Below are 54,830 nucleotides of genomic sequence, written 5' to 3'. Positions count from 1 at the left end.
GCGCGGCGCCCACACTATGCACGTCCGTGCCGCCTACCTTGTACGTCGGCACCCCCAGCGTCCCGTCCGTCTTGACCTTCGCGCCTCCACCCAGCGCGGCCGCCACGCTCTGCGCCGTGGCGCGCAACTGGTCGACGTTCACCGCATCCGTGCCTTCCGTACCGGACGCGACATTAGTGATCTGACGGCGGTTCCCCGCAGCACCGACCGAAACGGACCACTCCCGATCGGCCGTGGAGTACGCCCCGATTGCTACCGAGTTCGCGGCCTCGGCCTTCGCGCCCTTCCCCAGTGCCGTCGACGTATACCCGGCAGCACTAGCTCCCAGCCCAACCGCAGTCGCTTCGACGTTCGTAGCCGCCGAAAGCGCCCCAAGTGCCGTCGAATTTTGCGCGGTTGCGACCGCCGCCCCACCGATCGCGACAGCCGACATCCCGTTCGCGTTCGCGCTCGCGCCGACGGCAGTCGCACCGTTTCCTGCCTGTGCCGACTCGTCCTTGACATACATACCCGAATTGGCTACTACGTACGTGTTCGCCGCATTGTTTAACAGTCCGCGGGCTCCCATTGCCGCCTCATAGCTATCCAAGGCAGCCGGCTCCTCGCCCTTCACAACCCTCTCGTCGATTGCAATGGCGCCACTTTGGGCGGAAATTGACCGCAGACCAAAGGCACTGGCTTGATATGTCGGTGTTTGTGCGACCGTACTAACCGCGGCTCCCGTAGGAATTTGTGTCGATCGTGGCCCCGCTCCTTCTTCATTATCTGATGCCGACGCATCGACATCTCCGCCGTTAAACTTATAACCCGAAGCCATAGAGAAATCAGCGCTTCCGACATCGGGCGAGTCTTTGGTGGTCGTTTCCGCTTCGTTCTCAAAAACCGCACCATGGAGACCTGTCGCCACTGCCCGGTCCACAACTGCAGAGTTTGCATGGGCGACCTCACCGGTTGCAGACAATGCAATCATTCCGGCTGTCAAGCTGACAACCAACTTGAGTTGATTCGGCTTTCCTCTCGACGCCGAATTTTCCGAAATAGCCACCCACGCACGAAGCGCTTCATTCCAAATACTTTTGAACGATCTATTCACAATATAAAAACCAAGTAACTTACTGTTTATTTAAGGGCCAGCACCGCAGCGCTGCTTGAACGAGCATCCGGCAGGCGATCACGAAATTTGCTGGAACCAGGGCGCTTGCACGATCCGGCCGACGCAGTCACCGAGAAGACGCATACGCACGCGGCGACGCGGCGGACAGCGCGCCTGCCGCGGTCGGGCGCCGAAAACCGGTGCACGCCGATATCACATTGGCTACTTCATTGATCTGAATCTGCTCCGACGTGACTGCTCCTTGGGTCAGCTACTGATTTTGACCAATCGGCATCCACCGATAAATCAGACAAGTCAGAAATTTGCTCAATCGCATTGATTTGCATCACGGATTCCGACTTGCGCGCTTGACAAAGCGCCGATTATCGAAAGAGTTTTTTCAGGCCCCAAGTTCAGATGTCGCGTTTCCGCTAAATAGAAATGTCGTGTTTTGGCTAGTAGGTTGATCGCCGACAACCCCACAGGGAGCGCCGGCGATGAACGCGACTGGAACGATCACGATGACGATGCGTGAAGTGGATCGGCTGAAGGTCATTGAGGCGGTGGCCGAGTGCCGGCTCAAGCCAGACCAGGCAGCCGAACGGCTGAGTTTGAGCGAGCGGCAAGTTAAGCGCCTCGTGTTGCGCTATCGCGCAGCGGGCGTTGCCGGATTGGTGTCTGACAGGCGTGGGCGCCCGAGCAATCATCAGTTGCCGGCTGGAAAGGCGCAGCGGGTATTGCCAGTGGCGGATTCCCGCGCCCGGCGTCAGGGCGCAGGCCACCGAGGCGTTGGACGTCGAAGTAGCGGCGATGTACCGGGCCAGTCGCGACAGCTATATTCAATGCAAGGCATACGCAAGGCGGGTGAGCATCAACAGGTTCTGCTCCGGCGGAGCCTATGCATTGGCCGAGAGACCAATACGTAACAACAAGCCTTGAACAGACGAAATTTCTTGCTTGCGGCCGCACTGTCGCCGCTCTTCAGTTCGTGTACCCTGCAAGACGTGCACGACTACGCAACCGTGTTCGCAAACGGCTCGTACATCGGCGGAGTGACTCGCGCCAAAATGCCGCGTTATCTGGCCGAAGGACTGGGGGTCGTGCCAAACGGCGATCGATTGGCCGTCGCACGCGGCGCTTCCGTACTCGATGTGCTCGTAGAAGGTATGGGGCGCGTGAACTACGGCGATGATTTGATCGACCGCAAGGGAATTACGGAGGCCGCGCGCCTAGACGGATCTGAGCTACGCGGATGGCAAACGTATTCGCTTCCGATGGATCCGGAATTCGTCGAGGCACTTCGGCCGGCCTGCACCGATCCACACCGTCCCGGGCTCTTCTTCAAAGCTTCCCTTATGCTCAACGACGTAGGCGACACATTTCTAGACATGCGCCAATGGATCAAAGGTGTCGTATGGGTCAACGGCCGGAACATCGGGCGCTACTGGAACGTCGGGCCTCAGTTCCGGTTGTTCTGCCCCGCTCCTTGGCTTCGCAAGGGTTACAACGAAGTAACGATCTTCGATCTGCACCAGATCACGCCGGCACCGATCGATCTTCGATCAAGCGCCGTCGCATGATTTATTTTGCCGCTCCGCGCACGATCAGTGCGTCGTAATCCCGTTCGCACTGCTGGCCGGCGATACGGGCCCGGTCAGCATATTCCGCCAGCTCGCCCGCGCGCTGGTCAGCGCGTCCGAGCACGTCGGCAAGCAAATCGAGGGCGTCGCCGGCTGTCGGGCTTCCGGGGGTAGCGGCGGGATCGCGGGCTGCTGCGACGAGATGATCGACGCGCTGCTGCAGGCTGCCAGCGGCAGCGCGAGCAGCAAAAGCATCCGCGAGCGCGGCGGTTCGTTGTTGATTCGCATCTTTTGCGTTCTCCGATTGAGCCGCGGCGCGGCGGTTGGACTCGTCTCGCTCAGCTTTCAGGCCGTCAATCTGCTTCGCCTGATCCGCGACCTTGGCGGACTGGTCCGCATCACGGTGCCCCTTGAGATACCCGCACGCCGAACCGGCGACGACGCCGGCGACGACGAGCAGCCAGATGCGCGGGTCGATCCACGTCATGCGATCACCTCCCCGCCGGCCACACGATATGCCGCCAGCAAATGCTCTATCTTGTTTTCGTGCTGACCGTACCCGGCCCCCGGCAGGCTGGCCCATACGTTCGACACCTTCGCCACCGCCTCGCGGAACCGGCCAGCGTCAATCAACGGCAATGCGCCGTGCTCGCGTAGCTGCTGCAGCGCGTACCGGTCCTGCGAAATCGGCCCGAAGTCCGGGAGATTCATCTGTGCCTGATAGATCCGCCACCAGCGCGTCAGGATCTGATATCGGCCCGCAGCCGTCGATGGCACCCGGATCTGCCGGTTGAGGACGTTCGGATGCGCTGCATAGCCGGAGAACAGCAGCGGGCGCGACGGCGTCGAGCCGACGAGCACGTTGTAGCCGTCGTCCGACTTCTTCAGCAGATCGGAGCCAATCTCGCTCACGGCAATCATGTCGAGAAACGCGACGCGATTCCGCCCGCCGGCAGCGGTAACAGTAATTCGCGCCATCGTCACTTCTCCCCGAACAGTCGCTTCGCGTTCCGGCGCAACAGCACCTCAAGGTACTGCGACCCGATGATGCCGAGCGCGCTGCCAAGACCGAGCAGCGCGATCGGCGGCAGATCCGGAATCTGCAACAGCGCGATTCCCGCCACCATCGAAGTTGCAGAGCCCAACATCGCGCGGCCCGCTACCAGGCGAAATGTCAGCTGTTCACCACCTACCAACACCTTCGCGATACCACGACAGGCTGAAGGCTGACTTGTGGCGGCAGGATAAGCTCGGGGAGACGCCTGATAGAGTTTTCGAAGAGGCTGCCGTTCGATTCCTGAAGTTATGCGAAGGGCAACGCGACTATGCCGGGAAACTCCGACATGTCGCGTACTGGCGGGAGCAGTTTGCCGGTCGAACCGTTCGGACGATCACCGCCGACGAAATCTTCGATGCACTGCCGACGCATCGGGTGATCAACGGCAAACCTGCGCGGCCACTGGCGGCCGGAACACGGAATCGGTATGTCAACACTATCCGTCGCATGTTGAATCTGTGCGTCGAGTGGGAATGGATCGATCGCGTACCGAAGTTGGCGCGCTTCGAGGAGCCGGACGTGCGGATACGGTGGGAAACGCCCGAGGTAATCGCAACCATGATCAATGCGTTGCGGTTGCCCTGGATGCGCGATGCGGCGATCGTAGCTGTCGCGACGGGCATGCGCGAGTCGGAACTGTTCGGCCTGCGCGTCTCTCAAATCGATCTCGTCCGGCGCAACGCGTGGATCACGCACGCCGAGGCGAAGTCGAAGCGCGCCCGGTCGGTGCCGCTTAACCAAGATGCGATTGGCATCCTTGAGCGGCGCGTACGGACCGCAACGGATCTTGTTTTTACGCGAGACTACACGCGGGGCGACGGGCCGCCGAAGTTGATCAAGCAGATTGACAAGCGAGACTTCGCACGCGCATGTAAGGCGGCCGGAATGTTGGACTTCAATTGGCACGACCTGCGGCACACTTGGGCGAGCTGGCACGTACAGCGCGGCACGCCCCTGATGGTGCTGAAGGAGTTGGGCGGATGGGAGACAATCGCGATGGTGCAGAAGTATGCGCACCTTGCGCCCAGCCATCTGGCGCAGCACGCCAACACGGTCACGTTTTGGGCACACTCGGTGGAGCAGCAGCAAAATGCACGATCAGGCGAAACGACCCAAAGCCTTGCTACATAAGGGATTTAGTTGGCCCGCCCTACACGATTCGAACGTGTGACCTACGGCTTAGAAGGCCGAACAATCTGACATTCCCCGATGTTGACCTGCATCCCAGTCAGCCCACCAAATCACTGATACACAAGGACTTTTCGGAAACTTCACCGTATTTTTACGTTGACGTAAGTTGATTCCTTTGCCTAGAATTGGGTTACATGGCGGTTACATGAAGCTCTGTAACCCAGCTCTGAGGGGCGAGGCAATGGCAAAGGTCAATTTCACCGCGGGTCGCGTCAACGGGCATAGCTGTCCGTCTGGCAAGCCTCAGTCGTTCATTTGGGATAGCGGCGCATCCGGCCTCGGCCTTCGCGCCACGGCCGCAGGCTCCCTCTCATATATCTTCCAAGGCAAGTTGAATGGCGCGACGGTGCGCGTCACCATCGGCTCCCCGAAAGATTGGGGCATTGACGCAGCCAGGGACGAAGCGCGCCGCCTGCAACGCCTTGTAGATGCCGGCAAGGATCCGCGAGAGGAAGCAGCCGAACAGCGCGCCGCCGCGGAACAACGACAGTTAGAAGCTCGCCGGCAGGATGTGACCGTGCGGGCGGCGTGGGCCGAATACCTGACGGCGAATCGGAGCAAATGGAGCGAACGCCACTACGCCGACCATGAGAGGCTGGCCCAGGTCGGCGGCGAACCATGGAAGCGCGGAACCGGGCAAACCGTTGCCGGGCCACTGGCCGCACTGATGCCGCTGAAGCTATCGCAGTTGACCGCTGAGGTCATCGCGACATGGCTCGATACTGAGGCACAAACGCGCCCGACAAACGCCGAACAGAGCTATCGCAAGCTGCGCGCGTTCATCCGCTGGTGCGACGACAAACCGGAATATTCGGGGCTGATTGCCTCGAACGCATACACCTCCCGTGCCGTGCGCGCCGCCGTGCCCCGCACCAATGCGAAAGACGACTGTCTGCAACGCGAGCAGCTACCGGGATGGTTCGCCGCCGTGCGCCAGATTGGCAACCCGGTTATAAGCGCCTACCTGCAAGCCCTGCTCTTGACCGGAGCACGACGCGAGGAAATGGCCGGACTCCGCTGGGAGGACGTGGATTTTCAGTGGCGCAGTCTTCACATCGCCGACAAGGTAGAAACAGAGACGGGCCGCGTCATCCCCCTAACGCCGCATCTCGCATCCCTACTGGCTGCGCTACCCCGACGCAACGAATGGGTGTTCTCGAGCCCGTCTGCCGCAGATGGGAAACTGGCCGAGCCGCGTATCGCACACAACAAGGCGCTGGCCGCGGCCGGATTGCCTCATGTGACGATCCACGGCCTGCGCCGTTCCTTCGGCACCCTTTGCGAATGGGTCGAAATGCCCAGCGGTATCAGCGCCCAAATCATGGGCCACAAGCCCAGCGCACTTGCCGAAAAGCACTACCGCCGCCGCCCGCTCGACCTGCTACGGGTGTGGCACGACAAGATTGAAACGTGGGTCCTGGAACAAGCTGGGATTCCGTTTTCCCCGGCGCTGACGACCGGACTGAAGGTGATTACCGCAGCCTGACGGCATCAGGCAAAGCGGCGGCGTGGGTGCTGGAACACTTCGCGCCGCCTGACCATAACACGACCTATCAGGGAGGTCCGTATCATGGCTAAGCTCAATTCTACGTCGCGCCCCGCCGACGTCGCTCAGCTTCCAACCGTTCACCGGGCGAAGGGCCGGCGGCGTACGCGTCCAATTGCCGGTCAACCCCTCGCTCCGGTTTTACGTCTTGTGGCGAACGAGAACCACCGGAAGCCTCAATGCGAAGTCAACGCAGGACCTCAAAAGCTTTACGAGGACCTTTGTGCCGTAGCGCAGCACATCATCAAAATCTCGGACATCCTGTGCGAAATAAAACTGCCGGGGCGGCCGTGATACGCGGTTGACTATGCTTCTCGCGTGCATTGCGCGCGGCCAGTAACTTGCCAAGGGGCCGACCATGAGGCTCGAACAATACGAAACGCGCGACCGCGCATATGGCGCATGGCACCGCGCTCCTTCGATTCGCCGATATTTGCAGGCGACCCAAGCCGAATCGCTGACGATGGTTGACCTCGATTCGGTGCTGTTCACGGAATACGACAACGGCGCCAAGGTTCCCTTGGCTCTGGTTGAAGTGGCTCGCGACATAGGACAGGAGAAGCCGGCCGGAGTGATACAGCATCTGGCGCAGCTTGCCGATGTGCCTGCCTATGTCGCGCTATACACACCATCCGATGCGGCGAATCCAGCGAACCCCAACTGGTCGGACATCATGGCTTTCCGCGTGAAGCGCTTGTGGCCCCGCCCCGAACCAGGCTGGCGCGTCCTCTCCCCGGCGCAATGGGCTCGCGCTCTGGTGCAGATCCGCGGGTGGCAGATGCGACGGTTCGAAGTGCAAGCTGCTGCGAACGACGACCGCTATTGACGGCGTGTTGGCTGTAGCATCGTGGTTTGCCCCTGCCTAGCTCGACGGGGCGAAGAGCCGGACACCTTCACCGGCCTGGCAGGGGCACCCCATTTGAAGGTTCGCACGTGAAGGTGTGCGGATGGCAAAGCCAAACTGGCCTCATTGGGCGAGCCGGAGTATGCAATTCTGGACGCCCGAACAGGCAATCTGCCTGTCGCTGAACATCGACCCTGACTCACCCATCCCCGAGCATCTGCGCGCCTCCTACGCGGAGCGCCTGCGTGAGCTGCAAGGCGCCATCGAAGTAAAGGACGACCTGCTGACGGTGCGGAATGGGAAGGTCGAGCGATTCGACTTCGTGTTTTGGGCGAGTCAGCGCGAACGATGGGACATGCCATGCGAGCTGTCCAGCATTGCGGTGGACGAACCGATTCCGGAGCAAGGCGCGCAAAACGCCGCCGAAATCCACGAGCACCGCTATCGGGCGGTCGGCGAGTATGCGCAAAGCGCGTCATTCGACGTGGCTGAATTAGATGCGTGGGCCACGGCGAACCGAGTCCCCGGCTCGTTTCGTACGCTGCTGACGCCGGACAGCGTTGGCGTGGGTCTCCCGTCCGTTCGCCGCTTTCAGCCCTGCTCATCCCTCTTGGTATTGATTGCATCGGCGTTCGTGCCGCCAGAGATGGAACCGCATGAAGCGCGGGAGAAATTGCTGGAGGCTGGCGATACCGGCGAATACCTAAATGCGGTCGGCCGATTGCGCGACCTAATCATGGAGCGTTACGAGCGCTTGCTACTGAACGCAGTCTTCGATGGCGAGCTCAGCCTGTACGACACGTTGACGTACACGAAGATTGATGTGACCGCGGCGCGGCGGCGCTACGAGGCGAACCCTGACGCCTATGTTCAGGCCGCGCCGGAGCCCGACATGGATGCCACACAAAAAGCGGACGCCGAAGCGTGCCCCGATAGATTCACCCTATATTGGCTCAATACGAAGCTTGACGAGGATGCCTCGTTTGCGGAGCAAGCACTGGCGGTACTTACCCGGACGAATGAGCGGAGGCCGAAAGTGCTTCGCGAGACCATCACGAAAGCGTCGGCAGCGAGCGCATTGGTCAATGAATGGCTGGTAAACCGAGATTTGCCTTGCTACCGACGCGGACGCGCAATTGATGACTTTGCCGCGGAAACCGTAGAGCCGGAAGCCACCGACCTGTCCGAGGCAATGGAGATCCTCGAAGATTCCATCGAACTACATCGAGACGATGTGGTGAGCCTGCTGCGGCGAGAGGGTATTGCGGTGCCGTCTTACTTGCTATGTGAAGCGCGGCACGTTCCTGGCGCGCCGACAGAGCGGCAACCTGACCGCGATGGCGAAACGGTCGAACAACGCCAAATACGCCGCTTGGCCCGTTTTCGTGAGCTGGGCGGGAAACTGAACAGGGTCGGCGCAGGCCAATGGCGGCTCGATGGAAGGCGCGGGGCACTTGCCACCTTGTCACGCGAGGAAAAGCAGGCTGGACGTGCGCGCCACGATGCCAGCGATGTACGTAAAGAGCTTCAGAAGGCCGCTGAGGCTGAAAATCGGGAGCAAATCGGGAGTTGATTCGGGAGGCTCCCGAAATACGAATCTATCAATGCCGAAGCATAAAGCCGAACACGGCGGAACCTTGGGCGTTGAAACGAATTCGGCACGTTGTCAACGTCTCAAGGCCAGCCGCGCGAGGCTAGCAATTGGACGTTGATATGACCACCATCCATAGCACTCCCACCAGCCTCACCGCGCGCCATATCGAGGCAGTTCTACCGACCGACGAAGCAGCCGCAGCGCTGAACCGCAAGCCACAGACCCTTCGCAAGTGGGCCTGCCTCGAAAATGGCCCACTCCGCCCTGTCCGTATCAACGGGCGCCTCGCTTGGCGTGTCTCAGACATCCAAGCATTGCTGAGCGGCGAGGTGGCGTAAATGGACAAGAAAAACGCCCGCCTACCGAAGCCGACGAGCGCGAACGAACATCGCAATTCTAACGGAGCCCTGCCTACACGCGTCAATACCGTCACAGCGTCGTTTCTGGCTGAACTGCTTGAGGGCAATGCACTGACCGGTATGGAGGCCGTGTTTCGCCAATCGACAACGAGAGCTGCCGCATGGGTGCACTACCTGGAAGGCAAATACGGGTGGACCATCGAGCGCCGCGAAATTGCAGACGGCACGAGCGACGGCCGCATCTCGTGGGTAACGCGCTACTGGCTCAGTGACGAATCCCGTGAGGCTGCGTTTGCTGGTGGCGCACGTGGATGGATTGACCGGGTGCAAGCCGCCGTCAGCAAGCGACGTGCGAATGCCGACGAGGTGAAAGCCCTGGCCGCTCGCATCAATGCACGGCGTGACATGCGAGGTGCCGCATGATGAATGGTCACGACGCCGCGCGCGCACGTGACGCCCTGTTCTCGCTCGATGCCGGGTGCCCGCGCAGTGAGTGGGTGAGCGCCGGCATGGCAGCGAAGGCAGCCGGCCTGTCCGAGGCTGATTTCCTCGAGTGGTCGGCGACCGGCGCCAATTTCGCTGGCGAACGTGACGCAAAGTCCGCCTGGAAGAGCTTTAAGCAGGATGGCGGTATTGGTCCGGCAACGCTGTTCAGAATGGCGATGGATGCCGGCTGGCGTGATATGCACCCGCGCAACGTCACGCCGGCGGCGCGCGTACCGGTCGCGAAGCCGTCGAACGTCGACACGCCCCGGAAGCCGCGCACCGACCTGGCCGCAACGTTTGACAGCTATCCGGCCGCAAGCGCCGACCATCCCTACATCGTTGCGAAACGCGGCACGCCGGACGGCCTACACGTGGTACCGAAAGACGACACGCTCACCATAGGCGGCCAGCGCGTCGCCGGCTGGCTGGCGGTGCCGGTTCGCTCGTTCGACGGCATGCTCTGCACGGTCCAATTCGTTCCGCCGCCGGGTGCCGGGAAGAAGCTCAACGCACCAGGCGCGTCGTTCAACGATGGCTTGTTCATGGTCGGCGACATTACACCGGATGGAACGCTATACGTATGCGAGGGCATCGGGCAGGCGTGGGCATGCGCCAAGGCGGACTATCACGCCGCCGCCGCGGTCACGTTCGGCTCTGGCCGCACTCGCCCCATCGCGAAGGTGCTGCACAAGCGGTTTCCGGCGGCGCGCATCGTCATCGTGCCGGACCGCGGCAAAGAGGCGGACGCCGAAGCCATCGCACGCGAACTTACAGGCGCGTGGGTCGAAATGCCCTCCGACAAGCCGGCGAACTATGACGCGAACGACTACGAGGCCGAGCACGGCATCGACGCACTGGCGGATCTTCTCCGCGCCGCCAAGACACCGCCGATGCGGTATCGGCTCCAATCGGCCGACGACCTGCTCACTGCGCCGCCTCTTCGCTGGATGGTTCAGGGCGTATTGCCCGCCTCCGGGTTCGCTGCCGTGTACGGGCCTTCTGGCTCCGGCAAATCATTCCTAGTGCTCGACCTCTGCACCGCCATCGCAGCGGGCACCGAATGGTTCGGGCGGCGCGCACATGCGGGTCCCGTGACCTACGTATGTCTCGAGGGCGAGGCGGGCCTAAGCAAGCGGGCACGCGCATGGAACGCGCATCGCGGAATGCCACTGCCGGACCGCTTGAACTTCGTCACCCAGCCGCTCGACTTGCGCCAGCCTGAAGACGTTGCCGACCTATGCGCGGCTGTCTTGGCCGCCGGCGGCCGCGATGGATTGCTGGTCATTGACACGTTGAATCGTGCAGCCCCTGGCACGGACGAGAATTCGAGTGTCGACATGGGCCACCTCATCGAAGCGTGCAAGGAGGCGCAGCGCCGGCTTGGCGGCGTGGTGTTGCTCGTCCATCACACCGGCAAGGATGGCACGAAGGGGCTCCGCGGTCATAGCAGCCTGTACGCCGCGCTCGACGCAGCCATTGAGGTTTCACGCACCGATGCCCGCAGGGAATGGAGCGTCGCCAAGAGCAAGGACGACGCCGACGGTGGGCGCAATGCGTTCGCTCTACGCGTGGTTGAGCTGGGTGACGACGAGCACGGCGAACCGGTTACCTCGTGCGTTGTCGAGCCCGACGAGAGCACCAAGGAGGTAGCGCGCGTGAAGCTTCCGCAAGGTGGCAACCAGCGCATCGCATTAGACGCCCTCGCCGAACCTCTGCGCCAGTCCCAGGACTTCGGTAAAGGCGACGCGCCACCGACGCACCCTTGCATCGAAATTGAGGCGGCTGTCCGGTTGGTGGCGTCAAGCCTGACCTGCGAGCCACGAAAGCGTAACGAGCGTGCCAGGGCTGCCGTAACCGGCCTTGTCGCAAACGGAGTCTATGGCTCCAAGGACGGCTGGCTATGGCGCAAGTAACCCACCTTCCCGCCCATCCCGGAGTCCGTCCCGTTCCCGCCCGTATCTATATATACGGAGCGGGAGAAAACGGGACCCAGAAACTCCCGAAACGGGACAAAACGGGACATTTCGGGAATCAGAACCGCGAAGGATCCGCGCTAGCGTGGACATGTATCGGCAACTCGGGCGGCGATAGCTGCCTACTGGAGGTGAAAGATGATTGATGGCCTGGTGAGCGGGAAGCTTTACGGGACAGCGGCAAGCCGGACGGGTCAGAGCGGCACGCAGTTTGTGACTGCCAAGGTCCGCGCCGCCGTGGGCGACGGCGAAGCGCTGTTCGTGAACGTGATTGCGTTCGTGGGTGATGCGCAATCTGCCCTGCTGGCGCTCAATGACGGCGATTCCGTGGCACTGGCCGGTTCCCTCACGCCGAAGGTATGGACCGACAAGCACGGTAACGCAAAGCCGGCGCTCGACATGGTGGCGCACGCGGTACTGACCGCCTATCACGTGAAGCGCAAGCGCGCCGCCGTGCAGGGCGACGGTAACGGAACCGAGCGTACCGGCCGCCGACCGGCAAACGGCGCCGAACAGGCGAAGCGGATGTATGGCAACGGGCCTGGCGACATGCAGGATGACCTGTAACACCGCCTCTAAAGTAGAGAGAAATAGTGAAACCCTGAGCGCTTTTCGCGCTTACACGATAGTAAGGAGAACTCTGATGACGCTCCCCGCATCGCCACCGCTGTCCATGTCGCAAATCGCAGCCGAACTTGGCCGCACCTTGCCGCTCTCGCTGCTCGATTCATGGGTGCTCGCGCTGGCCGGCAAGAGCGGCGCACCGGTCAGCTTCAGCGATTTGCTCGGCAAGACCGGACGCTTCGATGGAGCCTTGACGGGTCAAGGCAGCGGATCTCTCGTCTTCGTGAATTTCCCGGCATCGACACCGTTTTTCGACATTGCTCTGGTTTCGCTGGTACAGGACGCAACGCCGCACACGGTTCTGACGACTTCGGCTGCATCGGCATATTGGTCCGGGAATATAAGGGCTATCAACAACACGACAGGCATCAGCGTTGTCATGTCGAAATTCAGCGCAACGCAATGGGTGGCACCATCGGCTCCCGCGAACCTGATACGAAGCGGCCATACCGACAACTTCACGATATTGCCCTCCGCCTAATGGGCGGGAAGATGGCCCGATTGCCTTGACTGAGAACAGACCAAAAACAGGCGGCGCGCTGTCTGCTTCAACAGGCGAAAACAGGCGGCGCGTTTGGCTGGTAACAGCCAAAAAACAGCCAAACAGCGGCGCCCCCTTCGCTCAGGGTAGCGGGACAACAGCAAACGCTGAACTCTGGTTCGATGCTTTGAAAAAATATCAAAGGAAATCAAACGCCGGATAGAGTTAGCCTGCAAAAAGCTTTCAGCATCAATTGGTTGGCACAGCGGAACGGAATCATTCTCGGACAGATACGCGTGCGCGAGAGGGGAATTTTCCGAGTCCATAAAAAGGCCACGAGTTTTCGGACCAATACGCGCGTGCGCGCGCGAGGCGCATGACCACGATAAGTTATTGGTAAAAAACCGGTCGATACCGTGGGAGCGCCCATAGGTGCTGTCCGGCTCCGAAGTTACGGCCCGATACGGGAAGCTACCCGCCTTTACCCGAATGCGCGACGCAAGAAGCGAGCGAGGAAGGGTTCAACATCGGGGCTGCGAGAGCCCTACCCTGGCCTTTTCTTGCGGAATCCGCGGCGGATCCAGCCGACCGCGAGGAAGAGGGTTCCCACTGTCCCACTTACCCATCCAACAATCGAAACTGACGCAGCTAGCGCGGCATCCTTTGCCGCCGCTATCGAGTCGCCCGTCTTCTGAGCCTCCCGCTGAGCAAACTGCTCTCGAGGCCCATCGGTACCTGCGCAGAGTCCAGCAAACGGGTCAACCTGCCTCGCGCTTGTTGCGGATGCAGCCGGGACAGGCGGTAGCCCGGTCTGTGCAGACTGCTGCTCGATGTATTCGCCGAACGATGAACTACCCGGTGGTGCAGACTTCGAAGCGCTTGAATCGCGCCGGCAGCTGTCGTAGAAGCTGAGCGCGTTCTCGTAATCGGTTTTGGCTCGTCGCTCAGCATAGCGGACGCTATCGGCGTAAATCCAACCCGCCAGTACGCTCACCAGAATTGTGAGCACCACCCAAATACGAGTCCAGCCACCCATATCGGTCCCCTTGCTTCGTTCGTCTTTTACGCGGATGGTAGCCGATGGCGGGCGAGTTGCGTCGGTAGCCGGGCTGACCTCTCCGACGTTAGAGAAGAGTCATGCAGGCGGCGCGACCTCTCCGACCTTTCGAGCACACGATTGCAGTGACGCGGGGAGTCGCGATTGACGAAATCCGGTTACACCACGGTTACACGAGAGCGAACATGACGGTCGAGACTGGAGAGAACTACAGCTAAGTGCTTGATTTTACTGGCCCGCCCTACACGATTCGAACGTGTGACCTACGGCTTAGAAGGCCGTTGCTCTATCCAACTGAGCTAAGGGCGGTCGAGGGGAAAAGACACGGCCACACGACCCGGGCCGCATTCGACGCGAAAGACCTCGAGCACGGTACGGCACAAACCGGACTCAAAGCCGCGAAAACGAAACGGGCCCGGCATGAAGCCGAGCCCGAAATTATACCCGATCATCGCGTCATATCATGTGCGACGCGCGACCGGCGCCGCCACCCTCAAACCGGCTGCGGATGCAGCATGAACCACCCAAGGCAAAACACCCCGGCAATCACGCAATACAAGCCGAACGAAGCCAGCCGCCCGCGCCCTTCGAAATAGCGCATCAAGAACCGCACGCTCAGATAAGCGGCAATCGCCGTCAGCACGCCACCGAGCAGCGCATCCGCGAGCTGGTCGCGCGCATGGAACAGCTTCGGCAGTTCGAGCACGCCCGCCGCGAAAATGATCGGTGTGCCGAGCAGGAACGAAAACTCCGCCGCCTTCTCCGCCGTCAGCCCGGCCGCGTTACCGGCGATCATCGTCAGCCCGCTGCGCGAGAAACCCGGAATCAGCGCGCCGATCTGCGCGAGGCCCACGAAGAACGCCTGCTTGAACGTCATCTTCTCGGGCGGCTGGTGCGCACGGCTGCGCTGGATCCGATCGCCGACCCACAGCAGCACGCCGTTGATGATCAGCGCGATCGCGACGATCCGCAGGTCGTGGAACACGCGCTCGATGCGCTTCTCGAGCAGCAGACCGACGATCCCTGTCGGGATCGTGCCGATGATCAGCGCCCACATCAGGTGCCCGTCGTCGTTCTTGCGGCCGCCGAGCTGCGCGAAGAAGCCGCTGATCAGCGCGATCCAGCGCGCCCGGAAATACCACAGCAGCGCGAGCGCGGTGCCGAGGTGCAGCGCGACGAGGAACGGCAGCAACTGCGGCGCGTGCTTGTCGATGTGCATGCCGAACAGCGCGGGCACGAGCAGCGTGTGGCCGAGACTGCTGACGGGGAAGAGTTCGGTGACGCCCTGCAGGACGCTCAGGAATACCAGAAACCAGAGACTCACGCGTCGGTCCTTTTAGTGGTGATCAATCGGGTAGAAAAGCGGACGATGCATCGCGCGTCCGAAAAAACGCGCCCCGATTATGCCCAGCCAGGATTACTGCGCCAAGGCATTTGGCCGGTTATTGCGGCAATGCACACAAACGCTTGCAATTTGTAAGCGCCCGGAAAGCAAAAAGCCCGCCATTTGCATGGCGGGCCTTTCGATTCCGGCAGAAATTGCCGTCAGCGGCCGAGCTGATAGAAAAACAATACCGTGCTGCCGGTAAACATGCCGAACAGTGCGATTCCCATTGCCATTGCCAGATCCATGGCCCCCTCCACGAAGTGTCATGACCCGGCAACATCACCGGTTTACAGGCATTATCCAGACCGTCGGCAGTCTGAAAAACTCGCGATTTCCCGAGAAGGGTTTTCCCCGACCGCGTCGCGGCCCGATAATGGAGCGCGCCATCGCGCACCCCGCCCACCCGTTCATACCGATTCGCCATGCCGATCTTCCAGCAGCACGACATTCATGAACTTCACGCCGGCCCGTCGCTCGTCCGGGTCGCCCCGCAATTCGGCGGTCGCCTGCTGTCGTGGCACGTCGACGGCGAGCCGGTCATTTTCTGGCCGGAAGCAGCCGACTGGAGCAACCTCGCACGCGTGCGCGGCGGCAACCCGCTGCTGTTCCCGTTCCTCGGCCGCCATCGCGTCGACGGCGAACTGGGCCGCTGGCGCGATGCCGCCGGCGTGGTCCGCGACCTGCCGATGCACGGTTTCGCGCGCGACCTGCCGTTCGCGGCACAACCGTCGGCCGACGGCGCCGCGCTGTCGATGACGCTCGATGCGAACGACGCGCTGCGCGACAGCTATCCGTTCGATTTCCGGTTCGAGACGACCTACCGGCTCGCCGACGCCCACACGCTCGACGTCGCGCTCACCACGACCAATCGCGGCGACACGCCGCTGCCCTACTACGCGGGCCACCATTTCTACTTCGCGCTGCCGCACGGCGAGCGCGCGCAAACCACGCTCGAACTACCGCCGACGCGCCGCTGCATGCAGCGCGCCGATGGCTCGATCAGCCCGCTCGAGCCCGGCGAAGCATCGTACAGTCTCGGCGATCCGGACATTCTCGACCGCTTCCACTGCCTCGACGGCGCGCCTTCCACGCCGGTGCGCATCGTGATGCCGGGTCGCCGCCGCACGATCGAGATCGCGCTCGACGTCCCGGGCTCGATCCCGTGGTACGCGGTCACGACCTGGACGGAAAAACCGGAATCGGACTTCTACTGCGTCGAGCCGTGGCTCGGCCTGCCGGACGCGATCCACAACGGCCTGGGGCTTCGCATGCTCGCACCGGGCGAGACCGAAACGGCGACGCTGCGAATTCGCGTGCTGCCGCTCGCCGGCTGACGTCGGCCACACCGGGCGAACCGGTGCGCGCCGGGCGCGCCAGCGGCCCGAAACTGCGGTGCTCGGGTCGAACCCGTTAAAATCGGACGTTTTGTATCGCCTGCCGCGTCGCGCGCGGCAGGGTTTTGCGAGGTTCAATGTTCGGAACAACAACGAAGCGGCTCGTCGCGGCCGCCTGCGCCGCGCTGCTCGTCGCGTGCGGCTCCGCGCCCGTCGGCCCGGGTTACTACCGCGTCGAGCGCGGCGACACGCTCTACAAGATCGCGCGCGAGAATCGCACGTCGATGGCGAACATCGTGCGCTGGAACCAGATCACGAATCCCGACGCGATCGAGGTCGGCCAGGTGCTGCGCATCGCGCCGCCGCCCGGCACGACGACCGCGTCGACCACCGGCACCGGCAGTGCGGGCCGCAGCCGCCCCGCGCCTTCCGCGCCGGTCGAATCGGCCGTCAAGCCGGCCACCAGCATCGCGCTGATCTGGCCGGCCGCCGGCAACGTCGTGCGCAGCTTCGACGGCTCGAAATCGAAGGGCATCGATATCGCGAACGCCACGGGCACCCCGGTGCTGGCCGCCGCGCCGGGCACCGTCGTCTATGCGGGCAACGGGTTGCGCGGCTACGGCAACCTGATCATTCTCAAGCACAATGCCGATTACCTGACGGCCTACGCGCACAACCGTGCGCTGCTCGTGAAGGAAGGCCAGTCGGTCGCGCAGGGGCAGACGATCGCGGAGATGGGCAGCAGCGACAGCGATCGCGTCGCGCTGCATTTCGAACTGCGCTACGGCGGCCGCTCGATCGATCCGGCACGCTACCTGCCGGCGCGCTGAGCTCGCCACCGCAGAACGAGGACGACACGCGATGCCGGCATGCATCGCATGTCGTCGCGAGAGACATCGGGAAGGTTGTGTCAGCGCTTGCGCAGACGGCCGGTGAACCGGCCGGACAATGGATCGACGCGGCTGGCAAACGCCACCAGCGCACCGATTCCAAACAGGCTGAACCCCGCAGCTATCAGAAGCAAATCCATGGTCACATCAGTGTTTTGTCATGATCTTATGCGTCATAGCGGAATCGTGCACTGAGCCCCTCCGTTGCACGAGTCCGCACATTCCCCTATCCATCAGACGCCATTGTGGTTTCGGTCGCGTGAAATGCCGATGTAATCGATCGACCGATGCCGACGATCGACACCAAGGAGACTCGCGATGCTGCCCGCCGCCGACCGCTACGACAACCTCCTCTCCCGCTTCGCGTGGGACGTTCCGGCCCGCTACAACATCGGCGTGGACGTGTGCGACAAGTGGGCCGACGGCAGCGGACGGCTCGCGCTGATTCACGAAACGACGCAAGGCGACGTGTCCCGCCTCACGTTCGACGACCTGAGGAATATTTCTAATCGTTTCGCGAACAGCCTCGCACGGACGGGTTTGCAACGTGGCGACCGGATCGCGATCTTTCTCGCGCAGGGTCCGGAAACGGCGATCGCCCATCTCGCGGCGTACAAGCTCGGCGCGATCGCGGTGCCGCTATTCACGCTGTTCGGTGCCGACGCGCTCGAATACCGGCTGGCGAACAGCGAAGCCGCCGCGCTCGTTACCGACGCGGCCGGTTACGCGAAGATCGCGCCGCTGCGCGCGCGGCTGCCCGCGCTGCGCACATGCTACTGCATCGGCGACGATGTGCCCGATGCGCCCGGCGTGCTGCCCTTCGACGCCACACTCGCCGCCGAATCGCCGGATTTCGTGCCGGCGGACACCGCCGCCGACGACCCGGCGGTAATCATCTACACGTCCGGGACGACCGGGAAGCCGAAAGGCGCGCTCCATGCGCATCGCGTGCTGCTGGGCCACCTGCCGGGCGTCGAGATGTCGCAGCAATGCTTCCCGCGCGACGCACGCCTGTTCTGGACACCGGCCGACTGGGCATGGATCGGCGGGCTCCTCGACGTGCTGCTGCCATCATGGCACCACGGCGTGCCCGTGCTTGCGCGCCGCTTCGAGAAGTTCGACGGCGAAGCCGCGTTCGCGCTGATGGCGCGGCATGGCGTGACCCACGCATTCCTGCCGCCGACCGCGCTCAAGCTGATGCGCGCAGTACCCGCGCCGCGCGAGCGCCACGTGCTGGCGCTGAAATCGGTCGCGAGCGGCGGAGAATCGCTCGGCACCGAGTTGACGGCCTGGGGACGCGACGCGCTCGGCGTGACGATCAATGAGTTCTACGGACAGACCGAATGCAACATGGTGCTGTCGTCGTGTGCGGCGCTGTTCGATGCGCAGCCCGGTGCCATCGGCAAGGCCGTGCCCGGACACGCAGTGGCGATCGTCGACGAGCAAGGCAGGCCGCTACCGCCCGGCGTCGAGGGGCGCATCGCGGTGCGCCGCCCGGACCCGGTGATGTTCCTCGAATACTGGCGCAATCCCGCCGCGACGCGCGACAAGTTCGCGGGCGACTACCTCCTCACCGGCGACACCGGCATCATCGACGGCGACGGCTTCGTGCGCTTCGTCGGCCGCGACGACGACGTGATCACGAGCGCCGGCTACCGGATCGGCCCGGGGCCGATCGAGGACTGCCTGCTCACGCACCCGGCGGTGCGGATGGCGGCCGTCGTCGGCGTGCCCGACCCGACGCGCACTGAAATCGTCAAGGCGTTCGTCGTGCTGAATCCCGGTCATGTCGGCGACGACGCGCTCGTGCAGGCGCTGCAGGCCCACGTGCGCACGCGCCTGGCCGCGCACGAGTACCCGCGCGCGATTGCATTCGTCGACGGCCTGCCGATGACGGCAACCGGCAAGATCGTGCGCCGCGCGCTGCGCGACGCGTGAACCGGGCGCGCGCCGCCGCGCCGGACAGCCGCGCGCCCGGATGGTTTATAGTGGCGCCCACGCAGTCTTTTCAGCACACCACCGATGTCCTCCGACCAACACGAATCCGCCGCGGGCGCGTCGCACAGCCCGCTGTACGCCAAACTCCTCGGCGAAACCGCCAAGATCGACTGGTGCGATCTCGAGCGCTTCTTCGCGCAAGGCAAGCTGCTGTCCGTCGCACGCGATCTCGATCTCGTCAGCGTCGCGGAAGCGATCGCCGGCGACGACGCCGACCAGGTCACGCGCTGGCTGTCGTCCGGTCTCGTCGCGCGCATGCCGGCGGAAACCGCTGCCGATTTCGCGGCGCGCAATCCGGAGCTGTGGGCGGTCGTCGTGTCGCCGTGGGTGTGCGTGCAAGAACGCGCCTGACGCGTTCGCCATGTCCGAATCCGCATTACCGCATGGGGCCGGCACCGGATCGGCCGTCGTCTCGCACCGGCGCGTCCTCGCGCTCGCCTTCCCGATCGTCCTTGCGAACCTGACCCAGCCGATCCTCGGCGCGGTCGACACTGCCGTCGCCGGCCACCTCGACGGTGCGCAGTATCTCGGCGGCGTCGCGCTCGGCGGGCTGTTCTTCAACTTCGTGTTCTGGGGCTTCGGTTTCCTGCGCATGGGCACGACCGGTCTCGTCGCGCAGGCGCATGGCGCGGGCGATGCCGCCGGCATCCGGCTCAACGTGCTGCGCGCGCTGATCGTCGCGTTCGCGCTCGGCGCCGCCGTGCTCGCGCTGCAGGTGCCGCTGCTGTCGTTCGCGCTGACCGCGCTGGGCGGCAGCGACGCCGTCCGCGCGACGGCGCTGGCCTATGGCCGCGCACGCATCTGGAGCGCGCCGTTCGCGCTCGCGAACTACGTCGTGCTCGGCTACCTGCTCGGCGCACAGCGCGTGCGGCTCGCGCTCGTCACGCAGGTCTTCATCAACGCGGTAAACATCGGTGCCGTGCTGTTGTACGTGTACGGCTTCGGCTGGGGTATCGCCGGGATCGGCGCGGCAACCGCGACCGCGGACGCGTGCGGCTTCGCGCTCGGCGCATGGATGCTATGGCAACTGCGCCCGCGCGGCCTTGCGCCGCTGGCCGCGGGTGCGTTGGCGGATCGTGCGGCGCTCAAGCGGCTGATCGCGCTCAATCGCGACATCTTCCTGCGCACGCTGTGCCTGCTCGGCGCATTCGGCTGGTTCGCGCACCTGGGCGCCACGCAGGGTGACGCGACGCTCGCGGCCAACGCATTGCTGCTGAATTTCCAGACCTTCATGGCTTACGGGCTCGACGGCTTCGCGCATGCGGCCGAGGCACTCGTCGGCGCCGCGGCCGGCGCGCGCGATCGCACCGCATTCCGGCAGGCCGTACGGGTCACGCTGCTGTGGTCCGCGCTCGGCGCGCTGCTGTTCGCGCTCGTCTACTGGGCGGCCGGCGGCTGGATCGTCGCACGGCTGACCGACCAGGCGGGGATCCGCGCGGTCGCGCTGCAATACCTGCCGTGGGCGGCAATCTCGCCGATCGTGTCCGTGTGGGGGTTCCTGCTCGACGGCGTGTTCATCGGCGCGACGCAGACGCAGTCGCTGATGCGCGCGATGGTCGTGTCGTTCGCGATCTTCATTGCCGCGACGCTGGCGGCTGTCGGCCCGTTCGGCAACCACGGGCTGTGGTTCGCGCTGCTGCTGTTCATGGTCGCGCGTGGCGCGATGCTCGCGCGCTACTTGCCGGCGCTGACGCGGCGGATCGGCGCCGACGCACCCGCAGCGGGCACCTGACGGCCGCGCAGGCAGGCCGGCTTCGTTATTGCGCGGGTGCCGACGGCGCCGGCTCACCGAGCATCGACGGCGGCGTCATGTCGGTCGGCACGCCGTGATAATCGGCCGGATCTTGTGGCGGGGGGCCGCGACGAGCCTGGCGGGGATCGCCGGAACAGCCGGCGAGAATGGACGCGGCCAGCACGGCCAGCATGAAACGGGTCATCGATGAGGCTCCGGAAAACGGCGCGCCCATCGCGCGCCGGGACCGCGCCGAGTCTAGCGGAATTCCGGGTTAGGGGTTGTCCCGCGCATGTTCTACCATGTAGCAGATGGCGCTGTGCCGTTGAAAGGAGGCTGCCATGTCGTCTGAAGAGATCGCCGGCCTGATCGGCCTGTTCATCGGTCTGATGGTGCTCGTCGCCCTGTCTTATTTCGAGTCGCGCGAATACAAGCGCAGCCATGGCGGCGAAGGAATGATCCATCACTGGATGGCCGAACACCACCTGCTCGACTGGCGTCGCAAGCACTAGGCGAGCCAGCCCTGCGGTCCGGGCCGCCTGAGCGGCCCGCCCGAAACGTGCGCTTGCCTGCACGCGGGTCTGCGCACGTTGTCCAAAGTAACAGGGCCAGATACAACGACCTCCCCGGAACGAACAAACGCCGTCGAGCGGCAGTCTGCCGCGCGACAGCGTTCGCGTGCGTGCGCGCCGAGCAGCGCGCCCCGATCAGGATGGCTCAGCCCAGAAAGTGCCGGGCGTAGCGGGCGTTGATGTCCGACAGCCGGAACAGCGTCAGGAAGTCCGCGCAGTTGAAGTCGGGATCCCACGCCGGCGCACCGCAAATCTTCGCACCAAGACGCAGGTAGCCCTTGATCAGCGGCGGCGGTGCGACGACGGTGCCCGTCTGCAATTCGTCGACCGGCAGCGCCGTATGAGGGAACGCGCGGTATTCCGGTGCCGTCAGCGAGTTGGCCGGCAGCGACTGATACAGGTTCGCCGCATAGTGCCCGCCGTCGGCCATCGACACGCTCGCGCAGCCGAGCATCGTCTCGTAGCCGTTCTGCATCATGTACGCGCCGAGACCGCCCCAGAGCGCCATGATGACGGCGCCGCTGCGGTAGTCGCTGTGCACGCACGAGCGGCCGACCTCGACCATCTTGCCGCGCAGGTGCGTAAGGCGGGACAGGTCGAATTCGCCTTCGGCGTACAGACGGCCGACACGCGCGGCCTGGTGCGGCGGCAGCACACGGTACGTGCCGACCACCTTCAGCGTATCGAGATCGCGCACCAGCAGATGATCGCAATAGGCGTCGAACGGATCGACGTCGAGACCGGACGGACCGCTGACCTGCGCGCCCATCTCGTCGGCGAACACGGTGTAACGCAGGCGCTGGGCCTCGCGCAGTTCGTCTTCCGTGCGCGCCCAGGCGGCACGCAGCCGGTACTCGGATGTGACGGTTTCAGCAGCGCGCGGCAGGTGACGCCGCGACGTGTCGAGGGGAAGCGAGGCAAAGGGGAGCGTAGGCGTCGGCAGTTCTCGCATTAGGCTTTCCTGATCGTAAGGAATAGGACGACATGCCAGCCAATGTAGTAACCGGTCGTTACCGTTCTGTGGCACGACCGTGTCCTTTCAATGACGTGTCGCCGAATTGACTTTAGCAGAAAGCCTGCGAAACCGTATGATCAATGCCTTCAAACCGCTTCAGACAAGGTCCGGCGTCAATACCGCGCGCAGCACGGCCTGACGGTTGCCGTCGCGCGTGCGGCTCGCGAGCCACACGATACCGCCCTTCTTGACGCTCCAGCTATCGTCGTTGCCGGCGATCAATTGCGCCGCGACGCTGCCGAGCGTCGGCTGGTGCCCGACGATCACGACCGTCGGCGCGATGCCGTCGGGCCACCCGGCGGCCGCCAGCACGTCGTCGACGCTGCCCCCCGGCGCAAGCGCATCGATGGTCCGGTACTGGTCCGTCAGCGCCTCGACGGTCTGTACCGTGCGCGCCGCCGGGCTCGCCAGGATCACGCTGCTCGACTCGAGCCGGCCGCGCAGCCATTTGGCCATGGCCTGCGCTTCCTTGCGCCCGCGAGCCGTCAACTGGCGTGCGAGGTCGCTCGCCGCGTAGTCTTCGGCTTCGGCGTGGCGCCACAGGATCAGGTTCATCATGATGTCTCTCCATGCTTCGACGAATGATCCGGCCGCACACCCGCGGGCCGGACGATCACGCTTCGAATTGTCGCCAATCGTGAGCGGTTCGTGATGATATGCGCCGTACGCAAAACGTGATTGACCCGGTTACCCATTAGACGATAGAATCTTTGGCTCGTCGGAGCGTAGCGCAGCCTGGTAGCGCATCTGATTTGGGATCAGAGGGTCGTAGGTTCGAATCCTATCGCTCCGACCACGAGATACACGACAAGGGTTGCAAGCCATCGCGCTTGCAGCCCTTTTTCGTTTGGTCCGCCACCGGTGCCACTGCCCGCAGCCCGCGCACGAAAATTGCGGGAACACGCGATAATGTCCGCGACCAACCCGCAATCGCGCATGAAAAACGACGTATTCAAGACCGCCCTGTTCGGCGCGCTGCTCGCAATCGGCATCCTCGGCGCGCCCGGCGTCGCATCGGCCAAGCCGCTCGACGACGCGCTCGACTGCCATTCGAACGGCCACAAGTTCGTCGCGCCGCTGCTTGCAGCAGGCGACATCCAGTCGGAGCCGATGCACGTCGAATCGAATTCGGTGAACGCATTCCGCACGAACCATCCGCTGACCGCCTACGGCTTCGGCGTCTATGTCGTGCTCGGTTACCAGGCGAACGATCCGATTTTCCAGTCCGGCGACGGCACGCCGATCGGCGACTGGGCATACGGCGTCGTGGTGCGCGGCACGAAGAACGCGGTCGAACAGGCCGTGCGCAAGGCCGGCAGCGACGCGACCGTCAAGCAGGCATTCCCGTTCCTGACCGCGATCGTGTGCTCGGACTGAGCGCGCCGTAAGGCAGCCTAGCGGCGCGTCACGCGCCCGTATAAACCACACGGTACGGAATGCCGACCTTCTCCCACTCGGCCGCTTCCTGGCTGAGGCTGTAATCGGTCAGCGGGTTCTGCTCGACCCATGCGCTCGGCAGGCGCACTTCATACCCGCCCTTCTTCATCTGCGACACGGAAATGTCCGGCAGCCCGGCATCGGTCCGGCGCCGGCAAAGCAGCGCCGCGAGCCGCAGGCAGAACAACAGCGGCCATTCGACGTCGCGCGCCTGCGACAGCTTGCCGAGCTTGCCCGCATGCCCGAGCACGAGCGCAGCAAGGCGCGCCTGGTCGGTGCGCGAGAAACCCGGCATGTCGGCGTTGCTCGCGATATAGGCCGAATGCTTGTGATACGAGCTGTGCGAAATCGACAAGCCGATCTCGTGCAACGCGGCGGCCCAACCGAGGAACATCCGGCCTTCCTCGCGTTCTTCGTCGTCGGATTCGTCGAGCTCGTCGTAGAACCGCACCGCGAGCGCACCGATGCGCCCGGCCTGCGCGCGATCGACGCCGTAGCGGCGCGTGAAGCCCTCGACGGTCACCGCGCGCATGTCCTCGTGCTGGGTCCGGCCGAGCAGGTCGTACAGCACGCCGAGACGCAGCGCGCCGTCGGTGGTATCGACATAGTCGACCCCGAGTTCCTCGAATACCGCGAGCATGATCGCGAGGCCGCCGGCGAGCACCGGCACGCGATCGGGCTTCAGCGCGATCAGCTTCAGCCGGTTCACGTTCTCGGACTTGATCAGCGCGCGCTTCAGGCGTTCGAGCCCGCCGCGCGATATGCCGTGCGTGATGCCCGCGTCGTTGAAGCCGTTCGCCTCGACGAGTTCCGCGAGCGCACGCGCGGTGCCGGACGAACCGATCGCCTGGTCCCATCCGGCCTTCTTGTATTCGCTGGAAATGATCTGGATCTCGCGCTTGGCCGCGAGTTCGGCCTGCCGCATCGTGTATTCGTCGACGTTGCCGGCCGGGAAGAACGCGCGGCTATGGCTCACGCAGCCGATATAGAGGCTCTCCATCACGATCGGCGTGTAGTGCGAGCCGATGATGAATTCCGTCGAGCCGCCGCCGATATCGACGACGAGCCGCTTGCCCGCGCTCGCCGGCACCGAATGCGCGGCGCCCGCGTAGATCAGGCGCGCCTCTTCGCGGCCCGCGATCACTTCGATCGGGAAACCGAGCGCCGCTTCGGCCTCGCCGAGAAATTCGCCCGCATTCTTCGCGACGCGCAGCGTGTTGGTCGCCACCGCGCGCACATGATCGGGATGGAAATCGCGCAGGCGTTCGCCGAACCGCTTGAGCGCCTCCCAGCCACGCTCCTGCGACGCGCGATCGAGCATCTTGTCGCTCGACAGGCCCGCGGCCAGTCGAACGGGCTCGCGCAGCGCATCGACGGGATAGATCTGGCTGCCCGCCGGCGTTTCCTCGACGCGCCCGACGATCAGCCGAAAGCTGTTCGAGCCGAGATCGACGGCAGCCAGCAAGTGGGGGGATGTAACCATCAGAAGGGGGCTCCGTGCGCGTTCGCCCGCGGCAGCCGGTCCGGCCACGCTGGACGATCAATCAAAGGCGACATTTTAAGCGTGGAACGCTTGCCGTTGCCACGCTTCACGGGCATGTACACGGGTAGATTGTATATGGCCGAAACATTTATGAGACGAAACGGTTCAGGCGTAGAATTTCCCGATATAAAGACATTATCGTCATCAGCACGTCATCGTACCGTGAGAGTTTCCGAGCGTCCTTTCGAATCATCGCCCGAATCATCCCCTACTCTGCCGATGTCCGTCCGTTATCCGCTTCTCAATCGTGAACTCGGCATCCTCGGTTTCAACGAGCGCGTGCTGGCCCAGGCGGCTGACCCACAGATCCCGTTGCTCGAGCGCCTGCGCTTCATCTGCATCACGAGCAGCAACCTCGACGAGTTTTTCGAAGTCCGGATGGCCGGCCTTCAGGAACAGATCCGCGACAACCCCGGCGCGCTGACGCCCGACGGCATGTCGCTGCAGCACGCTTACGACCTCGTCGTCGAGCGCGCGCAACGGCTCGTGCACCGGCAATACACGATGCTTCACGAAACCGTGCTGCCCGCGCTCGAACAGGAAGGCATCTACTTCCACGCGAGCGACACGTGGAACGAAGAACAGCTCGAATGGGCGCGCCGCTACTTCCTCGACGAACTGCTGCCGGTGCTGACGCCGATCGGCCTCGATCCCGCGCACCCGTTCCCGCGCGTGCTGAACAAGAGCCTGAACTTCGTCGTCGAACTCGAGGGCCGCGACGCGTTCGGCCGCCAGGCGGTGATGGGCATCGTGCAGGCGCCGCGCGCGCTACCGCGCGTCGTGCGCATGCCGCAGGCGCTGTCGGGCTTCGAGCACGGGTTCGTGCTGCTCAGCTCGTTCATGCAGCGCTTCGTCGGCGAACTCTTCCCGCAGCTGGTCGTGAAAAGCTGCAACCAGTTTCGCATCACGCGCAACAGCGAGCTCTTCGTCGACGAGGACGAAATCACCAACCTGCGCGTCGCGCTGCAGGGCGAACTGCCCGCGCGGCACCTCGGCAACGCGGTGCGGCTCGAAGTATCGGCCGACACGCCGGCGCATATCGTGCGGCGCCTGCTCGAGGAAAGCCTGCTCGGCGAGAAGGACTGCTATCGCGTGGCCGGCTCCGTGAACCTCGTGCGGCTGATGCAGATTCCCGATCTCGTCGATCGCCCCGACCTGAAGTTCTCGCCGTTCACCGCATCGATCCCGCCCGCGATCGTCAACGCGCCGACGATGTTCGACGCGATCGACGACGGCGACATCCTGCTGCACCACCCGTACGAAAGTTTCCAGCCGGTGCTCGAACTGCTGCAGCAGGCCGCGAAAGACCCGAGCGTCGTCGCGATCAAGCAGACGATCTACCGCACCGGCACCGATTCGCCGCTGATGGACGCGCTGATGGAAGCCGCGCGCAACGGCAAGGAAGTGACCGTCGTCGTCGAGCTGCTCGCGCGCTTCGACGAGGAAACCAACATCAACTGGGCGTCGCAGCTCGAAGCCGTCGGCGCGCACGTCGTGTACGGCGTGGTCGGCCACAAGTGCCACGCGAAGATGATGCTGATCGTGCGGCGCGTCGTGCAGAACGGCAAGGCGTCGCTGCGCCGCTACGTGCATCTCGGCACCGGCAACTATCACCCGCGCACCGCCCGCCTCTACACCGACTTCGGGCTGATGACGGCCGACCAGAAGATCTGCGAGGACGTCCACCACGTCTTCCAGCAACTGACCGGGATCGGTGGCGAGCTCACGCTGCACGAGCTGTGGCAGTCGCCGTTCTCGCTGCATCCGCGCATCATCGAATCGATCCGCGCGGAAATCGACAATGCGCGTGCCGGCAAGCGCGCGCGCGTGGTCGCGAAGATGAACGCGCTGCTGGAGCCGTCGGTGATCGCCGCGCTGTACGAAGCGTCGCAGGCCGGCGTCAAGGTCGACCTGATCGTGCGCGGAGTGTGCGCGCTGAAGCCCGGCGTGCCGGGGCTGTCGGACAACATCACGGTGCGCTCGATCGTCGGGCGCTTCCTCGAACACCACCGCATTTACTATTTCCACGCGGACGGCGCCGAGGACGTCTATCTGTCGAGCGCCGACTGGATGGACCGCAATCTGTTCCGCCGCGTAGAAGTCGCGTTCCCGATCCGCGAGCGCAAGCTGAAGCGCCGCGTGATCGCCGAAGGGCTGTCGGTTTGCCTCGGCGACAACCAGTCGGCCTGGCAGATGCTCAGCGACGGCCACTACCGCCGGCGTCGCGCGGGCAAGACGATCCGCAACGCGCAACTCGGGCTGCTCGCGAAGTTCTGTTCGTAGACACGGGGCGGCGCGCGGGTTCGCGTATCGCATCACCAAACGAAAAAGCACAGCCCGGGGGCTGTGCTTTTTCGTTTGCGGCGGGATGCCGACGTGAGGCACCCGATTTGCGTCATGCGCTCATGCCTCGAACGTCGCCGGCCGGATCGCGATGATCCGCGAGGCCGGGAAGCGTGCGGTGAACGTGCTGCCGCGTCCTTCCTCGCTCTGCACGTACAGGTGCGAGTCATGCCGCTGCAGCACGTGCTTGACGATCGCGAGGCCGAGCCCCGTGCCGCCCGTATCGCGCGAGCGGCTGCGGTCGACGCGGTAGAAGCGCTCGGTCAGCCGCGGCAGGTCGGCGGCCGGGATGCCGAAGCCGCTGTCGGTAACGGAAAACACGCCTTGCGCGCCCTCGCGCCGCCACGACACGAGAATCTTGCCGCCGTCCGGCGTATAACGGATCGCGTTCGTCACGAGATTCGCGAATGCACTGAACACTTCGGTCTGCGCGCCCGTGACGCCGAGTGTCTCGTCGATCGTGAACGCGATCTCATGATGCCCGTTCGACAACGTCCGCGCATCCTCCTTCAGATGATCGAACACGGCACGCATGTCGATCGCATGATCCGTCGGCGGCTTGCTTTCGCCCTCGAGCTTTGCGAGCACCAGCAGATCGGTGACGATGTGCCGCATCCGCGACGCCTGCTGCTCCATCATCTCGAGATAGCGCGCGCGATCTTCCTCGTTCAGCGGCAGTTCGCGCATCGTCTCGAGGAAGCCCGACAGCACGGTGAGCGGCGTCTTCAGTTCGTGCGACACGTTCGCGACGAAGTCGCGCCGCATCGCGTCGGTCCGCTCGAGCTCCGTGATGTCCTGCGTGAGCAGCAGCTTGCGGTTCTCGCCGTACGGGAACACCTGCACTTCCAGCACGTTCTGTCGCGAGTCGCCCATCCCGCGCATCACCAGCGTCTCGTCGTAATGCTGCGCATTCAGGTAGCGCACGAACTCCGGATGACGAACCAGATTCGTGATGTGCTGGCGCAGGTCGCGCTTCGCGTCGAGGCCGAAATGCACCTCGGCGATCGCGTTGCACCACTCGATCTGATCATGGTCGTCGAGCATCGCGACGCCGTTCGGCGACGCCTGGATCGCCTGGATGAAGCGCGAATGCTGCTGCTCGACCTGCCGCACCTGCGCATGCCACTGCTTCGCGAGCTTGTGCAGCCGGTAGTAGATTTCACCCCAGATGCCCGGTGCGCTCGGCACCTCGCCGTAGACGGGCGCATCGAGCAGACGCCACAGGCGTTGCGTATGGAAGGTGCTGAAGAAGCCCTGCGCGACCAGCATCACGACCGCGAACCCGAGGCCCGCGATCGGGCCGGCGAACACGCCGACCAATACGCTGATCAGCACGAGCAGCATGAGCGACACGAGAAAGCGCGCCCAGATGATGTTCATGATTCAGCGCCCGAAAGAATGAACGGCATGCCGTGGCACACGGCATGTCCGGATACGTTACGCGTGCTTGGCGAGCCGGTAGCCGCTGCCGCGCACGGTCTCGATCATCGCATCGCAACCGGCCGGTTTCAAGGCCGCGCGCAATCGTTTGATGTGGACGTCGACGGTGCGCTCTTCGACGAACACGTGATCGCCCCAGACCTGATCGAGCAGTTGCGTGCGGCTGTGCACGCGCTCCGGATGCGTCATGAAGAAATGCAGCAGGCGGAATTCGGTCGGGCCGAGGTCGAGCTTGATCTCGCTGCCGTCGCCGTGCGCGGCGACCCGGTGCGTGGCCGGGTCGAGGCGCAGCCCGTTGATCGACACGACGTCCTCGGTCAGCTGCGGCGCGCGGCGGCGCAGCACGGCCTTGATGCGCGCCATCAGTTCCTTCGGCGAGAACGGCTTCGTCACGTAGTCGTCCGCGCCGATCTCGAGGCCGAGCACCTTGTCCTGCTCGTCGCCGCGCGCAGTCAGCATGATGATCGGGATGTGCTTGGTCCGTTCGTTGTTGCGCAGGTCGCGCGCGAACGCAATGCCGGACTTGCCCGGCAGCATCCAGTCGAGCAGCACGAGATCGGGCAGCACGTCGCTGATCAGGTTCTGCGCCTGCTCGGCGTTGTACGCGCGGATCGGGCAGTGACCGGCATGCTGGAGATTCACCGAGATCAGTTCGGAAATCGCGGGCTCATCTTCGACGACGAGAATGTTGCTGGGCATCGGCACCTCTGTTCTTCCTTACGGAGTCGATTAACTGTTGGCTTCGCGATCGAGCGTGTCGCGCGGCTGGTGCCGCACGTCGGTGCCCTTCACGATGTAGATGATGAATTCGGCGATGTTCTTCGCGTGGTCGCCGATCCGTTCGATCGCCTTCGCGATGAACAGGTACTCGAGGCCGACCGAGATCGTGCGCGGGTCTTCCTGCATGTACGACACGAGCTTGCGCACGAACGCGCGGAATTCGAGGTCGATTTCCTTGTCGTCCTTGACGATCTGCGCAGCCGCCACCGTATCGAGGCGCGCGAACGCGTCGAGCGCGCGGCGCAGGATCGTCACGGCCATCTCGCCCGACACCTTGATCTCGGCGATGTTCACCGCACGCGCGGCCGGCTCGTCGATCAGGCGGCGCACGCGCTTCGCGATCTTCTCGGCCTCGTCGCCGGCGCGCTCGAGGTTCGTAATCGTTTTCGAAATCGACATCAGAAGACGCAGGTCGCGCGCGGCCGGCTGCCTCCGCGCGATGATGTTGCCGCACTCCTGGTCGATGTCGACTTCCATCGCGTTCAGCGTTTCCTCGGCCGCGATCACCTTCTCGGCCGTCTCGCGGTCGAATTCGTTCAGCGCATGCATCGCACCGACGATCTGCGACTCGACGAGCCCGCCCATTTCCAGCACTTTCGACGACACGGCATTCAGGTCCGCGTCGAACTGGCTCGACAGATGTTTATCCGACATGGTTGTGATTCTCCGTCATCAGCCGAAACGGCCGGTGATGTAGTCTTCCGTTTCCTTGCGCACCGGCTTGATGAAGATCTTTTCGGTTTCGCCGAATTCGATCAGCTCGCCCAGGTACATGTAGGCCGTATAGTCCGAGCAGCGCGCGGCCTGCTGCATGTTGTGCGTGACGATCACGACCGTGTAGTCGCTCTTCAGCTCCGCGATCAGCTCCTCGATGCGGCCCGTCGAGATCGGGTCGAGCGCCGAGCACGGCTCGTCGAGCAGCAGCACTTCCGGACGGATCGCGATACCGCGCGCGATGCACAGACGCTGCTGCTGGCCGCCCGACAGCCCGTAGCCGCTCTGGCTCAGCTTGTCCTTCACTTCGTTCCACAGCGCGGCCTTCGTCAGCGCCCACTCGACGCGATCGTCCATCTCCGAGCGCGTGAGCTTCTCGAACATCTTCACGCCGAACGCGATGTTGTCGTAGATCGACATCGGGAACGGGGTCGGCTTCTGGAACACCATGCCGATCCGTGCGCGCAGCAGCGAGATGTCGCGCTTGCTGGTCAGCAGGTTCTCGCCGTCCATCAGGATTTCGCCCTCGGCGCGCTGCTCCGGATAGAGCGCGTACATCTTGTTGAACGTGCGCAGGAGCGTCGACTTGCCGCAACCCGACGGACCGATGAACGCCGTCACCTTCCCTTCGGGAATGCGCAGATTGATGTTCTTCAGCGCGTGGAACTTGTTGTAGAAGAAGTTGAGGTTGTTGACCTCGATCTTCGCGTTCAGCGGCGCCAGCGGACGGCCATGCGCCGCATCTTGCGTGCCGGCGGGCGCAGCGGTGCGCTCGACGGGATTCAGGTGGCTTTCTGCCATATTCATCGGATTGCTCCGCCGTTACTTTTTCGAGAAGATCGAACGCGCCAGGATGTTGAGTCCGAGCACCCCGAGCGTGATCAGGAACACGCCCGCCCATGCGAGCGACTGCCATTCGGCGAACGGGCTCATCGCGAACTTGTAGATCGTGACGGGCAGGTTCGCCATCGGCTGGCTCATGTCCCACGAGAAGAACTGGTTCGACAGCGCGGTGAACAGCAGCGGCGCCGTTTCGCCGGCGATCCGCGCGACCGCGAGCAGCACGCCCGTCACGATCCCGCCGACCGAGGCGCGCAGTGTGATCTTCAACACCATCCGCCACTTCGGCGTGCCGAGCGCGACGGCTGCTTCGCGCAGCGCGTTCGGCACGAGCTTCAGCATGTTCTCGGTCGTGCGGATCACGATCGGAATCTGCAGCAGCGCCAGCGCGATCACGCCGGCCCAGCCCGAGAAGCGCCCCGACTTTGCGACGACGATCGCGTACACGAACAGCCCGATCACGATCGACGGCGCCGACAGCAGGATGTCGTTGATGAAGCGGATCGTGCTCGCCAGCAGGTTCTTCTGGCCGTATTCGGCGAGATAGACGCCCGCGAGGATGCCGATCGGCGTGCCGACCAGCGTGCCGAAACCGCACAGCAGCAGGCTGCCGACGATCGCGTTCGCCAGGCCGCCGCCTTCCGTGTTCGGTGCCGGCGTCGATTCGGTGAACAGCTGCAGCGACAGGCCGCCGACGCCGAGATGCACCGTGGTATAGAGAATCCACACGAGCCACAGCAGGCCGAACGCCATGGCGGCGAGCGACGCGGTCAGCGCGATCGCGTTGGTCACCTTGCGCTTGCGCTGCAGGCGGTTGCGCATCGCGTCGAGCGCGGCGCCGTTCGGCCCCGGGAAATTCATGACGGGCTCGCTCATTTCTTGCCCTCTCCTTTCTCGAGACGAAGCAGCAGCAGTTTGGAGATGGACAACACGACGAACGTGATCACGAACAGGATCAGGCCCAGTTCCATCAGCGCGGACGTATGCAGGCCCGGTTGCGCCTCCGCGAATTCGTTCGCGAGCGCCGACGTGATGCTGTTGCCCGGCGCGAACAGCGACACGCTGTCGAGCAGGTTGGTGTTGCCGATCACGAAGGTCACGGCCATCGTTTCGCCGAGCGCGCGGCCGAGGCCGAGCATCACGCCGCCGATCACGCCGGTCTTCGTGTAGGGCAGCACGACTTTCCACATCACTTCCCACGTCGTGCAGCCGATCCCGTAAGCCGATTCCTTCAGCAGCACGGGCGTGACTTCGAACACGTCGCGCATCACCGACGCGATGTACGGGATGATCATGATCGCGAGGATCACGCCGGCCGCGAGAATGCCGATGCCGATCGGCGGGCCCGACGTCAGCGGACCGAGCACCCACACGTCCTTGAAGAGACGGCCGATCGGCTTCTGGAAGTATTCGGCGAAGATCGGCGCGAACACGAGCAGGCCCCACATGCCGTACACAATCGACGGAATCGCGGCGAGCAGCTCGATCGCGATGCCGAGCGGGCGACGCAGCCACACGGGCGACAATTCGGTGAGGAACAGTGCGATGCCGAAGCTGACGGGCACCGCGATGACGAGCGCGATGAGCGACGTCACGATCGTGCCGTAGATCGGCACGACCGCGCCGTAAATATCCGAGTTCGGATCCCACTCGGTTTGCAACAAGAAGCCGAGGCCGAACTTCTGGATGGTCGGCATCGACGCAATGATCAGGGAAACGATGATCCCGCCCAGCAGCAGCAGGGTCACGATCGCGGCCAGCCGTGCGAGGCCGCCGAACAGAACGTCTCCGAGACGGCTCGGCGCGCGTTGCTGCGCGGCATCGGACCGGGAAGACGTGTAGGAAATATCAGACATGGGCGCCTGTTCTGGATCGCCGGGCGCCGTGACGCCCGGCCTTACCGCACACACTGCCCAGCCGGCACGGCCGGGCAGCGAACCGCTGGATTGCTTACTCCGTGGCGACCGGCTTGCCCGATGCGTCCGTCACCTTCGTCTTCCACTGCTTGCGGATTTCCGTCTCGACCGTCGCCGGCAGCGAGATGTAGTCGAGGCTGTCGGCTGCCTTCTCGCCGTTCTTGAACGCCCAGCTGAAGAACTTCAGCGTTTCGGCGCCCTGCTCCGGCTTGTCCTGCTTCGCGTGCAGCAGCACGAACGTCGCGCCGACGACCGGCCATGCTTCCTTGCCCGGCTGGTTCGTCAGGATCTGGTAGAACGACTTCGACCAGTTCGCGCCGGCAGCAGCGGCCTTGAACGTTTCGGTCTTCGGCTCGACCACCGTGCCCGTCGAGTTCTTCAGGGCCGTGTAGGTCATGTTGTTCTTCTTGGCATACGCCCACTCGACGTAGCCGATCGCGCCCGGCAGGCGCTGCACGAAGGCCGCGACGCCGTCGTTGCCCTTGCCGCCCGTGCCCGTCGGCCAGTTGACCGTCGTGCCTTCGCCGATCTTCGACTTCCATTCGTCGTTGACCTTCGACAGGTAGTTCGTCCAGATGAAGCTCGTGCCCGAGCCGTCAGCACGGCGAACGACCGCGATGTCCGTATCCGGCAGCTTGACCTTCGGGTTCAGCGCGGCGATCGCCGGGTCGTTCCACTTCTTGATCTTGCCGAGGTAGATGTCGCCGAGCACCGGGCCCGACAGCGTCAGTTCGCCGGCCTTCACGCCCGGCACGTTGACGACCGGCACCACGCCGCCGACCACCGTCGGGAACTGGAACAGGCCTTCCTTCGCGAGTTCTTCATCCTTCAGCGGAGCGTCCGAACCGGCAAAATCGACCGTCTTCGCGTTGATCTGCTTGAGGCCGCCCGACGAACCGATACCCTGGTAGTTCACCTTCGCGCCGCCGGCCTGCTGGTAGTCAGCAGCCCATTTCGTATAAATCGGCATCGCGAACGTGCTGCCTGCGCCCGTGATGTCGGCAGCTTGCGCGGCGACTGCGAAAAGCGCGCCAGCCAGGCCGGCAATCGCGGTTTGCATCAATTTCATGAGACCTCCAGTGTGTGAGCGGATGACTACGGCACCGCGAAGGTTAGGGGCTCCTCATGACGATAATGTGACAATCGATGAAACTGGCGTGACAGTAACATGACTGGTTGAAAGGGTATATCGGGCCCTGTGCGGGTGGCCGCTCCGGGGCAGCGCGGCGGCAATGACGGCAAGAATTGCCGGTCAGGAAGGGCTGTTCGGCACCCGCGATGTGAGGTCCGGAGCGAATCGTGTTCGCCACACATGGGGCAGGAAAACCCTTTGCGGCTGTCATCACGATTCAGGGTCGGATGCCTTCCTGCGTCAGACGAAATCCGCGCCGAAGTCATCCTCTATCTAATAGCGCAAACCTTTGCGTCTGACGAATTGCGGCGCCCGAAGGCGCCGCCCGTCGAATTACCGGAGAGGCGGCGCGCGCACGGCCGGACCGTCGCGCGCCGTCACCGATTCGGCTCAGCTCGTCGCCGCGCGCACCGCGTCGGCGATCGCTTCCGCGTGACGGGTCGCGTCCGCCGCATGCTGTGCCTCGACCATCACACGCAACACGGGCTCGGTGCCCGATGCGCGGATCAGCACACGGCCGCGGCCGGCGAGCGCGCTTTCGGCTGCGTCGATCGCCGCACGAATCGATGCGCTGCCCTTCCAGTCGGCACCCGGCTTCATCCGCACGTTGATCAGCTTCTGCGGGAACAGCGTGACGCCGTCCAGCATCTGCGCAAGCGTGCGGCCACTGCGCTTGAGCGCGGCCAGCACGAGCAGCGCCGACACGATGCCGTCGCCGGTCGAATGGCGGTCGAGCGACAGGATGTGGCCCGAGCCTTCCGCACCGAGCTGCCAGCCGCGCTCGCGCAACTGTTCGAGCACGTAGCGGTCGCCGACGGCCGCCCGCACGAACTGCACGCCCTCGCGCTGCAGCGCGACCTCGACCGCGAGGTTCGTCATCAGCGTGCCGACCGCGCCGTCGACCTTGCCGGCGGTCGCAATCCGGTCCTTCACGAGCACGTAGAGCAATTCGTCGCCGTTGTACAGCCGGCCCGTCGCATCCACGACCTGCAGGCGGTCCGCATCGCCGTCGAGCGCGATGCCGAGGTCCGCATGGTTCGCCCGCACTGCACGCACCAATGCGTCGGGCGCCGTTGCGCCGACGCCGTCGTTGATATTGAAGCCGTTCGGCGCGACGCCGATCGGGATCACGTCCGCGCCGAGTTCGTGGAATACGTGCGGCGCGATCTGATAGGCGGCGCCGTGGGCGCAGTCGATCACGAGCTTCAGCCCGCGCAGGTCATATGCGGCCGGGAACGTGCTCTTGCAGAACTCGATGTAACGGCCGGCCGCGTCGTCGAGGCGGCGCGCCTTGCCGAGCCGGTCCGAAGACGCGCATTCGAGCGGCTTGTCGAGCCATGCCTCGATTTCGGCCTCGGTTTCGTCGGGCAGCTTGTTGCCGTCGGCGGAGAAGAACTTGATCCCGTTGTCCTGATACGGGTTGTGCGATGCGCTGATCACGACACCGGCCGACAGGCGCAGCGCGCGCGTCAGGTACGCGACGCCCGGCGTTGGCATCGGGCCGGCCAGCATCACGTCGACGCCGGCCGCCGAAAAGCCTGCCTCGAGCGCGGCCTCGAGCATGTAGCCCGACACGCGTGTGTCCTTGCCGATCAGCACCGTCGGACGCGCACCCGCCGAGACATCGGCCGCGCCGGCCAGTACCTTTCCGGCCGCATAACCGAGACGCAACACGAAATCAGGCGTGATGGGCGCATCGCCCACCGTGCCGCGAATACCGTCCGTGCCGAAATATCGACGTCCCATGGCGAACCTTCCTCCTTCGTCTTTCCGATTTCTAACTTATCGTTGCCGCGCGGCTTCGCGCACGGCGTTCCAGACCTTCAGTGCATCGACCGTCGCCGCGACGTCGTGCACACGCACGATCGCCGCGCCGCGTTCGACCGCGCACAACGCTGCCGCCACGCTCGCCGCAACGCGTTCGATCGGCGGCTTGCCGCCGATCACCGCGCCGAGCATCGACTTGCGCGACATGCCCGCGAGAATCGGATACGCGCGCCCGTCGGGCCGCGCGGGCGCCGTGTCCGGCAACGCGGCCAGCAGCGCGTAGTTGTCATCGACCACGGTCTTGCCGAATCCAAATCCCGGATCGACGCAGATCCGCTCCGGCGCGACGCCCGCGTCGCGCAATACCTGCGCGCATGCAGCGAGAAAGTCGCGCACGTCGGTTACGACGTCGCCGTAGTCGGGCTCGCCGACCTGCATCGTCTGCGGCTCGCCGAGCATGTGCATCGCGCACAGCCCGCTGTTGCCTTCGCGCACGGCGTCGATCGCACCCGGCTGGCGGAACCCCCAGATGTCGTTGATCATGTCTGCGCCGGCAGCGAGCGCCGCGCGCATCACGGCCGGCTTGTAAGTGTCGATCGATAGCGGCACGTTCAGCGGCCGCAACGCTTCGACGAGCGGGATCACGCGCGCGAGCTCCTCGTCGAGCGGCACCGGCGGCGCACCGGGGCGCGTCGATTCGCCGCCGATGTCGATCAAGTCCACGCCTTCGGCGATCATTCGCTCGGCCTGGCGCAGCGCATCGTCGCGCGCGAGGAAGCGTCCGCCGTCGGAAAACGAATCGGGGGTGGCGTTGAGAATGCCCATCACGAGCGGGCGTTCGAACGTCAGCGAGAAGCGGCCGCACTGGAGCGGCGCGGGAATGGAAGCTGAGACTGCGGAATCAGGCACGGGCGGGAGGCGTTGATGAATGCAAAACGGGCCGGTGTGAAGCCACACCAGCCCGTGAACGGTGCTACGGCGGAGGTCAGGCCGGCGAAGCAGGCGCCGGCGCGTTGCCGGGCTTCACTTCGGCGGCCGTGCCGCCACCCGAGGAATCGCCGCCGACGGCCGGCGAGCTCTTCGGCGAGCGCGGCGGACGACCTTCCATGATGTCGTTGATCTGATCGGCGTCGATCGTCTCCCACTCCATCAGCGCGGCCGTCATCGCCTCGACCTTGTCGCGGTTCTCTTCGAGCAAGCGGCGCGCAAGGCCGTACTGTTCGTCGAGCACGCGGCGGATTTCACCGTCGACCTTCTGCTGCGTCGCTTCCGAAATCGTGCGGGTGAAGCCGCGGCCGAACGGGCCGCTGTCGTTCTCGTCATCGACGTAGACCATCGGTCCAAGCGCGTCGGTCATGCCGAAACGCGCCACCATCGCACGCGCCGTCTGCGTCGCCTTGTTGAAGTCGTCCGACGCGCCGGTGCTGATCAGGTTCAGGAACAGCTCCTCGGCCACGCGGCCACCGAACAGGATCGCCAGGCGGTCGAGCAGGTAGTCCTTCGAGTACGTCTCGTTGTCATGCTCCGGCAGCTGCCACGTGACACCCAGCGCACGACCGCGCGGGATGATCGTGACCTTGTGCACCGGGTCGGCCTTCGGCAGCAGCTTCGCGATCACCGCGTGGCCCGACTCGTGGTAAGCCGTCGCGCGCTTCGCTTCTTCGCGAATCACCGCCGACTTGCGCTCCGGACCCATGAAGATCTTGTCCTTCGCGTCCTCGAAATCCTGCATCTCGACGATGCGCTTGCCGCGGCGGGCGGCGAACAGCGCCGCTTCGTTCACGAGGTTCGCGAGATCGGCGCCCGAGAAGCCCGGCGTGCCGCGCGCGATGACCGCTGCGTCGACGTCGTTCGCGATCGGCACCTTGCGCAGGTGCACGCGCATGATCTGCTCGCGTCCGCGGATGTCCGGCAGGCCGACATAGACCTGGCGGTCGAAACGGCCCGGGCGCAGCAGCGCCTTGTCGAGCACGTCGGAGCGGTTGGTCGCGGCAATCACGATCACGCCCGAGTTCGCTTCGAAGCCGTCCATTTCGACGAGCATCTGGTTCAGCGTCTGCTCGCGCTCGTCGTTGCCGCCGCCCATGCCGGCGCCGCGATGACGACCGACCGCGTCGATTTCGTCGATGAACACGATGCACGGTGCGTGCTTCTTCGCCTGCTCGAACATGTCGCGCACACGGGCCGCGCCGACGCCGACGAACATTTCGACAAAGTCGGACCCCGAGATGCTGAAGAACGGCACCTTCGCTTCACCGGCGATCGCGCGAGCGAGCAGCGTCTTGCCGGTACCCGGGGGGCCGACGAGCAGCACGCCGCGCGGAATGCGGCCGCCCAGCTTCTGGAATTTCTGCGGATCGCGCAGGAAATCGACGAGCTCGGACACTTCTTCCTTCGCTTCGTCACAGCCCGCGACGTCGGAGAAGTTCACCGCGTTGTTGTTCTCGTCGATCAGCCGCGCACGCGATTTCCCGAACGAAAATGCGCCGCCTTTGCCGCCTCCCTGCATCTGCCTCATCATGTAGAACCAGAACACGATGATCAGGATCGTCGGCCCGAGGTAGTACAACGCGGACATCAGCGCGTTCGGCTCGTCATCGGCCTTGCCGCTGACCTGCACGCCGTACTTCATCAGATCGCCGACCATCCAGATGTCGCCGGGCGACACGATCTGGTATTTCTGGCCATCAGCCGGAGTGACGGTGAGGTTGCGCCCCTGCACGATGACGTTCTTGACCTTGCCGTTCTTGGCGTCGTCCATGAACTGCGAATAGGACACACCTTCCTGGACGCGGGGCTTGTCGAACTGCTTGAACACCGTAAACAGCACCAGTGCGATCACCAGCCACACTGCTGCCTTCGAAAACATATTGTTGTTCAAAGCACCACTCCTTCACTCGTAGACGAGCGCCTACATTTTCCTTGCAGCGCTCCTCGGTCATTCTAATCCAGTCCGACCACCCCCGCCATAAGCATTGACAACCGTCGCGATAGCGCTTCGCTTGTCTGGCAAGGGCCGGAGCCCGTTTGCGACGCCGCGCCCCGCGTCACCGCGGATGCTTCAGCTGCCGGCCCAAAATGAACGTTTCGGACGATTTGTCGCGGGACGCCTTCGGCTTGCGCGGCGCGACGATCTTAAACTGCTGTTTGAACTTTTCGACGATCTGGCTGTAGCCGCTGCCGTGGAAACACTTCACGAGCAGCGCACCTTCCGGCTTCAGATGATTCTGCGCAAATTCGAGCGCCAGATCGCACAGATGCTCGATGCGCGCCGCGTCCGCCGAGGCCACGCCCGAGAGGTTGGGGGCCATGTCCGAAATAACAAGGTCCACCGAGCGACCTTCGAGCACTTCCTCGAGCCGGTGAAGGACCTCGTCCTCGCGGAAGTCGCCCTGGAGGAAGTGGACGTCGGCGATCGGTTCCATCGGCAGGATGTCGAGCGCGACGATCGTGCCGTCGATGCCGCCTTCGCGCTCCGCGTCACGCTTCTTGCCCTGCGCGAGCTTGTTGCGGGCATACTGGCTCCAGCTGCCCGGCGTCGCGCCGAGATCGACGATCACCTGGCCCGGACGGATCAGCTTGTCCTGCTCGTCGATTTCCTTCAGCTTGTACGCGGCACGCGCGCGATAGCCCTCCCGCTGCGCCATTTTGACGTACGGGTCGTTGATGTGGTCGTGCAGCCAGTGCTGGTTAAAGCGGTTTTTTGCCATTCGAGAGAGAGATTGCTGCTATTTGCTTCGTGAAGCCGTGCTTTTGGCGGATAATACGCGTCTTCTTCGCGCGGCTGCGGCCCCTTCCGGGCCCAAGCCGCGATTTTACGTGGTTTCGGCGCGCGGCTGATGCGATAACTTCCCGCGATTCGCTTCTGATGCAGCGCGCCCCTATTTAGATTTCGACATTTCCATGCCCGCCCTTTCGCTTTCCCCCGCCGAGCGCTCCGCGCTGCGCTCCCAGGCCCATGCGCTCAAGCCCGTCGTGCTGATCGGCGCCGACGGGCTGACCGACGCCGTGCTGAAGGAAATCAAGGTGCACCTTGCCGCGCACCAGCTGATCAAGATCCGTGTGTTCGGTGACGAGCGCGACGAGCGCGTCGCCATTTACGACGAGATTTGCGACCGCCTGAACGCGGCGCCGATCCAGCACATCGGCAAGCTGCTGGTGATCTGGAAGCCCGAGGCTGCCGTGGCGGCCCCGGCCCGCGGCCGCCGTGCCGGCGCGCTGCCGAGCGCGGCCGAAGCCGTCGACGACAAGAAAGGCCGTGCGCCGCGCACCGTCAAGGTCGTCAAGGTATCGCCGAACGCAAGCCCCGTGCGCCGTCCGAGGCCGGTAAAGGTCACGGTGCGCGGCAACGAGCGCGTGACGGCGGGCGGCACTGTGAAGCGCGCGAAAAAGCGTCAGGCCAGCACGAAGCGGCCGCACCAAGGCAAGTAATCCTGCCGTGCGGCACGGGGCACCCCGTGCCGCCCTGCCGGTGCGGCGCTCACGCGCTTCAGGCGTCTCGCGCAGGCAAACGCCAGATCAGCATCAGCCCCAGCACGCTCTCGACGAGATAGAACAGGCTCGAGACGCCGTGCAGCATCCCGAAGCGGCTCGCATACGGCGAGTTCGCGATATCGGTGCCCGCCTCCATCGCGGCCACCCGCAGCGCGTTCATGAACGGCTGCAGCGCAAAATACCCGACCAGCACGCACGCGACCATCGCCGCGACGATCCAGCGCACGCGCCGGTAATCGCCGCTGCCGCGCCGCACCTGCTGGTTCGACAGCGCGAGCAGCAACACGCCGCATACGACACCGAGGATCGCCTCGATGCGAAACAACTGGGCGGCGACCGAGCCGGCCGTCATCCGCTCCAGCGTCTTGAACAGCACGGGCGCGACCGCATACCCGATCGTCAGCAGGCTGCCGACCCATACGGCCGACAGCAGACGGAACACGCGATGCGGCATCACGTCGCCCCGCTTCAGATGTAGCTGACCGAGATGATTTCGTATTCGCGCACGCCGCTCGGCGCCTGCACGGCCGCGACGTCGCCTTCGGACTTGCCGATCAGCGCGCGTGCGATCGGCGAACTGACCGAGATCAGGCCGTGATCGATGTCGGCTTCGTCGTCGCCGACGATCTGGTACTTGACGGTGTCGCCGGACTCGAGATCCTCGAGTTCGACCGTCGATGCGAAGACCACGCGGCCTTCGGCGTCGAGCACGGTGGGATCGATGACCTGCGCGGCCGACAGCTTCGATTCGATTTCCGCGATGCGACCCTCGATGAAGCCCTGCTTTTCTTTCGCAGCGTCGTATTCGGCGTTCTCGGACAGATCGCCCTGTGCGCGGGCCTCCGCGATCGCGTTGATCACGGCCGGCCGCTCGACGGACTTGAGGCGCTGCAATTCATCGCGCAGTTGCTCTGCGCCACGCTTTGTCAACGGAATGGTGCTCATAAACGGCTCAATCGCTAAAAACGGCTATAAAAAAAATCACCGCGATTAAGCGCATTTCCGGCGAACCGGAAACACCGCTTAATCGCGGCACGTGTTGCTTCGACAGGTAACTGAACGCTTAGTTTAGGCGAGCATGAAGACCTTGTAAATCATAGACTTCCAGATCCTTCAGGTAGCGCAAGCCTTCGACGGCCGCGCGCGCGCCCGACATCGTCGTGTAGTACGTGACCTTGTGCGCCTGCGCGCTCATGCGGATCGAACGCGAATCGGCGATCGCCTGGCGCGTCTCGTCGACCGTCGTGAACACGAGTGCGATCTCGCCGTTCTTGATCATGTCGACGATGTGCGGACGGCCGTCCTTCACCTTGTTCACGACCTTCACCGGCACGCCGGCCGCTTCGATCGCGGCAGCCGTGCCCTTGGTCGCGACGATCGGGTAGCCGAGGTCGTGCAGCATGCGGGCGACTTCGACCGCCTTCGGCTTGTCGGCGTCCATCACGGTCAGCAGCACCGTGCCCGACTCCGGCAGGCGCGAACCCGCCGCGAGCTGCGACTTGAACAGCGCCTCGCCGAACGTCTGGCCGACACCCATCACTTCGCCGGTCGAACGCATTTCAGGCCCGAGGACCGGATCGACGGTCGGGAACTTGACGAACGGGAACACCGCTTCCTTCACGCTGAAGTACGGCGGCTCGACTTCCTTCGTCACGCCCTGCTGCGCGAGCTTCTGGCCGACCATCGCGCGCGCCGCGATCTTCGCGAGCGGCAGGCTGGTCGCCTTCGACACGTACGGCACCGTGCGCGATGCGCGCGGGTTCACTTCGAGCACGTAGATGATGTCCTGCTTCGAACCGTCCGCCTGCGGTACCTGCTGGATCGCGAACTGCACGTTCATCAGGCCGACCACGTTCAGCGCCTTCGCCATCGCGCCAGTCTGGCGCTTCAGTTCGGCGACGGTTTCCTTCGACAGCGAGTACGGCGGCAGCGAACATGCCGAGTCGCCCGAGTGGACGCCCGCCTGCTCGATGTGTTCCATCACGCCGCCGATGAACACCGATTCGCCGTCGCAGATGCAGTCGACGTCGCATTCGATCGCGTCGTTCAGGAAGCGGTCGAGCAGCACCGGCGAATCGTTCGACACCTTCACGGCCTCACGCATGTAGCGCTCGAGGTCGCGCGGCTCGTGGACGATTTCCATCGCGCGACCGCCCAGCACGTACGACGGGCGCACGACGAGCGGGTAGCCGATTTCGGCCGCCAGTGCGAGCGCTTCGTCTTCGGCGCGTGCGGTGCGGTTCGGCGGCTGGCGCAGGCCGAGGTCCTGCAGCAGCTTCTGGAAGCGTTCGCGGTCTTCGGCCGCGTCGATCATGTCCGGCGACGTGCCGACGATCGGCACGCCGTGTGCCTCGAGATCGAGCGCGAGCTTCAGCGGCGTCTGGCCGCCGTACTGGACGATCACGCCGACCGGCTTTTCCTTGTCGACGATCTCGAGCACGTCTTCCAGCGTCAGCGGCTCGAAGTACAGGCGGTCGGACGTGTCATAGTCGGTCGACACCGTTTCCGGGTTGCAGTTGACCATGATCGTTTCGTAGCCGTCCTCGCGCATCGCGAGCGCCGCATGCACGCAGCAGTAGTCGAACTCGATGCCCTGGCCGATCCGGTTCGGGCCGCCGCCCAGCACCATGATCTTCTTGTTGGTGGTCGGCTGCGCCTCGCACTCTTCCTCGTAGGTCGAGTACATGTAGGCCGTCTTGGTCGCGAACTCGGCCGCGCAGGTATCGACGCGCTTGTAGACCGGGCGCACGTTCAGTTCGACGCGGCGGCGGCGGACGTCTTCCGGCGTCGCGCCGAGCAGCTTCGCGAGTCGGCGGTCGGAGAAGCCGCTCTGCTTCAGGAAGCGCAGCTCGTCGAACGTCAGCGACGCGAGCGTGCGGCCCGCGAGCGCCTTTTCCTTCAGGATGATCTGCTCGATCTGCTCGAGGAACCACGGGTCGATCGCGGTTTCCGCGAAGATTTCCTCGGCCGTCATGCCGATGCGGAATGCGTCGCCGACGTACCAGATGCGGTCCGGGCCCGGCTCGTGGATCTCGATCGCGATCTCGTCGCGGTCGGTCGACTTCTCGTCGAGACCGTCGACGCCGACTTCGAGGCCGCGCAGCGCCTTCTGGAACGATTCCTGGAACGTACGGCCGATCGCCATCACTTCGCCGACCGACTTCATCTGCGTGGTCAGGCGCGAATCGGCTTCGCGGAACTTCTCGAACGCGAAACGCGGGATCTTCGTGACGACGTAGTCGATCGTCGGCTCGAACGATGCCGGCGTCTGGCCGCCGGTGATTTCGTTCTTCAGCTCGTCGAGCGTGTAGCCGACCGCCAGCTTCGCCGCGACCTTCGCGATCGGGAAGCCGGTCGCCTTCGATGCGAGCGCCGACGAACGCGACACGCGCGGGTTCATCTCGATGACGACCATGCGGCCGTCCTTCGGGTTGATCGAGAACTGCACGTTCGAGCCGCCGGTGTCGACGCCGATCTCGCGCAGCACCGCGAGCGATGCGTTACGCAGGATCTGGTATTCCTTGTCGGTGAGCGTCTGCGCCGGCGCGACCGTGATCGAGTCGCCGGTGTGCACGCCCATCGGGTCGAGGTTTTCGATCGAGCACACGATGATGCAGTTGTCGGCGCGGTCGCGCACGACTTCCATCTCGTATTCCTTCCAGCCGAGCAGCGACTCTTCGATCAGCAACTCGCGCGTGGGCGACAGGTCGAGACCGCGCTTGCAGATCTCTTCAAACTCTTCGCGGTTGTACGCAATGCCGCCACCCGAGCCGCCGAGCGTGAACGACGGGCGGATCACGACCGGGTAGCCGCTGCCGCCGGTGCCGGCCATGATCTCGGCGTGCACCTGGGTCGCTTCTTCCATCGAGTGCGCGATGCCCGACTTCGCGGAGCCGAGACCGATCTTGGTCATCGCTTCCTTGAACTTCTGGCGGTCTTCCGCCTTGTCGATCGCTTCCGGCGACGCGCCGATCAGCTCGACGCCGAACTTCTCGAGCACGCCGTGGTGGTGCAGGTCGAGCGCGCAGTTCAGCGCGGTCTGGCCGCCCATCGTCGGCAGGATCGCGTCCGGGCGCTCCTTCTCGATGATGCGTGCGACGACTTCCCACGTGATCGGCTCGATGTAGGTGACGTCGGCCGTGTTCGGGTCGGTCATGATCGTCGCCGGGTTGCTGTTCACGAGGACGACCTTGTAGCCCTCTTCACGCAGCGCCTTGCAAGCCTGCGCGCCCGAATAGTCGAACTCGCAAGCCTGGCCGATGATGATCGGGCCGGCGCCGATGATGAGGATGCTTTTGATGTCTGTGCGTTTTGGCATGGCTTGTGAATTCAGTAAGTAATCTTTGTCGTGGCGTTGTCGCGGATCGGCGGCTGCGCTCAGCTCATGGTGGCGAGCGCGAGCTTCACCGAGAAACCGATGAACAGGCCGCCCACGCTGCTCGCCGCGCCCGCCGCGAGCTTGCGGCGGCGGCGGAAATGCTCGGCGAGCCGCGCGCCCGCGAAGATCAGCGTGCTCAGGTACAGGAAGCTCGCGCATTGCGCGATCGCCCCGAGCACGACGAACGACAGCGCGGGATGCGGGAACGCCGGGTCGACGAACTGGATGAAGAACGAAATGAAGAACAGGATCGCCTTCGGATTCAGGAGGCTCACGATCAGTGCCTTGCGGAACGGCCGCTCGCCGTCGACCGGACGCGGTGCATCGGCCGGCGCATCGGCGCGCGCGCGCAGCTTCCGCCACGCGCCGCGCAGCATCCCGGCACCGATGTACAGCAGGTACGCGGCGCCGCCGTACTTGACGACGGAGAACAGCAGCGGGTTCGCCTTCAGCAGCGACGCGACGCCCGCGGCGGACAGCACCATCAGCACCGTGTCGCCGAGGAACACGCCGCAGGCCGCGCGATAACCGGCCTTCACGCCGCGCTGCGCCGCGAGCGACAGCACGTACATCGAGTTCGGCCCCGGCAGCAGGATGATGAAGATCACGCCGAACACGTAGGTCCAGATATCCGTGATGCCGAGTGCGTGGCCGAACATGATGCGAACCTCCCGTTCTTCGGTTGCTTCAGTTGCGTCAGGCGTTGCGCTGCTTCGCCGCGTCCATCAGTGCGGTGAAACGGTCGAACAGATACGCGATGTCGTGCGGGCCGGGCGACGCTTCCGGGTGGCCCTGGAAGCAGAATGCCGGCTTGTCGGTCAGCTCGAAGCCCTGCAGCGTGCCGTCGAACAGCGACACGTGCGTCACGCGCGCGTTGGCCGGCAGCGAATCCGCGTCGACCGCGAAACCGTGGTTCTGCGACGTGATCACCACGCGACCGTCGCCGAGATCCTTCACCGGGTGGTTCGCGCCGTGGTGGCCCGTCTTCATCTTCAGCGTCTTCGCGCCGACCGCGAGGCCCATGATCTGGTGGCCGAGGCAGATGCCGAAGGTCGGCACGCCGCGCTCGATGAATTCCTTGGCCGCCGCGATCGCGTAGTCGCACGGCTCAGGATCGCCAGGGCCGTTCGACAGGAAGATGCCGTCCGGATTCAATGCCAGCGCGTCGGCCGCGCTCGCCTCGGCCGGCAGCACCGTCACGTGGCAGCCGCGCTCCGCGAGCATGCGCAGGATGTTGTACTTGACGCCGAAGTCGTACGCGACGACGCGGTACTTCGGCGCTTCCTGCATGCCGTAGCCGCTGCCGAGGCGCCATTCGGTCTGCTTCCACTCGAACGGCTTCGTGGTCGACACGACCTTCGCGAGATCCATGCCCGCGAGGCCCGGGAACGAGCGCGCGAGTTCGATCGCCTTCGCCTCGTCGTTCGAGCCGGCCAGGATGCAGCCGTTCTGCGCGCCCTTGTCGCGCAGGATGCGGGTCAGCTTGCGGGTATCGATGCCGGCGATCGCGACGACGCCTTCGTCGCGCAGGTAGTCGCCGAGCGTGCGGTCCATGCGGAAATTCGATGCGAGCGTCGGCAGATCACGGATGATCAGGCCGGCGGCATGGACTTTCGTGGCTTCGACGTCTTCGGCGTTGACGCCGACGTTGCCGATATGCGGGTAGGTGAGCGTGACGATCTGACGCGCGTAGCTCGGATCAGTCAGGATTTCCTGATAGCCGGTAATCGCGGTGTTGAACACGACTTCACCGATCGTATGGCCTTCGGCCCCGATCGAATAACCACGAAAGACCGTGCCGTCGGCGAGTGCAAGCAAGGCGGGAGAAAAAGACGGCAACACGGGAGGCTCCTTGGGGAACACCCTGCTGCCGACCTGTTTACCCTGCCGCGCGAGCGCCGCGCTGCGTAGGCGCGCGGAGTCGCTAGCTGGACGCGACCTGCGGTGTCGGCACGCGAACCCGGCGCGTGGCGCACGAGGCTTCGCGGCATCGCCCGACAGGCGGCGTGCGGCGGATGAACGGGATGAGTGAGGTAGGCGCTAGGGTGCGAGGTTGATCAGCACAAACTTTCAAATTATAGCCCGAAAATGGCCTTATCTTCAATCGATATGGCCGTCCGATCACGCATGCGGCGCGCGCAATGCCGTGGCATCACGCGCAACGTTCGTTGCTGCGGCCCCGTTTCCGAAGCCGCCCTACCCGTCAGCGTACCGCCGGATCAACGTGCTTGCCAGCGCTGCGCGCGGGCCACACGCACCAGACCGCGCTCGCGAGCTGCAGCACGAGCAGCACGCTCCAGGCGGTGACGTGCGCGGCAGGCGGGTAATGGCCGTCGATGGCTGGCCAGTGCGACAGTACCGCGCCGATACCGATCTGGAACGCAAAGATCAGCACGAAGATCACGAGCGTCAATGTCGTATTCGCGCGGCCGATCAGATGGACCGGGAAGTGACCAGCCAGCACGGCATAGGTCAGGATCCCGACGCCGCCGAACATTCCATAGGCCGCCCACAGCATGGCCGGCGGCAACGGTACGCCCGCGACGATCGCGATTTGCGTCGCGACGAACAACATCATCCCGACGCCGCAAAACGCCTGGACGGACACTCCGCGGCGCTCGAGCACGCGCGCCGCCGCGCCGAAACCGACGCAGCCTGCCATCATCGCGAAACCGAGCACCGACACGAGCCGTGCGGCGTGCTGCGCATCGAACCCCGCGACGTCGCGCAGGTACGGACCGACCCACAGCGACTGCATCGCGTAGAACACGCCCTGCGTGACGATAGAGAACGACGAGATCTTCCAGAACGCACGGCTGCCGAGGATGTGCCATGTGCCCTTGAACTGGTTGACGAGTCCGCCCTGATGGCGCGGCTGCTCGACTTCCGGCGCGCCAAAACCGATCGCTGCCGCGACGACGATCGTCAGAACCGCGAGGCCGCCGCAAATCACGCGCCAGCTTGTCACGCCGAGCAGCCAGGCCAACGGCGAGCCGACCGCAACGCCGCCCAGGCCGCCGACGGCCATGACGAGACCATTCACGAGCGGCAGCCGGCCGACCGGAAAATGCTGCGCGAGCGCCTTGAACGCCGCACCGAGGCACACCGATACGCCGACGCCGATCAGCAGCCGGCCGACCATCATCGTGCCAAGGTCGTGCGCGACGCCGAACACGGCGGCACCGGCGGCCGCGAACAGCAGCATCCCGGCCGTCACGCGGCGCGGGCCGAAATGGTCGAGCAGCACGCCGGCCGGAAGCTGCGCGCCAGCAAAGCCGAGAAAATAGAGACTGGTGAGCAGCCCGAGATCGGCGGCCGAGAGCCCGAGCTCGTGCGTGACGAACGGCGCGAAGCCAAGATTGACGCCGCGGAACACGTACGACACGAAATATCCGACCGCAAACAGCGCGAGCACCCTCACCTGCACCGACGACATCGCTCCTCCTTGTGATCCGAGCTCGGCCCCGCGAAGCAGGGCACTCACTGCCGCGCCCAAACGAAAACGCCGTCACCTCGGTGACGGCGTTGCTTCGTGTTTCATCGGATGATAACGCAAGCGCACGATCCGGCCGGACCGCCGCGCCGCGGTCGCGTTACTTCTTCTTGCCCTTGTTTGCAGCAGCCTTCGGCGCGGCCTTGGCGGGCGCCGCCTTCGCGGAAGCAGCCTTCGTCGCGCGGGCTGCCGGCTTCGCGGCACCGCGCTTCGCGCCGCGCGACTTGCCGCCGACGGACAGGCTCGCGCGCTCGATATGCGCGCCGGCGGTCGAAGTCGCGATCCGCTCGGGACCCGGCTCGGCCGGCACCGCGCGGCCGACCGGCACGTGCAGCACGAGCGCCTGGCCCGGCATCGCGAGATCGCGATGCGTGCGGTTCCATGCCTTCAGCTGGCCGACCGACACGCCGTAGCGGCCGGCGATCGCCGCCATCGACTGCTTGCGGCGCACGCGGATCAGCATCTTGCGCGTGTCGGGTACGTCGGGCTCCATCGCGAGCGCGCCGTTTTCCGCGACGTCCGCGCTGATGTCCTCGTCGTCGTCATCGCCGCGCGGCACGACGATCGTCGAGCCCGGCTTCAGGCGCATGCCGGCGGGAATCTTGTTGACCGACATCAGCGTGTCGGCGTCGACACCGATCTTCTCGGCGATCGCGGCCGGGCGCGCGCGCTCGCTGACCGTGTAGGTAGTCCACGTCGACAACTGGCCGTTGTAGGCCTTCAGGTTCTTCTCGAACGCTGACGCGTTGTCGAACGGCAGCAGGATCTGCGGCTCCGTCGCGCCGAGAATCACCGGCTTCGAGAACGACGGGTTCAGCGAACGGAACTCGTCGAGCGACAGGTTCGCGAGCTTCGCGGCCACCGCCACGTCGATGTCGCGCGACGTCGTGACCGTCACGAAATACGGGTGGTTCGGGATCTCCGGCAGCGTCAGGCCGAACTGCTGCGGATTCGCGATGATGTTCTTCACCGCCTGCAGCTTCGGCACGTAGTTGCGCGTCTCGTTCGGCATCCGCAGGCTCTGGTAGTCGGTCGGCAGGCCGGCCGCCTGGTTGCGCGCGATCGCACGCTGCACGTTGCCCTCGCCCCAGTTGTACGCGGCCAGCGCCAGATACCAGTCGCCGAACATGTCATGCAGGCGCGACAGGTAGTCGAGCGCGGCGCTCGTCGACGCGAGCACGTCGCGACGCTCGTCCTGCCACATGTTGCGCTTCAGGTTGTACGTGCGGCCCGTGCCCGGCATGAACTGCCACATGCCGGCCGCCTTCGCGACCGACAGCGCCTGCGGGTTGAACGCGGATTCGATGAACGGCAGCAGCGCGAGCTCGGTCGGCATATGGCGCGCCTCGAGTTCCTCGACGATGTGATACAGGTACTTCTGCGAGCGCTCGGTCATGCGCTGAACGTAATCGGGACGCTGCGTGTACCAGGTCGTCTGCATGTCGACGAGGTCGCTCTGCAGGTCGGGCATCTGGAAGCCGCGACGGATGCGGCCCCAGAGGTCGGAATCTGCACTGGTCAGGTCGCCGACGGATTGCTTGTCGACGTCGACAGTTTCTTTGGCTGTGGCTGATTTACGGAGGTAGTTGGACGCCGCCTGCGAATCGGCGGCGTTGTTGGCGACAGGAGCCTGGCTCGCACAAGCGGCGAGCAGCAGGACCACCATCGCACTCAATATAAGTCGCATGAAAATCTCGGCTTCCGACGGCTGGAAATTGCTGGCGATACTACGGAAGTGCGTGCTTCACGTCAATAAAAACACCGAAAACTCAGCCAAATCCTACAGTTGGAGCAATTTTTACAGACTCTGCGTGAGCTTTGGAGTCCTCCGGAAATCGTCATCGGAAGCGGTTTTTCCACTCGCGCATCAGCGTGAACGCCGCGAGGCGATCCGGCACCGTTTCATGCAGCTCGGCCTCGAGTGTCGCATGGATGGCCGCGCTGTCCGACCGCATGAACGGGTTGACGGCGCGTTCGTGCGCGATCGTCGTGGGCAGCGTCGGCACGCCGCGCGCGCGCAGCGCCTGCGCGTCGTCGCGCCAGGCGGCGAGCGCCGCATTGCCCGGTTCGCACGCGAGCGCGAAGCGGATGTTCGACAACGTATATTCGTGTGCGCAATGCACGCGGGTGTCGCCGGGCAGCGCCGCGAGCGCGTCGAGCGACGCGAGCATCTGCGCGGGCGTGCCTTCGAACAGGCGACCGCAGCCGCACGAGAACAGCGTGTCGCCGCAGAACACATGAGGCGCGGCGGCGCCCCGCCCGGTCGCCTGGAAATAGGCGATGTGGCCGCGCGTATGCCCCGGCACGTCGAGCACGTCGAACGTGAGCGCCGGCGCGTCGAGCGTCACGCGATCGCCGCCCGCGAGCGGCCGCATGACCACGTCGATCGCCTCGGCCGCCGGGCCGTAGACGACCAGCGGCACATCGTCCGGTTGGCCATCGCGCAGCGCGGCGACACCGCCGACATGGTCGGCGTGATGGTGCGTGAGTAAAATAGCGGTCAACCGCCAGCCGCGTTCGGCAAGAACACGGCGTACGGGCGCGGCTTCACCCGGATCGACGGCGATCGCATCGCGGCCGTCCGACACGAGCCAGATATAGTTGTCTTCGAATGCCGAAACCGGCACGTATTCCAGCTCGTTCATGGGCGCGCAATCATCGTTATGTCCGATCGTCAAATTATAGACTGGCCCGCCTGGACCGACTCGCCGCCCGGCCGCTACGTGCTGGACTGGGAGCAGGCGCAGCTCGACCGGATCGTGTCCGACGTCTTCGGGTTCCACGCGCTGCAACTGGGCCTGCCGCAGCTCGATGCGCTGCGCGAAAACCGCATGCCGTATCGCGGCCTCGTGCTCGACCCGGCGAGCGGCGCGAGCGCGCCCTATCAGTATCCATGGGCGCGCGAGGCGCACGCGCCCGAACATGCGCCGGCCGGTCGCAGCACGACGTGGAGCGATCTGCTCGACCTGCCGTTCGAGTCGCAGAGCGTCGACCTGATCGTGATGCCGCACACGCTTGAATTCACGTCCGACCCTCACCGCCTGCTGCGCGAAGCCGAGCGCGTGCTGATGCCGGAAGGCCAGCTCGTGATCACCGGCTTCAATTCGCTGAGCCTGTGGGGTATGCGGCAATCGTTCGGACGCATGGCGAACCGTCCGTTCGTGCCGGCCGCGCGCGACCAGATCGCGTTCATCCGGCTCAAGGACTGGATCAAGCTGCTCGGCTTCGATCTCGAGCGCGGCCGCTTCGGCTGCTACCGGCCGCCGCTCGTCACCGACAAATGGCTTGCCCGCTACGGCTTCATGGAAGCCGCCGGCGACCGCTGGTGGCCAATCTTCGGCGCCGTCTACATGGTCACGGCTGTCAAGCGCGTGCGCGGCATGCGCCTCGTCGGCCCGATCAGGATGAAGAAGCCCGTGCTCGCGCCGGGCCTCACGCCGGCGGCCACCCCGACCACCCACCAAGAACACTCATGACCACCGACACCATCGACATCTATACCGACGGCGCCTGCAAGGGCAATCCCGGCCCCGGCGGCTGGGGCGCACTGTTGCGCTACGGCGACCGCGAAAAGGAGCTGTTCGGCGGCGAGCCCGACACGACCAACAACCGCATGGAGCTGATGGGCGTGATCGCCGCACTCGAGGCGCTGAAGCGGCCGTGCCGCGTGATCGTCCATACCGACTCGCAATACGTGCAGAAAGGCATCAGCGAGTGGATCCACGGCTGGAAGAAAAAGGGCTGGGTCACTGCGGCGAGAACCCCCGTGAAGAACGCCGACCTGTGGAAGCGCCTCGACGCGCTCGTCGCTCAGCACGAGGTCGAGTGGCGCTGGGTGAAGGGCCACGCGGGCCACCCGGAAAACGAACGCGCGGACGCGCTTGCAAATCGCGGCGTCGAATCGCTCGTGGCCTGAACGCAGGCCGCCCTACTGTCTTTCCCGATTTATCCGACATGCGCCAGATCATTCTCGATACCGAAACCACCGGCCTGAATCCCCGCACGGGCGACCGCCTGATCGAAATCGGCTGCGTCGAGCTGCTGAACCGGCGGCTCACCGGCAACAACCTGCACATCTACGTGAACCCCGAGCGCGACAGCGATCCGGGCGCACTGGCCGTGCACGGCCTCACGACCGAATTCCTGAGCGACAAGCCGAAGTTCGCGGAAGTCGTCGACCAGATCCGCGACTTCGTGAAGGACGCCGAGCTGATCATCCACAACGCGCCGTTCGACCTCGGGTTTCTCGACGCGGAATTCGCGCGGCTCGACCTGCCGCCGTTCACCGAGCATTGCGGCGGCGTGATCGACACGCTCGTGCAGGCCAAGCAGATGTTCCCCGGCAAGCGCAATTCGCTCGACGCCCTGTGCGACCGGTTCGGCATCAGCAACGCGCACCGTACGCTGCACGGCGCGCTGCTCGACTCGGAACTGCTCGCCGAAGTCTATCTCGCGATGACGCGCGGCCAGGACAGCCTCGTGATCGACATGCTCGACGACGCAGGCGCCGACGGCGGCGCGGGGAACGGCCAGCGCGTGTCGCTCGCGTCGCTCGACCTGCCGGTTCTCGCGGCAAGCGACGACGAACTCGCCGCTCACCAGACCCAGCTCGACGAACTCGACAAGTCGGTCAAGGGCACCTGCGTGTGGCGCAAGTCCGTGGACGCGGACGGCGCCGAGGCCGCCGAGGCCGCCTGACGCGGCATCTCCCGACCGGCGCCGGCAGCCGCGCTCACGCGCGCGGCTGCAGCGCGATGATGGCCATCCCGCCGAGTGCGAGCACCGCCCCCGCCACATCCCAGCGGGACAGCGCGATGCCGTCGACCACCCGCAGCCAGATCAGCGCCACCGCGATATACACACCGCCGTACGCCGCATACGTGCGCCCTGCCGCGCTCGGATGCAGCGTCAGCAGCCACGCGAACAATGCGAGCGACAGCGCGGCCGGCATCAGCAGCCACACGGGCCGGCCGCCCTTCAGCACGAGCCACGGCAGGTAGCAGCCGACAATCTCGGCCAGTGCAGTGACGGCGAACAGCGCCGCAATCCTGATCAGTTCGGTCATCCGGTCCCTCGCAGATTCGGCCCCGCCAGGCGGGCCGCGCGACGTCGCCGCGCGACGCCGATCATACCGGAGCCGGCCCCGCCGGAAGCGCCACCAGGCGGACGATTGCGAGCAATTTGCACGATCGTCTGCCATCGTGCTATCATGTCGCTTGTTTCAACATTCAATCTCTGTCTATTCGATTTCGAAAGAAGTCCGTCCGCACGTTGCGGGCCGGTGCTTTGACCGAAATTGCATCCACAGGAAAGCCCGCCCGACAGGCCCGCTTTTCTCGTTTCGTTGCCCCTCCGGGGCGCTTGCCGGAACGTCGGACACCGTCCGCACCGGCATCTGCCGCTCGCATCACGCGGCCCATTCTTCATGAGCGCACCGTCGTGACGGCCCATCGGGCCCGCGTCGAAGCAGTCCCTTACGGCCCTTTACCGCCTCATGTGCAGTAAGCGCTTAAATGGCCTGCCCCGACGCGCAGCACGCGACATCGCGCTCGCCGGCAAACCGTGTCGGACGGCCCGCCCGTTCCGGCGCAGTCAAAGGAGTGCATGACCTTGACCGCAACACACGTCAGCCCGACCGCTGCTTTTTCCTCCACGTCGTCCGGCGAGGCCCCGCTTGCCGCGGACGACATTACCGTCGTCGACCAGAGCCTGCTCAAGCGCGCCGTCAGCGCGATGGCCA

The 54,830-nt window shown here is 64.6% G+C and carries 52 protein-coding genes and 2 tRNA genes; 24 read left to right on the top strand and 30 right to left on the bottom strand.

The features are described from left to right. A partial coding sequence (locus ACV22W_RS29925; RefSeq protein ID WP_448023021.1) for an ESPR-type extended signal peptide-containing protein occupies window positions 1–1,093 on the bottom strand: 1,093 nt, incomplete at its 3' end. A 497-nt stretch (window positions 1,094–1,590) separates the two neighbouring features. Between ACV22W_RS29925 and ACV22W_RS29920 the strand changes: the two genes are divergently transcribed. Then, window positions 1,591–2,019, top strand: a complete 429-nt coding sequence (locus ACV22W_RS29920) for a helix-turn-helix domain-containing protein (RefSeq protein WP_448023020.1) — start codon at window positions 1,591–1,593, stop codon at window positions 2,017–2,019. A gap of 27 nt (window positions 2,020–2,046) precedes the next feature. After that, window positions 2,047–2,673, top strand: a complete 627-nt coding sequence (locus tag ACV22W_RS29915; protein WP_448023019.1) for a hypothetical protein — start codon at window positions 2,047–2,049, stop codon at window positions 2,671–2,673. Between the two features lies 1 nt (window position 2,674). On the opposite strand, the gene ACV22W_RS29910 is transcribed toward ACV22W_RS29915, so the two are convergent. The 3 genes from ACV22W_RS29910 to ACV22W_RS29900 are packed head-to-tail and all read right to left on the bottom strand — an operon-like array spanning window position 2,675 to window position 3,881. After that, window positions 2,675–3,160 carry a DUF2514 family protein gene (locus tag ACV22W_RS29910; protein ID WP_448023018.1) on the bottom strand — a complete coding sequence of 162 codons (486 nt, stop codon included), beginning with the start codon at window positions 3,158–3,160 and terminating at the stop codon, window positions 2,675–2,677. Beyond that, a complete protein-coding gene (locus ACV22W_RS29905) occupies window positions 3,157–3,651 on the bottom strand; it encodes a glycoside hydrolase family 24 protein (protein WP_448023017.1) in 495 nt (164 codons plus the stop codon). Before ACV22W_RS29905 ends, ACV22W_RS29910 begins: the two co-directional genes overlap by 4 nt. A gap of 2 nt (window positions 3,652–3,653) precedes the next feature. Further along, entirely contained in the window at window positions 3,654–3,881 is a 228-nt protein-coding gene (locus ACV22W_RS29900; protein ID WP_448023022.1) for a holin, read from the bottom strand. Window positions 3,882–3,904: 23 nt separating this feature from the next. On the opposite strand from ACV22W_RS29900, the gene ACV22W_RS29895 reads away from it, so the two are divergent. The 9 genes from ACV22W_RS29895 to ACV22W_RS29855 all read left to right on the top strand — a co-directional run bounded on the left by ACV22W_RS29895 (window position 3,905) and on the right by ACV22W_RS29855 (window position 12,828). Further along, window positions 3,905–4,861, top strand: a complete 957-nt coding sequence (locus ACV22W_RS29895; RefSeq protein WP_448023016.1) for a tyrosine-type recombinase/integrase — start codon at window positions 3,905–3,907, stop codon at window positions 4,859–4,861. A gap of 241 nt (window positions 4,862–5,102) precedes the next feature. Continuing rightward, window positions 5,103–6,407 carry a tyrosine-type recombinase/integrase gene (locus tag ACV22W_RS29890; protein ID WP_448023015.1) on the top strand — a complete coding sequence of 435 codons (1,305 nt, stop codon included), beginning with the start codon at window positions 5,103–5,105 and terminating at the stop codon, window positions 6,405–6,407. 418 nt (window positions 6,408–6,825) lie between these two features. Further along, window positions 6,826–7,293 (top strand): hypothetical protein, encoded by a 468-nt coding sequence (locus ACV22W_RS29885; RefSeq protein ID WP_448023014.1) that lies wholly within the window; start codon window positions 6,826–6,828, stop codon window positions 7,291–7,293. A gap of 160 nt (window positions 7,294–7,453) precedes the next feature. After that, window positions 7,454–8,884, top strand: a complete 1,431-nt coding sequence (locus ACV22W_RS29880) for a hypothetical protein (RefSeq protein WP_448023013.1) — start codon at window positions 7,454–7,456, stop codon at window positions 8,882–8,884. Window positions 8,885–9,024: 140 nt separating this feature from the next. Continuing rightward, on the top strand, window positions 9,025–9,243 hold the full coding sequence (locus ACV22W_RS29875; RefSeq protein WP_333985489.1) for a helix-turn-helix domain-containing protein: 219 nt from the start codon (window positions 9,025–9,027) through the stop codon (window positions 9,241–9,243). Continuing rightward, a complete protein-coding gene (locus tag ACV22W_RS29870) occupies window positions 9,244–9,687 on the top strand; it encodes a helix-turn-helix domain-containing protein (protein WP_448023012.1) in 444 nt (147 codons plus the stop codon). Beyond that, on the top strand, window positions 9,684–11,663 hold the full coding sequence (locus ACV22W_RS29865; protein WP_448023011.1) for an AAA family ATPase: 1,980 nt from the start codon (window positions 9,684–9,686) through the stop codon (window positions 11,661–11,663). Before ACV22W_RS29870 ends, ACV22W_RS29865 begins: the two co-directional genes overlap by 4 nt. Window positions 11,664–11,861: 198 nt before the next feature. Then, the gene (locus ACV22W_RS29860) at window positions 11,862–12,290 is read left to right on the top strand and encodes a single-stranded DNA-binding protein (protein ID WP_448023010.1); all 429 of its coding nucleotides are present in this window, start codon (window positions 11,862–11,864) and stop codon (window positions 12,288–12,290) included. 76 nt (window positions 12,291–12,366) lie between these two features. Then, on the top strand, window positions 12,367–12,828 hold the full coding sequence (locus ACV22W_RS29855) for a hypothetical protein (protein ID WP_448023009.1): 462 nt from the start codon (window positions 12,367–12,369) through the stop codon (window positions 12,826–12,828). 1,289 nt (window positions 12,829–14,117) lie between these two features. Here the strand turns inward: ACV22W_RS29855 and ACV22W_RS29850 are convergent. Both ACV22W_RS29850 and ACV22W_RS29845 read right to left on the bottom strand, forming a co-directional pair. Then, window positions 14,118–14,194 (bottom strand) — tRNA-Arg (locus ACV22W_RS29850). A 184-nt stretch (window positions 14,195–14,378) separates the two neighbouring features. Then, window positions 14,379–15,209 (bottom strand): undecaprenyl-diphosphate phosphatase, encoded by an 831-nt coding sequence (locus ACV22W_RS29845; protein ID WP_448023008.1) that lies wholly within the window; start codon window positions 15,207–15,209, stop codon window positions 14,379–14,381. A gap of 485 nt (window positions 15,210–15,694) precedes the next feature. On the opposite strand from ACV22W_RS29845, the gene ACV22W_RS29840 reads away from it, so the two are divergent. The 5 genes from ACV22W_RS29840 to ACV22W_RS29820 all read left to right on the top strand — a co-directional run bounded on the left by ACV22W_RS29840 (window position 15,695) and on the right by ACV22W_RS29820 (window position 21,226). Further along, on the top strand, window positions 15,695–16,606 hold the full coding sequence (locus ACV22W_RS29840; RefSeq protein ID WP_448023007.1) for an aldose epimerase family protein: 912 nt from the start codon (window positions 15,695–15,697) through the stop codon (window positions 16,604–16,606). Window positions 16,607–16,743: 137 nt separating this feature from the next. Next, the gene (locus ACV22W_RS29835; protein ID WP_448023006.1) at window positions 16,744–17,436 is read left to right on the top strand and encodes a peptidoglycan DD-metalloendopeptidase family protein; all 693 of its coding nucleotides are present in this window, start codon (window positions 16,744–16,746) and stop codon (window positions 17,434–17,436) included. 378 nt (window positions 17,437–17,814) lie between these two features. Then, window positions 17,815–19,434 (top strand): acyl-CoA synthetase, encoded by a 1,620-nt coding sequence (locus tag ACV22W_RS29830; RefSeq protein ID WP_448023005.1) that lies wholly within the window; start codon window positions 17,815–17,817, stop codon window positions 19,432–19,434. 84 nt (window positions 19,435–19,518) lie between these two features. Further along, complete coding sequence (locus ACV22W_RS29825; protein ID WP_059523428.1) at window positions 19,519–19,845, top strand: DUF2288 domain-containing protein; 327 nt, start codon at window positions 19,519–19,521, stop codon at window positions 19,843–19,845. Between the two features lie 10 nt (window positions 19,846–19,855). Then, window positions 19,856–21,226, top strand: a complete 1,371-nt coding sequence (locus ACV22W_RS29820) for an MATE family efflux transporter (RefSeq protein WP_448023004.1) — start codon at window positions 19,856–19,858, stop codon at window positions 21,224–21,226. Window positions 21,227–21,251: 25 nt separating this feature from the next. On the opposite strand, the gene ACV22W_RS29815 is transcribed toward ACV22W_RS29820, so the two are convergent. Continuing rightward, a complete protein-coding gene (locus ACV22W_RS29815; protein ID WP_448023003.1) occupies window positions 21,252–21,431 on the bottom strand; it encodes a hypothetical protein in 180 nt (59 codons plus the stop codon). Window positions 21,432–21,567: 136 nt separating this feature from the next. Between ACV22W_RS29815 and ACV22W_RS29810 the strand changes: the two genes are divergently transcribed. Next, complete coding sequence (locus ACV22W_RS29810) at window positions 21,568–21,738, top strand: hypothetical protein (protein WP_162840567.1); 171 nt, start codon at window positions 21,568–21,570, stop codon at window positions 21,736–21,738. 205 nt (window positions 21,739–21,943) lie between these two features. Here the strand turns inward: ACV22W_RS29810 and ACV22W_RS29805 are convergent, their stop codons facing one another. Continuing rightward, window positions 21,944–22,750 (bottom strand): GNAT family N-acetyltransferase, encoded by an 807-nt coding sequence (locus ACV22W_RS29805; RefSeq protein WP_059523434.1) that lies wholly within the window; start codon window positions 22,748–22,750, stop codon window positions 21,944–21,946. 159 nt (window positions 22,751–22,909) lie between these two features. Continuing rightward, the gene (gene sixA, locus ACV22W_RS29800; RefSeq protein ID WP_448023002.1) at window positions 22,910–23,371 is read right to left on the bottom strand and encodes a phosphohistidine phosphatase SixA; all 462 of its coding nucleotides are present in this window, start codon (window positions 23,369–23,371) and stop codon (window positions 22,910–22,912) included. Window positions 23,372–23,532: 161 nt separating this feature from the next. On the opposite strand from sixA, the gene ACV22W_RS29795 reads away from it, so the two are divergent. Both ACV22W_RS29795 and ACV22W_RS29790 read left to right on the top strand, forming a co-directional pair. Beyond that, a tRNA-Pro gene (locus ACV22W_RS29795) sits at window positions 23,533–23,609 on the top strand. Between the two features lie 140 nt (window positions 23,610–23,749). After that, window positions 23,750–24,190, top strand: coding sequence for a hypothetical protein (locus tag ACV22W_RS29790; RefSeq protein ID WP_448023001.1), 441 nt, complete (start codon window positions 23,750–23,752; stop codon window positions 24,188–24,190). Between the two features lie 28 nt (window positions 24,191–24,218). On the opposite strand, the gene ppx is transcribed toward ACV22W_RS29790, so the two are convergent. Continuing rightward, window positions 24,219–25,733, bottom strand: coding sequence for an exopolyphosphatase (ppx, locus tag ACV22W_RS29785; protein ID WP_448023000.1), 1,515 nt, complete (start codon window positions 25,731–25,733; stop codon window positions 24,219–24,221). 279 nt (window positions 25,734–26,012) lie between these two features. On the opposite strand from ppx, the gene ppk1 reads away from it, so the two are divergent. After that, the gene (ppk1, locus tag ACV22W_RS29780; protein ID WP_059815721.1) at window positions 26,013–28,076 is read left to right on the top strand and encodes a polyphosphate kinase 1; all 2,064 of its coding nucleotides are present in this window, start codon (window positions 26,013–26,015) and stop codon (window positions 28,074–28,076) included. Between the two features lie 120 nt (window positions 28,077–28,196). On the opposite strand, the gene phoR is transcribed toward ppk1, so the two are convergent. The 11 genes from phoR to ACV22W_RS29725 form a co-directional block, all read right to left on the bottom strand. Beyond that, window positions 28,197–29,516: a phosphate regulon sensor histidine kinase PhoR gene (phoR, locus tag ACV22W_RS29775; RefSeq protein ID WP_448022999.1), complete on the bottom strand. Its 1,320-nt coding sequence runs from the start codon at window positions 29,514–29,516 to the stop codon at window positions 28,197–28,199. A 57-nt stretch (window positions 29,517–29,573) separates the two neighbouring features. Beyond that, a complete protein-coding gene (gene phoB, locus ACV22W_RS29770) occupies window positions 29,574–30,275 on the bottom strand; it encodes a phosphate regulon transcriptional regulator PhoB (protein WP_006750313.1) in 702 nt (233 codons plus the stop codon). A 30-nt stretch (window positions 30,276–30,305) separates the two neighbouring features. Further along, the gene (phoU, locus tag ACV22W_RS29765; protein ID WP_059523442.1) at window positions 30,306–31,010 is read right to left on the bottom strand and encodes a phosphate signaling complex protein PhoU; all 705 of its coding nucleotides are present in this window, start codon (window positions 31,008–31,010) and stop codon (window positions 30,306–30,308) included. A gap of 18 nt (window positions 31,011–31,028) precedes the next feature. Beyond that, window positions 31,029–31,877 carry a phosphate ABC transporter ATP-binding protein PstB gene (pstB, locus tag ACV22W_RS29760; protein WP_448022998.1) on the bottom strand — a complete coding sequence of 283 codons (849 nt, stop codon included), beginning with the start codon at window positions 31,875–31,877 and terminating at the stop codon, window positions 31,029–31,031. Between the two features lie 15 nt (window positions 31,878–31,892). Further along, entirely contained in the window at window positions 31,893–32,786 is an 894-nt protein-coding gene (gene pstA / locus ACV22W_RS29755; protein ID WP_175916438.1) for a phosphate ABC transporter permease PstA, read from the bottom strand. Next, complete coding sequence (gene pstC, locus ACV22W_RS29750; RefSeq protein WP_448022997.1) at window positions 32,783–33,766, bottom strand: phosphate ABC transporter permease PstC; 984 nt, start codon at window positions 33,764–33,766, stop codon at window positions 32,783–32,785. Before pstC ends, pstA begins: the two co-directional genes overlap by 4 nt. Before the next feature lie 94 nt (window positions 33,767–33,860). Beyond that, a complete protein-coding gene (gene pstS, locus ACV22W_RS29745; RefSeq protein ID WP_059815736.1) occupies window positions 33,861–34,895 on the bottom strand; it encodes a phosphate ABC transporter substrate-binding protein PstS in 1,035 nt (344 codons plus the stop codon). Between the two features lie 453 nt (window positions 34,896–35,348). Continuing rightward, entirely contained in the window at window positions 35,349–36,704 is a 1,356-nt protein-coding gene (gene glmM, locus ACV22W_RS29740) for a phosphoglucosamine mutase (RefSeq protein ID WP_448022996.1), read from the bottom strand. Between the two features lie 36 nt (window positions 36,705–36,740). After that, window positions 36,741–37,634, bottom strand: a complete 894-nt coding sequence (folP, locus tag ACV22W_RS29735; RefSeq protein WP_448022995.1) for a dihydropteroate synthase — start codon at window positions 37,632–37,634, stop codon at window positions 36,741–36,743. Window positions 37,635–37,710: 76 nt separating this feature from the next. Then, window positions 37,711–39,606, bottom strand: coding sequence for an ATP-dependent zinc metalloprotease FtsH (ftsH, locus tag ACV22W_RS29730; protein ID WP_059465595.1), 1,896 nt, complete (start codon window positions 39,604–39,606; stop codon window positions 37,711–37,713). Window positions 39,607–39,772: 166 nt separating this feature from the next. Continuing rightward, window positions 39,773–40,435, bottom strand: coding sequence for an RlmE family RNA methyltransferase (locus ACV22W_RS29725; RefSeq protein WP_059523464.1), 663 nt, complete (start codon window positions 40,433–40,435; stop codon window positions 39,773–39,775). A 193-nt stretch (window positions 40,436–40,628) separates the two neighbouring features. Here ACV22W_RS29725 and ACV22W_RS29720 point away from each other — a divergent pair, with 193 nt between their 5' ends. Then, window positions 40,629–41,156, top strand: coding sequence for a YhbY family RNA-binding protein (locus ACV22W_RS29720; RefSeq protein ID WP_059523466.1), 528 nt, complete (start codon window positions 40,629–40,631; stop codon window positions 41,154–41,156). 58 nt (window positions 41,157–41,214) lie between these two features. Here the strand turns inward: ACV22W_RS29720 and ACV22W_RS29715 are convergent, their stop codons facing one another. The 8 genes from ACV22W_RS29715 to gloB all read right to left on the bottom strand — a co-directional run bounded on the left by ACV22W_RS29715 (window position 41,215) and on the right by gloB (window position 51,735). Then, entirely contained in the window at window positions 41,215–41,673 is a 459-nt protein-coding gene (locus tag ACV22W_RS29715) for a DUF4149 domain-containing protein (protein WP_059523468.1), read from the bottom strand. A gap of 14 nt (window positions 41,674–41,687) precedes the next feature. Next, entirely contained in the window at window positions 41,688–42,164 is a 477-nt protein-coding gene (gene greA, locus ACV22W_RS29710) for a transcription elongation factor GreA (protein WP_021163362.1), read from the bottom strand. Window positions 42,165–42,282: 118 nt separating this feature from the next. Further along, window positions 42,283–45,537: a carbamoyl-phosphate synthase large subunit gene (gene carB, locus ACV22W_RS29705; RefSeq protein ID WP_124667607.1), complete on the bottom strand. Its 3,255-nt coding sequence runs from the start codon at window positions 45,535–45,537 to the stop codon at window positions 42,283–42,285. A 59-nt stretch (window positions 45,538–45,596) separates the two neighbouring features. After that, window positions 45,597–46,256: a leucine efflux protein LeuE gene (gene leuE / locus ACV22W_RS29700; protein ID WP_448022994.1), complete on the bottom strand. Its 660-nt coding sequence runs from the start codon at window positions 46,254–46,256 to the stop codon at window positions 45,597–45,599. 37 nt (window positions 46,257–46,293) lie between these two features. Further along, complete coding sequence (gene carA, locus ACV22W_RS29695) at window positions 46,294–47,439, bottom strand: glutamine-hydrolyzing carbamoyl-phosphate synthase small subunit (protein WP_059523474.1); 1,146 nt, start codon at window positions 47,437–47,439, stop codon at window positions 46,294–46,296. A 361-nt stretch (window positions 47,440–47,800) separates the two neighbouring features. Next, entirely contained in the window at window positions 47,801–49,033 is a 1,233-nt protein-coding gene (locus tag ACV22W_RS29690) for an MFS transporter (RefSeq protein WP_448022993.1), read from the bottom strand. A gap of 157 nt (window positions 49,034–49,190) precedes the next feature. Next, window positions 49,191–50,777 carry a transglycosylase SLT domain-containing protein gene (locus tag ACV22W_RS29685; RefSeq protein ID WP_448022992.1) on the bottom strand — a complete coding sequence of 529 codons (1,587 nt, stop codon included), beginning with the start codon at window positions 50,775–50,777 and terminating at the stop codon, window positions 49,191–49,193. Window positions 50,778–50,928: 151 nt separating this feature from the next. After that, on the bottom strand, window positions 50,929–51,735 hold the full coding sequence (gene gloB / locus ACV22W_RS29680; protein WP_448022991.1) for a hydroxyacylglutathione hydrolase: 807 nt from the start codon (window positions 51,733–51,735) through the stop codon (window positions 50,929–50,931). An 18-nt stretch (window positions 51,736–51,753) separates the two neighbouring features. Between gloB and ACV22W_RS29675 the strand changes: the two genes are divergently transcribed. From ACV22W_RS29675 to dnaQ, 3 genes are read left to right on the top strand one after another with little or no spacing between them, the layout of a single operon-like run. Next, window positions 51,754–52,566: a class I SAM-dependent methyltransferase gene (locus tag ACV22W_RS29675; protein WP_448022990.1), complete on the top strand. Its 813-nt coding sequence runs from the start codon at window positions 51,754–51,756 to the stop codon at window positions 52,564–52,566. Beyond that, complete coding sequence (gene rnhA / locus ACV22W_RS29670) at window positions 52,563–53,006, top strand: ribonuclease HI (RefSeq protein WP_448022989.1); 444 nt, start codon at window positions 52,563–52,565, stop codon at window positions 53,004–53,006. The genes ACV22W_RS29675 and rnhA overlap by 4 nt, the downstream gene beginning before the upstream one ends. Window positions 53,007–53,044: 38 nt before the next feature. Next, a complete protein-coding gene (dnaQ, locus tag ACV22W_RS29665) occupies window positions 53,045–53,788 on the top strand; it encodes a DNA polymerase III subunit epsilon (RefSeq protein WP_448022988.1) in 744 nt (247 codons plus the stop codon). A gap of 34 nt (window positions 53,789–53,822) precedes the next feature. Here the strand turns inward: dnaQ and ACV22W_RS29660 are convergent, their stop codons facing one another. Continuing rightward, window positions 53,823–54,155 (bottom strand): YnfA family protein, encoded by a 333-nt coding sequence (locus ACV22W_RS29660; RefSeq protein WP_448022987.1) that lies wholly within the window; start codon window positions 54,153–54,155, stop codon window positions 53,823–53,825. Between the last annotated feature and the right edge of the window lie 675 nt (window positions 54,156–54,830).

The sequence above is a fragment of the Burkholderia sp. AW49-1 genome (genome assembly GCF_053427845.1).
Note: the sequence above shows the minus strand (reverse complement) of the source record. Positions and strands in the feature narration are given on the sequence as shown.

Excerpts from the sequence above, each read along its gene's own strand:
- sixA (WP_448023002.1), bottom strand. The coding sequence starts at position 23,371 with ATGATGAACCTGATCCTGTGGCGCCACGCCGAAGCCGAAGACTACGCG.
- ACV22W_RS29885 (WP_448023014.1), top strand. The coding sequence starts at position 6,826 with ATGAGGCTCGAACAATACGAAACGCGCGACCGCGCATATGGCGCATGG.
- gloB (WP_448022991.1), bottom strand. The coding sequence starts at position 51,735 with ATGAACGAGCTGGAATACGTGCCGGTTTCGGCATTCGAAGACAACTAT.
- ACV22W_RS29840 (WP_448023007.1), top strand. The coding sequence starts at position 15,695 with ATGCCGATCTTCCAGCAGCACGACATTCATGAACTTCACGCCGGCCCG.
- ACV22W_RS29815 (WP_448023003.1), bottom strand. The coding sequence starts at position 21,431 with ATGACCCGTTTCATGCTGGCCGTGCTGGCCGCGTCCATTCTCGCCGGC.
- ACV22W_RS29830 (WP_448023005.1), top strand. The coding sequence starts at position 17,815 with ATGCTGCCCGCCGCCGACCGCTACGACAACCTCCTCTCCCGCTTCGCG.
- ACV22W_RS29690 (WP_448022993.1), bottom strand. The coding sequence starts at position 49,033 with ATGTCGTCGGTGCAGGTGAGGGTGCTCGCGCTGTTTGCGGTCGGATAT.
- ACV22W_RS29715 (WP_059523468.1), bottom strand. The coding sequence starts at position 41,673 with ATGCCGCATCGCGTGTTCCGTCTGCTGTCGGCCGTATGGGTCGGCAGC.
- ACV22W_RS29860 (WP_448023010.1), top strand. The coding sequence starts at position 11,862 with ATGATTGATGGCCTGGTGAGCGGGAAGCTTTACGGGACAGCGGCAAGC.
- ACV22W_RS29675 (WP_448022990.1), top strand. The coding sequence starts at position 51,754 with ATGTCCGATCGTCAAATTATAGACTGGCCCGCCTGGACCGACTCGCCG.
- pstA (WP_175916438.1), bottom strand. The coding sequence starts at position 32,786 with ATGAGCGAGCCCGTCATGAATTTCCCGGGGCCGAACGGCGCCGCGCTC.
- glmM (WP_448022996.1), bottom strand. The coding sequence starts at position 36,704 with ATGGGACGTCGATATTTCGGCACGGACGGTATTCGCGGCACGGTGGGC.
- ACV22W_RS29890 (WP_448023015.1), top strand. The coding sequence starts at position 5,103 with ATGGCAAAGGTCAATTTCACCGCGGGTCGCGTCAACGGGCATAGCTGT.
- dnaQ (WP_448022988.1), top strand. The coding sequence starts at position 53,045 with ATGCGCCAGATCATTCTCGATACCGAAACCACCGGCCTGAATCCCCGC.
- ACV22W_RS29820 (WP_448023004.1), top strand. The coding sequence starts at position 19,856 with ATGTCCGAATCCGCATTACCGCATGGGGCCGGCACCGGATCGGCCGTC.
- pstB (WP_448022998.1), bottom strand. The coding sequence starts at position 31,877 with ATGAATATGGCAGAAAGCCACCTGAATCCCGTCGAGCGCACCGCTGCG.
- ppx (WP_448023000.1), bottom strand. The coding sequence starts at position 25,733 with ATGGTTACATCCCCCCACTTGCTGGCTGCCGTCGATCTCGGCTCGAAC.
- ACV22W_RS29905 (WP_448023017.1), bottom strand. The coding sequence starts at position 3,651 with ATGGCGCGAATTACTGTTACCGCTGCCGGCGGGCGGAATCGCGTCGCG.
- pstS (WP_059815736.1), bottom strand. The coding sequence starts at position 34,895 with ATGAAATTGATGCAAACCGCGATTGCCGGCCTGGCTGGCGCGCTTTTC.
- rnhA (WP_448022989.1), top strand. The coding sequence starts at position 52,563 with ATGACCACCGACACCATCGACATCTATACCGACGGCGCCTGCAAGGGC.
- ACV22W_RS29810 (WP_162840567.1), top strand. The coding sequence starts at position 21,568 with ATGTCGTCTGAAGAGATCGCCGGCCTGATCGGCCTGTTCATCGGTCTG.
- ACV22W_RS29685 (WP_448022992.1), bottom strand. The coding sequence starts at position 50,777 with ATGCGACTTATATTGAGTGCGATGGTGGTCCTGCTGCTCGCCGCTTGT.
- leuE (WP_448022994.1), bottom strand. The coding sequence starts at position 46,256 with ATGTTCGGCCACGCACTCGGCATCACGGATATCTGGACCTACGTGTTC.
- ACV22W_RS29875 (WP_333985489.1), top strand. The coding sequence starts at position 9,025 with ATGACCACCATCCATAGCACTCCCACCAGCCTCACCGCGCGCCATATC.
- carB (WP_124667607.1), bottom strand. The coding sequence starts at position 45,537 with ATGCCAAAACGCACAGACATCAAAAGCATCCTCATCATCGGCGCCGGC.
- ACV22W_RS29790 (WP_448023001.1), top strand. The coding sequence starts at position 23,750 with ATGAAAAACGACGTATTCAAGACCGCCCTGTTCGGCGCGCTGCTCGCA.
- ACV22W_RS29660 (WP_448022987.1), bottom strand. The coding sequence starts at position 54,155 with ATGACCGAACTGATCAGGATTGCGGCGCTGTTCGCCGTCACTGCACTG.
- ACV22W_RS29805 (WP_059523434.1), bottom strand. The coding sequence starts at position 22,750 with ATGCGAGAACTGCCGACGCCTACGCTCCCCTTTGCCTCGCTTCCCCTC.
- phoB (WP_006750313.1), bottom strand. The coding sequence starts at position 30,275 with ATGCCCAGCAACATTCTCGTCGTCGAAGATGAGCCCGCGATTTCCGAA.
- ppk1 (WP_059815721.1), top strand. The coding sequence starts at position 26,013 with ATGTCCGTCCGTTATCCGCTTCTCAATCGTGAACTCGGCATCCTCGGT.
- ACV22W_RS29865 (WP_448023011.1), top strand. The coding sequence starts at position 9,684 with ATGATGAATGGTCACGACGCCGCGCGCGCACGTGACGCCCTGTTCTCG.
- ACV22W_RS29725 (WP_059523464.1), bottom strand. The coding sequence starts at position 40,435 with ATGGCAAAAAACCGCTTTAACCAGCACTGGCTGCACGACCACATCAAC.
- phoR (WP_448022999.1), bottom strand. The coding sequence starts at position 29,516 with ATGAACATCATCTGGGCGCGCTTTCTCGTGTCGCTCATGCTGCTCGTG.
- ACV22W_RS29870 (WP_448023012.1), top strand. The coding sequence starts at position 9,244 with ATGGACAAGAAAAACGCCCGCCTACCGAAGCCGACGAGCGCGAACGAA.
- ACV22W_RS29920 (WP_448023020.1), top strand. The coding sequence starts at position 1,591 with ATGAACGCGACTGGAACGATCACGATGACGATGCGTGAAGTGGATCGG.
- ACV22W_RS29835 (WP_448023006.1), top strand. The coding sequence starts at position 16,744 with ATGTTCGGAACAACAACGAAGCGGCTCGTCGCGGCCGCCTGCGCCGCG.
- ACV22W_RS29910 (WP_448023018.1), bottom strand. The coding sequence starts at position 3,160 with ATGACGTGGATCGACCCGCGCATCTGGCTGCTCGTCGTCGCCGGCGTC.
- ACV22W_RS29880 (WP_448023013.1), top strand. The coding sequence starts at position 7,454 with ATGCAATTCTGGACGCCCGAACAGGCAATCTGCCTGTCGCTGAACATC.
- greA (WP_021163362.1), bottom strand. The coding sequence starts at position 42,164 with ATGAGCACCATTCCGTTGACAAAGCGTGGCGCAGAGCAACTGCGCGAT.
- ACV22W_RS29720 (WP_059523466.1), top strand. The coding sequence starts at position 40,629 with ATGCCCGCCCTTTCGCTTTCCCCCGCCGAGCGCTCCGCGCTGCGCTCC.
- phoU (WP_059523442.1), bottom strand. The coding sequence starts at position 31,010 with ATGTCGGATAAACATCTGTCGAGCCAGTTCGACGCGGACCTGAATGCC.
- ACV22W_RS29855 (WP_448023009.1), top strand. The coding sequence starts at position 12,367 with ATGACGCTCCCCGCATCGCCACCGCTGTCCATGTCGCAAATCGCAGCC.
- pstC (WP_448022997.1), bottom strand. The coding sequence starts at position 33,766 with ATGTCTGATATTTCCTACACGTCTTCCCGGTCCGATGCCGCGCAGCAA.
- ACV22W_RS29825 (WP_059523428.1), top strand. The coding sequence starts at position 19,519 with ATGTCCTCCGACCAACACGAATCCGCCGCGGGCGCGTCGCACAGCCCG.